Origin of the sequence: Paenibacillus albidus, assembly GCF_014644435.1 — a bacterium.
GTDB classification, from domain to species: Bacteria; Bacillota; Bacilli; order Paenibacillales; family Paenibacillaceae; genus Paenibacillus_AQ; species Paenibacillus_AQ albidus.
Window position 1 is genome coordinate 1 of sequence record NZ_BMKR01000046.1, and the last position, 56,235, is coordinate 56,235.

Annotated in this window: 48 protein-coding genes, 1 rRNA gene and 2 riboswitches; of the genes, 17 read left to right on the forward strand and 32 right to left on the reverse strand. The window is 44.6% G+C overall.

All coding sequences use genetic code 11. The features are described 5' to 3' along the window. Positions 1-208: 208 nt before the first annotated feature. The gene (gene trxA / locus IEY53_RS30605) at positions 209-526 is read right to left on the reverse strand and encodes a thioredoxin (RefSeq protein WP_189031598.1); all 318 of its coding nucleotides are present in this window, start codon (positions 524-526) and stop codon (positions 209-211) included. 838 nt (positions 527-1,364) lie between these two features. Between trxA and IEY53_RS30610 the strand changes: the two genes are divergently transcribed. Further along, positions 1,365-2,264, forward strand: coding sequence for a hypothetical protein (locus IEY53_RS30610; protein WP_189031599.1), 900 nt, complete (start codon positions 1,365-1,367; stop codon positions 2,262-2,264). Positions 2,265-2,530: 266 nt separating this feature from the next. On the opposite strand, the gene IEY53_RS30615 is transcribed toward IEY53_RS30610, so the two are convergent. The 6 genes from IEY53_RS30615 to IEY53_RS30640 form a co-directional block, all read right to left on the reverse strand. After that, positions 2,531-3,547: a hypothetical protein gene (locus tag IEY53_RS30615; RefSeq protein WP_189031600.1), complete on the reverse strand. Its 1,017-nt coding sequence runs from the start codon at positions 3,545-3,547 to the stop codon at positions 2,531-2,533. A 234-nt stretch (positions 3,548-3,781) separates the two neighbouring features. Beyond that, positions 3,782-5,608: a potassium transporter KimA gene (gene kimA / locus IEY53_RS30620; protein WP_189031675.1), complete on the reverse strand. Its 1,827-nt coding sequence runs from the start codon at positions 5,606-5,608 to the stop codon at positions 3,782-3,784. Between the two features lie 124 nt (positions 5,609-5,732). Further along, a riboswitch (cyclic di-AMP (ydaO/yuaA leader) is annotated at positions 5,733-5,919 on the reverse strand. A gap of 592 nt (positions 5,920-6,511) precedes the next feature. Next, on the reverse strand, positions 6,512-7,933 hold the full coding sequence (locus tag IEY53_RS30625) for a flotillin family protein (RefSeq protein WP_189031601.1): 1,422 nt from the start codon (positions 7,931-7,933) through the stop codon (positions 6,512-6,514). Between the two features lie 22 nt (positions 7,934-7,955). Then, the gene (locus IEY53_RS30630; RefSeq protein ID WP_189031602.1) at positions 7,956-8,510 is read right to left on the reverse strand and encodes an NfeD family membrane protein; all 555 of its coding nucleotides are present in this window, start codon (positions 8,508-8,510) and stop codon (positions 7,956-7,958) included. Between the two features lie 149 nt (positions 8,511-8,659). Then, positions 8,660-8,846, reverse strand: a riboswitch (cyclic di-AMP (ydaO/yuaA leader). Positions 8,847-9,312: 466 nt separating this feature from the next. Continuing rightward, complete coding sequence (locus tag IEY53_RS30635; protein WP_189031603.1) at positions 9,313-9,501, reverse strand: hypothetical protein; 189 nt, start codon at positions 9,499-9,501, stop codon at positions 9,313-9,315. Positions 9,502-9,709: 208 nt separating this feature from the next. Next, a complete protein-coding gene (locus IEY53_RS30640) occupies positions 9,710-10,612 on the reverse strand; it encodes an AraC family transcriptional regulator (RefSeq protein ID WP_189031604.1) in 903 nt (300 codons plus the stop codon). Positions 10,613-10,841: 229 nt separating this feature from the next. Between IEY53_RS30640 and IEY53_RS30645 the strand changes: the two genes are divergently transcribed. Both IEY53_RS30645 and IEY53_RS30650 read left to right on the forward strand, forming a co-directional pair. Further along, complete coding sequence (locus IEY53_RS30645; RefSeq protein WP_189031606.1) at positions 10,842-11,558, forward strand: hypothetical protein; 717 nt, start codon at positions 10,842-10,844, stop codon at positions 11,556-11,558. A gap of 805 nt (positions 11,559-12,363) precedes the next feature. Continuing rightward, positions 12,364-13,086 (forward strand): hypothetical protein, encoded by a 723-nt coding sequence (locus IEY53_RS30650; protein WP_189031608.1) that lies wholly within the window; start codon positions 12,364-12,366, stop codon positions 13,084-13,086. Positions 13,087-13,235: 149 nt separating this feature from the next. Here IEY53_RS30650 and IEY53_RS30655 read toward each other — a convergent pair whose 3' ends face one another. The 6 genes from IEY53_RS30655 to IEY53_RS30680 all read right to left on the reverse strand — a co-directional run bounded on the left by IEY53_RS30655 (position 13,236) and on the right by IEY53_RS30680 (position 22,659). Continuing rightward, entirely contained in the window at positions 13,236-14,945 is a 1,710-nt protein-coding gene (locus IEY53_RS30655) for an ABC transporter substrate-binding protein (RefSeq protein WP_189031610.1), read from the reverse strand. An 87-nt stretch (positions 14,946-15,032) separates the two neighbouring features. Next, the gene (locus tag IEY53_RS30660; RefSeq protein ID WP_189031612.1) at positions 15,033-15,971 is read right to left on the reverse strand and encodes a carbohydrate ABC transporter permease; all 939 of its coding nucleotides are present in this window, start codon (positions 15,969-15,971) and stop codon (positions 15,033-15,035) included. 14 nt (positions 15,972-15,985) lie between these two features. Further along, entirely contained in the window at positions 15,986-16,942 is a 957-nt protein-coding gene (locus IEY53_RS30665; RefSeq protein ID WP_189031614.1) for an ABC transporter permease, read from the reverse strand. A gap of 84 nt (positions 16,943-17,026) precedes the next feature. Next, a complete protein-coding gene (locus IEY53_RS30670) occupies positions 17,027-18,577 on the reverse strand; it encodes a response regulator transcription factor (protein ID WP_189031616.1) in 1,551 nt (516 codons plus the stop codon). Continuing rightward, positions 18,570-20,357 (reverse strand): cache domain-containing sensor histidine kinase, encoded by a 1,788-nt coding sequence (locus tag IEY53_RS30675; RefSeq protein ID WP_189031618.1) that lies wholly within the window; start codon positions 20,355-20,357, stop codon positions 18,570-18,572. The genes IEY53_RS30670 and IEY53_RS30675 overlap by 8 nt, the downstream gene beginning before the upstream one ends. Positions 20,358-20,475: 118 nt before the next feature. Next, on the reverse strand, positions 20,476-22,659 hold the full coding sequence (locus tag IEY53_RS30680; protein WP_189031620.1) for an alpha-galactosidase: 2,184 nt from the start codon (positions 22,657-22,659) through the stop codon (positions 20,476-20,478). Positions 22,660-22,837: 178 nt separating this feature from the next. Between IEY53_RS30680 and IEY53_RS30685 the strand changes: the two genes are divergently transcribed. After that, positions 22,838-23,743 carry an AraC family transcriptional regulator gene (locus IEY53_RS30685; RefSeq protein ID WP_189031621.1) on the forward strand — a complete coding sequence of 302 codons (906 nt, stop codon included), beginning with the start codon at positions 22,838-22,840 and terminating at the stop codon, positions 23,741-23,743. A 38-nt stretch (positions 23,744-23,781) separates the two neighbouring features. On the opposite strand, the gene IEY53_RS30690 is transcribed toward IEY53_RS30685, so the two are convergent. Further along, the gene (locus IEY53_RS30690) at positions 23,782-24,738 is read right to left on the reverse strand and encodes a LysR family transcriptional regulator (RefSeq protein WP_189031622.1); all 957 of its coding nucleotides are present in this window, start codon (positions 24,736-24,738) and stop codon (positions 23,782-23,784) included. Positions 24,739-24,867: 129 nt separating this feature from the next. Between IEY53_RS30690 and IEY53_RS30695 the strand changes: the two genes are divergently transcribed. Next, a complete protein-coding gene (locus IEY53_RS30695) occupies positions 24,868-25,881 on the forward strand; it encodes an alpha/beta fold hydrolase (RefSeq protein ID WP_189031623.1) in 1,014 nt (337 codons plus the stop codon). Positions 25,882-26,216: 335 nt separating this feature from the next. Here the strand turns inward: IEY53_RS30695 and IEY53_RS30700 are convergent, their stop codons facing one another. Then, on the reverse strand, positions 26,217-26,645 hold the full coding sequence (locus IEY53_RS30700) for a MarR family winged helix-turn-helix transcriptional regulator (RefSeq protein WP_189031624.1): 429 nt from the start codon (positions 26,643-26,645) through the stop codon (positions 26,217-26,219). Between the two features lie 154 nt (positions 26,646-26,799). Between IEY53_RS30700 and IEY53_RS30705 the strand changes: the two genes are divergently transcribed. The 3 genes from IEY53_RS30705 to IEY53_RS30715 all read left to right on the forward strand — a co-directional run bounded on the left by IEY53_RS30705 (position 26,800) and on the right by IEY53_RS30715 (position 29,799). Continuing rightward, positions 26,800-28,107 (forward strand): amidohydrolase family protein, encoded by a 1,308-nt coding sequence (locus tag IEY53_RS30705; protein ID WP_189031625.1) that lies wholly within the window; start codon positions 26,800-26,802, stop codon positions 28,105-28,107. Between the two features lie 374 nt (positions 28,108-28,481). Beyond that, positions 28,482-29,000, forward strand: coding sequence for a DUF2243 domain-containing protein (locus tag IEY53_RS30710; protein WP_373293962.1), 519 nt, complete (start codon positions 28,482-28,484; stop codon positions 28,998-29,000). Then, complete coding sequence (locus IEY53_RS30715; protein WP_189031626.1) at positions 28,990-29,799, forward strand: cytochrome c oxidase assembly protein; 810 nt, start codon at positions 28,990-28,992, stop codon at positions 29,797-29,799. Before IEY53_RS30710 ends, IEY53_RS30715 begins: the two co-directional genes overlap by 11 nt. 60 nt (positions 29,800-29,859) lie before the next feature. On the opposite strand, the gene IEY53_RS30720 is transcribed toward IEY53_RS30715, so the two are convergent. Next, positions 29,860-30,216 (reverse strand): MerR family transcriptional regulator, encoded by a 357-nt coding sequence (locus IEY53_RS30720; protein ID WP_189031677.1) that lies wholly within the window; start codon positions 30,214-30,216, stop codon positions 29,860-29,862. A gap of 114 nt (positions 30,217-30,330) precedes the next feature. On the opposite strand from IEY53_RS30720, the gene IEY53_RS30725 reads away from it, so the two are divergent. Further along, positions 30,331-31,092 (forward strand): SDR family NAD(P)-dependent oxidoreductase, encoded by a 762-nt coding sequence (locus tag IEY53_RS30725; RefSeq protein ID WP_189031628.1) that lies wholly within the window; start codon positions 30,331-30,333, stop codon positions 31,090-31,092. Between the two features lie 120 nt (positions 31,093-31,212). Here the strand turns inward: IEY53_RS30725 and IEY53_RS30730 are convergent, their stop codons facing one another. The 4 genes from IEY53_RS30730 to IEY53_RS30745 form a co-directional block, all read right to left on the reverse strand. Continuing rightward, a complete protein-coding gene (locus tag IEY53_RS30730) occupies positions 31,213-31,806 on the reverse strand; it encodes a GNAT family N-acetyltransferase (RefSeq protein ID WP_189031630.1) in 594 nt (197 codons plus the stop codon). Positions 31,807-31,813: 7 nt separating this feature from the next. Continuing rightward, positions 31,814-32,428 (reverse strand): TetR/AcrR family transcriptional regulator, encoded by a 615-nt coding sequence (locus IEY53_RS30735; RefSeq protein WP_189031632.1) that lies wholly within the window; start codon positions 32,426-32,428, stop codon positions 31,814-31,816. 242 nt (positions 32,429-32,670) lie between these two features. Further along, positions 32,671-33,858, reverse strand: a complete 1,188-nt coding sequence (locus IEY53_RS30740) for an MGDG synthase family glycosyltransferase (RefSeq protein ID WP_189031678.1) — start codon at positions 33,856-33,858, stop codon at positions 32,671-32,673. Positions 33,859-34,031: 173 nt separating this feature from the next. Next, positions 34,032-34,943 carry a helix-turn-helix transcriptional regulator gene (locus IEY53_RS30745; protein WP_189031634.1) on the reverse strand — a complete coding sequence of 304 codons (912 nt, stop codon included), beginning with the start codon at positions 34,941-34,943 and terminating at the stop codon, positions 34,032-34,034. A 137-nt stretch (positions 34,944-35,080) separates the two neighbouring features. Between IEY53_RS30745 and IEY53_RS30750 the strand changes: the two genes are divergently transcribed. Continuing rightward, a complete protein-coding gene (locus IEY53_RS30750) occupies positions 35,081-35,542 on the forward strand; it encodes a VOC family protein (protein ID WP_189031636.1) in 462 nt (153 codons plus the stop codon). Between the two features lie 40 nt (positions 35,543-35,582). Next, the gene (locus IEY53_RS30755; RefSeq protein WP_189031638.1) at positions 35,583-36,200 is read left to right on the forward strand and encodes a YdeI/OmpD-associated family protein; all 618 of its coding nucleotides are present in this window, start codon (positions 35,583-35,585) and stop codon (positions 36,198-36,200) included. A gap of 115 nt (positions 36,201-36,315) precedes the next feature. Here IEY53_RS30755 and IEY53_RS30760 read toward each other — a convergent pair whose 3' ends face one another. The 3 genes from IEY53_RS30760 to IEY53_RS30770 form a co-directional block, all read right to left on the reverse strand. Continuing rightward, positions 36,316-37,554 (reverse strand): MFS transporter, encoded by a 1,239-nt coding sequence (locus IEY53_RS30760; RefSeq protein ID WP_189031640.1) that lies wholly within the window; start codon positions 37,552-37,554, stop codon positions 36,316-36,318. A gap of 154 nt (positions 37,555-37,708) precedes the next feature. Beyond that, positions 37,709-38,182: a MarR family transcriptional regulator gene (locus tag IEY53_RS30765; protein WP_189031642.1), complete on the reverse strand. Its 474-nt coding sequence runs from the start codon at positions 38,180-38,182 to the stop codon at positions 37,709-37,711. 102 nt (positions 38,183-38,284) lie between these two features. Then, the gene (locus IEY53_RS30770; RefSeq protein WP_189031644.1) at positions 38,285-39,217 is read right to left on the reverse strand and encodes an ArsR/SmtB family transcription factor; all 933 of its coding nucleotides are present in this window, start codon (positions 39,215-39,217) and stop codon (positions 38,285-38,287) included. A gap of 174 nt (positions 39,218-39,391) precedes the next feature. Here IEY53_RS30770 and IEY53_RS30775 point away from each other — a divergent pair, with 174 nt between their 5' ends. Further along, a complete protein-coding gene (locus IEY53_RS30775) occupies positions 39,392-40,888 on the forward strand; it encodes a glycoside hydrolase family 43 protein (protein WP_189031647.1) in 1,497 nt (498 codons plus the stop codon). Between the two features lie 259 nt (positions 40,889-41,147). Here IEY53_RS30775 and IEY53_RS30780 read toward each other — a convergent pair whose 3' ends face one another. After that, positions 41,148-42,197 carry an NAD(P)-dependent alcohol dehydrogenase gene (locus tag IEY53_RS30780; protein ID WP_189031649.1) on the reverse strand — a complete coding sequence of 350 codons (1,050 nt, stop codon included), beginning with the start codon at positions 42,195-42,197 and terminating at the stop codon, positions 41,148-41,150. Between the two features lie 67 nt (positions 42,198-42,264). Beyond that, positions 42,265-43,434 (reverse strand): MFS transporter, encoded by a 1,170-nt coding sequence (locus tag IEY53_RS30785; RefSeq protein ID WP_189031651.1) that lies wholly within the window; start codon positions 43,432-43,434, stop codon positions 42,265-42,267. Between the two features lie 281 nt (positions 43,435-43,715). Between IEY53_RS30785 and IEY53_RS30790 the strand changes: the two genes are divergently transcribed. Then, positions 43,716-44,267: a TetR/AcrR family transcriptional regulator gene (locus tag IEY53_RS30790; protein WP_189031653.1), complete on the forward strand. Its 552-nt coding sequence runs from the start codon at positions 43,716-43,718 to the stop codon at positions 44,265-44,267. 171 nt (positions 44,268-44,438) lie between these two features. Here the strand turns inward: IEY53_RS30790 and IEY53_RS30795 are convergent, their stop codons facing one another. From IEY53_RS30795 to IEY53_RS30815, 5 genes are all read right to left on the reverse strand, one after another. Then, on the reverse strand, positions 44,439-46,988 hold the full coding sequence (locus IEY53_RS30795) for an ABC transporter permease (protein WP_189031655.1): 2,550 nt from the start codon (positions 46,986-46,988) through the stop codon (positions 44,439-44,441). A gap of 13 nt (positions 46,989-47,001) precedes the next feature. Next, a complete protein-coding gene (locus IEY53_RS30800) occupies positions 47,002-47,703 on the reverse strand; it encodes an ABC transporter ATP-binding protein (protein ID WP_189031657.1) in 702 nt (233 codons plus the stop codon). A 303-nt stretch (positions 47,704-48,006) separates the two neighbouring features. Beyond that, positions 48,007-49,110: a Gfo/Idh/MocA family protein gene (locus IEY53_RS30805; protein WP_189031659.1), complete on the reverse strand. Its 1,104-nt coding sequence runs from the start codon at positions 49,108-49,110 to the stop codon at positions 48,007-48,009. Positions 49,111-49,410: 300 nt separating this feature from the next. After that, complete coding sequence (locus tag IEY53_RS30810) at positions 49,411-49,644, reverse strand: DUF896 domain-containing protein (RefSeq protein ID WP_373293963.1); 234 nt, start codon at positions 49,642-49,644, stop codon at positions 49,411-49,413. A gap of 130 nt (positions 49,645-49,774) precedes the next feature. Further along, a complete protein-coding gene (locus IEY53_RS30815) occupies positions 49,775-50,200 on the reverse strand; it encodes a MarR family winged helix-turn-helix transcriptional regulator (protein ID WP_189031663.1) in 426 nt (141 codons plus the stop codon). A gap of 342 nt (positions 50,201-50,542) precedes the next feature. On the opposite strand from IEY53_RS30815, the gene IEY53_RS30820 reads away from it, so the two are divergent. Together IEY53_RS30820 and IEY53_RS30825 are read left to right on the forward strand one after the other, a co-directional pair. After that, positions 50,543-51,463, forward strand: coding sequence for an alpha/beta hydrolase family protein (locus IEY53_RS30820; RefSeq protein WP_189031665.1), 921 nt, complete (start codon positions 50,543-50,545; stop codon positions 51,461-51,463). A 99-nt stretch (positions 51,464-51,562) separates the two neighbouring features. Beyond that, complete coding sequence (locus IEY53_RS30825; RefSeq protein ID WP_189031667.1) at positions 51,563-52,504, forward strand: alpha/beta hydrolase family protein; 942 nt, start codon at positions 51,563-51,565, stop codon at positions 52,502-52,504. 290 nt (positions 52,505-52,794) lie between these two features. On the opposite strand, the gene IEY53_RS30830 is transcribed toward IEY53_RS30825, so the two are convergent. Beyond that, a complete protein-coding gene (locus IEY53_RS30830; RefSeq protein ID WP_229696440.1) occupies positions 52,795-53,394 on the reverse strand; it encodes a TetR/AcrR family transcriptional regulator in 600 nt (199 codons plus the stop codon). 277 nt (positions 53,395-53,671) lie between these two features. On the opposite strand from IEY53_RS30830, the gene IEY53_RS30835 reads away from it, so the two are divergent. Beyond that, positions 53,672-54,055 (forward strand): RidA family protein, encoded by a 384-nt coding sequence (locus IEY53_RS30835; protein WP_189031671.1) that lies wholly within the window; start codon positions 53,672-53,674, stop codon positions 54,053-54,055. Between the two features lie 703 nt (positions 54,056-54,758). Further along, on the forward strand, positions 54,759-55,109 hold the full coding sequence (locus tag IEY53_RS30840) for a VOC family protein (RefSeq protein WP_189031673.1): 351 nt from the start codon (positions 54,759-54,761) through the stop codon (positions 55,107-55,109). Positions 55,110-55,913: 804 nt separating this feature from the next. On the opposite strand, the gene rrf is transcribed toward IEY53_RS30840, so the two are convergent. Further along, positions 55,914-56,030 (reverse strand): 5S ribosomal RNA (rrf, locus tag IEY53_RS30845). Positions 56,031-56,235: the final 205 nt, after the last annotated feature.

Genomic DNA, 56,235 nt, shown 5'->3' on the forward strand with positions numbered 1-56,235 from the left:
CCCCATTTGACTCTATACGGAGAGCTTAAAGGTAAAATTATTCGCGGTCAAGGTACTAGTATGTCCAAGTATAAATTAGAATCCAACATTTAATTTCCAATCATTTTGGTTCTAGCTCAAGAATCCACTTAATAATTTGTTGAAAAAAACGACGATTCAGATAAATCCAAATCCGTCGTTCTCTTCACATGATTTGTTGAATACTCTGTTAATTGAGCAATCCAAGAATTTTTTCTCTAAGGGCTTGCTTTTGATTGACCCCCACCATTGTTTCAGCCAATTTACCGTCTTTAAATAAGAGTAGCGTAGGAATACTTCTAACTCCAAATTGTGAAGCCAATTCGAGTTCTTCATCAACGTTGACTTTGGCTATTGTCGCTTGTCCAGCCAAATCATCAGCCAGCTCGTTAACGATTGGAAGTTGCACTTGACAAGGTGGACACCAAGGTGCCCAAAAATCGACTAGTGTCACTCCGGATTTAATGTTCGATTCAAAATTCTGTTTTGTTAAAGATACTGCTCCCATAATAGAAACCCCCTAAATTAATTTATCAATTATTCAATCGATTAATTGAATTATACTTTTGAAATCTAATTTCGTCAACCTCTTCAATTAGGTTCATATCAATTTGCATATATCACCCATCGATTATCAACGTTTTAGTATCTAAACTTCTGCAGCATGCGTCAGTTTCACGTCCATCGTCTGAAGTATCTTTCTCGGCCGAACAAACGTAGTACCATTTTCCATATCGGTTTGCTAAGCGAATATTTTGGTCTTTTTCTTTTTTTCAGAAATTCCCCGCAACTTTGTGCGGGGGTTCAACGATGTTTACCTTGACAATGTAGTCCAAAGCAAAGTGATTTTAAGAGATTGTTATTTAGTAACGCCAAGTTACTCACCCAATCACAAAATATTTTTCCGAACTATAGCGTTGTTCTAAGCCTCAGTGTGAGAAGAATTTTAGCTGCCCCTGCATCATCATATTCTAAACTTCTTATCTCAACTATCTCGATGTTTGCCTCCAAATCTTATTTTAACTAGCGCTCAATGTTATATAGCGCCTTTTTTGCGAACTTCGTAAAAAAGTCTATCTTAAGGGTATTCGCGGAATCATTGAACAATCCCACCTGTTAGCCGAATTACTAGAATACTTACTCCCATAAAGTATATTAAAGTTTCCTTGACATTTCCCTTTTTGAATAACCTTGGTTCGGTCTTTTAATAAATCGGTGTACGGATCACATTCTTGTCTACCGACAATTGTTGCTGTTTTGGGATCTGAATACGTCATATTGTTTCTCTTGAAATTATTGTTAATATAGAAATCAAATAAACGTTATTTACAAATGGAGGTATTCTTTTGGAAAATATTATTCGAGATTATCTGGAAAATAACTTTGAGCCTATGTTGGCACAATTCACTGTGAATGATGAGACTATCATGAAAATTTCTAACGATGTTCATTCCAGATTGTCATCTTTATTGAATCGTTGGAATGACAGTTCTTTTCGCTCAACAATTTTATTGCATGGCGTTGAAGAAGCTACTCATTATGTACCGGAGGCAGACATTGAGATTAAAGCTCTGGTTACGGTTGCTATCAGAAATAGTCTATTAGAAGACATCGCAAGTACAAAAGAGGCTGCAAAGAAGTTTGGATTAAGAAGGCCTCTCATCTCCGACGAACAAATTAAAAATATTACTACCAATGCTATAGTTTTTTTTAACAAGCAAAACTTTAAGTCAGCCTCATACAAAACTGATAGTATAGAGAGCGATCCATTCGGACATTTATCCACTAAGTTTCCATTAGCTTGGTATGTAATGCATAAATTAAGCCAGTGTTCTAATTACATAACTTTTGAAGTCCCCAATGAGTTAAGAATCGCTCATTCTCCACTCCAAAAGCATAATACATCAACAACATCAGTTGAAGTTCAGAGTGGAATGGACCCGAATATAGATCCAACCTTAAGAGAGATACTTCTTAGAGTAAAAAATGGCGAACAGGCTTTTTTCTTTTCAGATTCTTTTAAAATGATAACGAGACACCCGGAGAAATTATATAGAGTTATTGAAGAAGTGCTAAATGCTAAAGCTCCAATTGTTACTTTTAATTATTACATTAGCAATGGGTATGTGGCTCGGAGAAGTCAATTGTTAAAAGTGGCTCATTCTGAAAAAGATTTAAAATACAAATTCACCAATTTAAAAGGACTGAGAAAAGCTCATTTAGAGATTATAAAAAAGATGGGTTAATCTAAACCAAGGTATTTTAAAAAAGCGGTAGTACATAAATCATGGTTAAGTTTGTACTACCGTTAATCTTAGAATTTATGAGGTCCCCCTTTTCTCATGGTTACGTATTCCGAGAAGTTCATCTTTTCTGGCTATTGTTGGATCATACCAATCAGCTTTTTTCTTTGCCCAATCAATCCATGATAAAGTTTCCTCGGTCATATTCCCGGATGACTCCAAGGATGTAACATAGGCCCGAATCCTACATGCTGTCTCGTAGTCCTTCGCTAGGTTGGTACAATGGTTCGTTCCACTTCCATCTCATAACATTTTCTGTGTTCTAAACGTAGTATTTCCGCTTCTTCCCGCTTACGTCTTTCCGCTTCCCGAGCTTTTCGTTCCTTTCGTAAAAGCTCTGAGACTTTATACATCTCGATGAAAAGCTCCCCAAGTTGGTTTTCAACATTGGCAGCTTTATGATCGCGAAAGCTCTTTTGTCCAACTTTAATACAAAGCCTACCGTTAAACATGTAATCATATTTCCGAATATTCGGCTTTGAAGCCCATGCATATCGTTTTCTTTCTTCTTCGTAACGGCGAAGTTCGGCTTCTTCTTGCTTGGTGGTGATATGCTCTGCTTTGTCTTGCAATTCATAAATTTCGAGTGGTATCTCTTCGTTCCGTATTATAAAGGTTAGTTTATTGGTTACGGTACATCCCAGCTTCTCCAGACCTTGAATAAGAGCTCCAAGAATTCGATAGACTCGTGGCAGAGACTGATCAGAAATTACCCCTGCCAAAAAAGGTTCACTTTTGTTCCATTCACTTACAATAATCTTATAAGTTGATATCAACGGATGGGCTTTGGAACGTTCACCTGGGATTTGAATCGAATTTGCTATTTTATAAAAACAATTCCTCTCTTGCTCACTCAAAAAAGGTAAGGGTTCTGATAGAGTGTTATTATGAGACTTTGCTTCAGTTAAATTTTCTATCATTATCACATTCTCATTATTTATAGTTGGAAATGTGGCTGTAACTACATCTTCAACAACGATACTTTGTGATGGCTTACTGAGCTGATTAGACTTTGGGGAAGGTAATGAGACCTCTTTCACGGTTGAATCCGGCAGAAGAAACTTAAAAGCGGGTTTGCCAAACTTTAATTTCATCCAATACCCAGACGGTGGTATCGGAATCTCCGCTTCCTTACAAAGCTTGTAGATCTGACCGTAAGCAAGTTGTGCTACCCTGACTTTAATGAAATCTGGCTTATTTGCTGTCATGGCCGTCTTCGGTGACAAAGCCTGGTGACTACCAAAATGGCTGGGCGGCATGCTGCCGGTCCTCGACGCAGCATGCCGTTCTCAGCATTCTTAAAAACAGAGCCCGCGGACATTATCCGCAGGCTCTGTTTCTTCGCTCAATTCTGTATTTAACTATTGCGCTAACGGATACTACTGTGAATATCATAATAAAGTTAGTCAAGAGTGTTCACCTCGTATATTACCCTCACTCTTAACTTAAAGTAAAGGTTGCTATTTCTTCAAATGATAAGGCACAGTAGTTACGATGACATCCCTACGGAATAGCAAATGAGCGCGGATTAGCAAGCTTGATTGATTATGAAGGATGTTATGCCAGCCTTTCTTCGGAATGAACTGTGGAATGATCACCGTTACCTTATGATTGGATTCGGCTGCCTTCCACTGAACGGTATCAATAAATTTGGTCAGTGGCTGGATGATGCTTCTGTAAGGAGTATACAGTGTCACCAATCTCACATCCGGCTGCCACTTTTTCCATTTTTCCTCAAATACCGCTTCATCTTCTCTTTCGAAAGGAACGTAAACCGCAATAATCTGTTGTGGAGAAAGCGATTTGGCATATTCTAATGAATTCATAACTACATGAGTGATCCCAGCGACCGGTAAAATGATCACATTACCTTCAATGTGTATCGTTTGCTCACAGGTTGTTATTCTAAGCTGGTCGGCAACCGCTTCGTAATGCTTATGAATTCGATGGAAAAGCAGAAGGAGAATCGGTAAAAATACAAACACAGGCCATACCTGAGTGAACTTGGTTAAAAAGAACATCATGGTAACAACAAAACTGATTAGAGCACCCACCGTGTTGATGATAAACTTTTGAACCCAGCCTGCAGGCTTTTCCCGCAGCCATTTAACCATCATCCCTGTCTGTGATAGCGTAAAGGGAATAAACACACCTACAGCATATAAGGGGATTAATTGTTCTGTCTTACCCTCAAATACATAAATCAGCACAATGGAGAGAACTCCCAATATGATAATCCCATTGGAGTAACCAAGTCTGTCCCCTCTCATGGTAAACATTCGCGGAATAAACTTATCCTTGGCAAGATTCACAGCCAGTAAAGGAAAAGCAGAATAACCGGTATTAGCGGCCAGAATTAGAATTAATGCGGTCGTTCCCTGAATAAAATAGTACATAGCATTTCGTCCGAATGTCTGTTCCGCAATTTGCGAAACGACAGTGACGTCAGCACTGGGGGTAATACCATAATAATAGGCTAAAACAACAATTCCTGTGAACATAACCGCTAATATAGTTCCCATGGCCACTAAGGTTTTTGCAGCGTTAGAAGCCTCAGGGCTTTTGAAATTCGGAATGGCATTGGATATAGCTTCCACACCGGTTAGCGCGGAGCTCCCGGAAGAAAATGCTCGCAGTAACAGGAATAGGCTAATGCCTGCTACCGGTGTGCCAAGTGGTGTGTGCAGTTCTGCTGGAACGTTACCCGTAAGGATGTTATATAGACCTGTACCAATCAGAATGACTAAGGCCAACACAAATAAATATACTGGATAAGCCAATACGGAAGCAGATTCCGTTACACCTCTTAAGTTCAATATCGTAATGAGGAGCACGAATACAACAGCAATAATCACTTTATGCTCATGCAAACTCGGAAAAGCCGATGTGATGGCATCCGTACCGGCCGATACACTTACAGCCACCGTTAAGATATAGTCAACCAATAACGAACCACCGGCAATTAACCCGGGGTACTTACCTAAATTTTCCTTTGAAACAACATAGGCTCCCCCACCGTGAGAGTAAGCAAAAATAATTTGCCTATAGGACAAAATGAGTGCGGTTAACAATACCAATACGCCGATAGCAATCGGAATCGAGTACCAGAAGGCAGTTGCACCAATCGTAACCAGAACAATTAGTATTTGTTCCGGACCGTACGCAACTGAAGATAATGCATCTGAAGAAAGTATCGCTAACGCTTTCTTTTTATTTAATTTTTGCTCCCCTAATTCAGTAGACTTCAAGGGCCTTCCGATTAAAAATCTTTTTAAAAATGAGATCACGGGTTTCACCACTCGTTTTTTATTTTTAAGCATTTCATACCCCGCAGGCATTTGTCGCTGCAGTCGAACACAACAAAAAAACCACAGAAGGATATTCTGTGATCACAGACATCACATGACACTCATCCTCTCTCCTATACGCTTACGAGGTTAGCTGCCGGATTCGGGCGTTGAGAGTCGCCCTACCTGAACAGATATCATGAACATATACCTGTAATCAGGATTCACCCCTAATCGTCACCCAATCTTTATAGAGGAGTGGATTGTTGGTTCCCCCGCTTTCCCTAAAGGAAATTAAGCGAAATATATTAGATTGCTTTATCTCTGAAAGCATATCTTGACTATCCGATATTGTAAAGGAACTCTATTATCGATGTGTTAACCTTTTCAGTCATAATCATCTGATATAACGCTTTCATTTGTCTTCCTCTTTTATTTTCCCTTCTAATGCTCCTTATATCTATGTTTTTCATCCACTTTTCCCCACCGTTTCTTTGCCAGGTTTCGTCCTAAACCTTGCGGCGTATCATATGTTTAGTTCCCGTTTCCCGTAAAAGAAATAGGTTAAAGCTGACAAACTGGCGGCCAGCAGGAGTGAAAGGAGCAGAATGCCAAAGCTGAGCCCATTGCCTTCCACAATATTGTATATCTGAAATATTCAAAGGGCGACAGTACATTCAGAACTGCCTTTTCTTTCACACGTTACGTGGAATTCCTATGCTGGTACATCTTGCGATCCCGCAAAAAAACCATATGTGATGCTCTTTACGCTGAGAGCATCACCATGGTTTGATTAAATACATTTACTTTTTCCTTCTATAATAGTTTGAACTGAAACCAAATGAGCAGTCGATCAATGACTTCAAGGGGAGACTGGTTGATCCGTTTGTCTTAGCTATAGAATTACTGCTCTTTATCCCGGCCGAGCAGCCCGTTGAGCGCCTCTGTCACGTTCATACCGGTAAGCGTCTGGGTCAATTCAGGAACCTGGGCCATGATTTTGGCGATATCGCCGGTAATTTTGTTTACGCCGGATGAAGCTCCGTCCTGGGATATCACTGTAATCTTATCGACCTTGGCCAGCGGGGAAGCGATTTTTTCAGCCAGTTCTGGCAGAACCTTCAAGAATTCTACTGTAAGCGCTGCTTGCGTGAACTGTTTGTACGCTTCGGCTTTTTTCTCCAGTGCCCCCGCTTCCGCCGCACCGGCCAGTTGAACAATTTCCGCGTTGGCTTTCCCCTTCGCCAGCTCTGCTTCCGCCGTTGCCAGCCCCCGTTTGGTCATTGTGGCCGCTTCTGCTTCCGCCTCAAGAATTTGCCGCTGCTTGGCTGCTTCCGCTCTCATGATCGTCGCCTGGTTCTCCGCCTCAGCAGGCTTGATCACCGTTGCCTCCAGCTCCTTCTGTCTCAACTCAACTTCAATTTCCCGGACGGTCCGGTTGGCCTCCGCTTCCATCTGCGTGATTTTGACCTGTTCGGTAACCAGCGACTGCTTAATTTTGTTCTGCTGCAATTCGTACGCAAGATCCGCCTGTGCTTTCTTCACTTCTGTCTCCAGCTTAAAGTCCGCCTGCTTAATGTTCAATTCCTTCTCGAACAAGGATTCCTTGGCGCGAGCGGCAGTTCCCGCTTCAATAGTGGCCTGATGCGCATTGGCTTTGGCAATGGAGGATTCTTTCTCCGCCTCGGCCTGCTTGATCTGAATGTCGCGTTCCGCTTCCGCCTTGGCGATGCTGGCATCGCGGCGGATGCGCTCAATTTCCGGAACCCCCATATTGTCGATATAGCCTTTGTCGTCAGTAATTTTCTTAATGGTGAAGCTGACCACCTCGAGCCCCATCTTGTCGAGATCTTCCGAGCAGGTCTCCCGCATCTTGCTGTTGATTTCGTCAGGTGTCTTTAGAATGGATTCCACCGTTAATTGTCCGATCAAGCCGCGCAAATGGCCTTCCACCGAATGCAGGATAATCGTCTCGCGGTCTTCTTCCGGCCGGTCGATAAACTGCTCACTGGCAGTCAGAATAGCGGTAGGATCGCTTTTAATCTTAATCTGGGCTACCGCCTCCAGGTTGAGCTTGATGCCCTGCCGGGAGAACATCGCCTGCGCCGGGATGACATCGAAGCTCATCAGCATCATGGAGATGGTCTTATTGTTCTGGAAGCCGGGGATGACGAACGTCCCGCCGCCCTGAACCACTCTTTTTCCGCCGAGGCCGTATACAATCATCGCCTGATTGGGCGGAACCTTTTTATAAGCGGTCACGATACTGAACAAAGCCAGCAGGATAACAACAACAATTCCCGTGATTAAATAAAGAATAACCATTCGGTTCGACACTCCCCGTTACTTATAATTTTTCGATTTCCCTCTCGAAGAGGGTTACTGCAGCCATTCCTTTATCCACCTTTAAAATAATCACCCGGTCGCCCTTGTCGAGCTGCTGGCCGGTTTCTGCCCGCACTCCAATGGAACGCATCGTTCCGTGCAGCACATATTTCATTTCCCCAACCGCTCCATCCACTGCAGATATGCTGATGTACCCGAGCTGCCCCGCCTGCTCATAATCCATTTCATTCATGCTGCTGTCATATCGGGTCATCACCCGGGCCAGCCCCGCATACATCAGACAGCCCAGTAGCAAGGCAACCACGGTACAGATCAGCACCACTGCAAGCATGTTCATTCCACTGAACCGGGTAAGCACATAACCAGTGCCGCCCCAGACCGTGACAAACACCATTAGCGGGAGTATGGGCACAAAGCCTGGACCTCCAGCATCGCCGCCTCCCATATGCAGATGACCCGCCAGGCCATGCCCATGAAATCCGCCGCTGAGGAGGAGCAACAGCCCTACCCAGAAGCACACGATAAATACAGTAACGATAACAATCCCCCCTTTCAAGCATTTTAGATAGCATTAAAACACTCTAATTATGGTTGTTATAAGACTTTTAGGTCCTTATACAGACCGTCTTTCCTTCCTGCACGCACAGCAGAAAGACCACAGAAGCGGCAGGGCTCTCCGTGGTCGGTTAATCGATCATGGCGCTCATCCTCTCTCTTCGAGGCTTACGGGGTTAGCTGACGGATTCGGGCAGCGAGATTGCCCTACCTTGCCAACGCGGCTTTTCAGCACACAGCAAGGATTCACCCCAAGTGAGCGGCAGCTATCTGAGCAAAAGCCGCATTCACCATTGGTTCCCCCGTTCCCACTATCGGAATTCAGCCATTTGAGAACAGTTATATTACATTCAGTTGTTGATTTGAATCTTACGCCTGTGGCCGTTTAATGTAAAACGTTGCGGATGACAAAAGAAGCCAAAAATACCACCCCTTCACGAATGAAGGCGCAGTCTTTGGTTTCGCTCTTAAGCGGCCGATGATTTGCTCTTTATTGCTCCGTTTCTCGCAAGACGACCCAGTGGAAAAGCAATTGTAGCTGTGGCAAGGGAGTTAATCTTGTTATAAAGGGAAATGGGGGAAAACGAAGGAGCTACAATTGCGTTTGACAGTCTCGTTCATATCAGCGATTGGAACAACGGTCCGTTCGCGGAGCGTCCACCCAAGTACTCAAGCTGATCTTCCAAAAAACAAGGGCTGTCCCAAGCAGCCATTTCATGGCTTTTGGGACACCCCCTCTACACGGAACACATTCTTGTCTACCGACACCAAAGGGACGGCTTATTTTTATTGCTTTTTTAAGATCAATTCTGTTTGTTTTCTACAGATTTCATACGGTTTTGATCGTCAGGCAGTCGGTCATTACTGAATTCCTGGCCTGCCTCTAACTCACTAGGGCCGCAAGCACCCCGGGAAAAATTTGTGAACTGCCTTTTTTGCTCATCCAGCTCGTGTTTTCGCTTAAGAAGTTCCTGCGGATCCTGATTCGTCATAATGTTAACCTCCCCAAAATGGAATCATGCTGTTTATTTGCACTACAAAAGTTTTCCATAATAGAGCGGTGCTTATGCAAGAAATTAAAAATCAAATCCAGCTTCTCTTTTGTCTCCAATGAAGAAAACATGCTATCCATATAGACTTAAGATTTCCTCCCACAGTAAATTAATATTTTCTCTTGTTTTCTCACTCGTTCTTAGATTTTCAGCCATTGACAGATTGATACCGCCCCCTCACCGGAACATAAATCTCCATCACCGTATCCACCCGCGAATGACAACGCTCGTCGTAATACTCGAAGTTCAGCTTGCCTTCATCGTATACATATCCGCTGCCTGGAAACCACTCTTCAAAAATATACTTCCAGGTGCTCTTGATCACATGCACGAACTCTCCCTGATCCTTCCCCTCGGAGGTGTCCACTGGCGGTGTGGTGAACACGGCATATTCTGCTTCAAGCACCTGCACGGTTAACATGTCATCGGTCACCCGGCTGAAGTCCTCCACAATGACACCAAGCAGATAAGTAGCATTTCCGCTGTCAAATGCCGGAACACATAACCCCACTTCTCCATGCTTGGGCGGATTTAGAATTTCATACATTTTGGATTCCAGGTTTTCTCCTTCATAGTGGCTCCAGAACGAAGCAATATCCTTCGTATAATTGCCTTCCGCCACATTTGTTTCTATGCCGTAACCCGCAACCTTGAAGGCCGGTTTCTGTACAATCACTGGATTCATTACATAACCTCCGATTTCAAAAATAGGCCCGTTCTGAAGATATCCTTCCATCCGCGCCGCATATTGCGAGGGACTGTAGCCAAACGCTTTACGGAACGCCTTCGTGAACCCGCTCTGCGTTTCAAAGCCATAATCCAGCGCGATATCAATGATCCGCTTGCCGCTGAACAGTTCGACCGCTGCCAGGGACAGCTTGCGGCTGCGCACATACTCCATCACGGACATCTCCTTGCACAGACTAAACACCCGGCTGAAGTGATAAAGTGAGTATCCCGCCTCCGCAGCGATATCCTCGGCAGTCAGATTACTTTTTATATTCTGCTCGATATATTCAATGCATCTCTCTATATCCTTACTGTAATTCACTGAGCCACCCAGCCTTTCCCCGATCGGTGATTTTATTATAGCAACTGCTGATCAGGAGGGCTGTTCCTGTTTTGCTAAGCTGTGAATTGCATGCAAATCGCTATAACCTGACAGGCCGTATAAAGGAGATATCCTTGCTTGAATTCATACGGTTTATTTAGGAAGGGTATCACTTCAACCCATCCATGAATAGGCTGTTGTAATAAATTGAATAATGGAGGTATCCCACATGACCTTTGGGAACGAATATCCAAACAGCCAGGCTAATCCACCCTTATCCCCTTACTCTACCCGCTACAATCCTTTCCCTTACTCTCATTACTACCATCTCGTCCGTTCAGAAAGCAGCCAGGCAGTTCTGCCCTCAGACAGCGAAAACACCAAAAAAGAACTTGTGAATGGTTATATGAACGCAAATGTAGGCAGCGGTAAGGGGATTAATCTAAATACCGGAGGAGAAGTAGGCGGTAAACACGGCATTGGCTTAAATGCTGGCGGGAATTTAGCCTTAGGTGGCGCGGGTATGTATGCGGGCGGCCATATGGGCACTCCTTCATACGGAATCCATGCGCAAGGCAATACTCATCTGGACAGCAGCCAGGGTCTAGGGCTCAATGCCGAAGCCCAGGCCTTCGGCAAGTACGGGCTTGCGGCTCAGGCAAAAACCCAGCTGGGTGTCGGTCAAGGGGCAGGTTTTCATATGGGGGCACAGGTCGGAGGAGAGTACGGTCTAAGCGCCGATGCCGAAGGCCACTTGGGGTTCAGTCAAGGCGCGGGGCTGCAAACCCATTTGCAGCTTGGAGGCGAAAATGGGTTCGGCGCCCAGGGCAAGGCACAACTCGGCGGCGGTCAAGGAGCAGGCTTAGGGGTTGCCGGACAGGTAGGTAAATATAATGGACAGTTAGGCTTTAATATCGGCGGCAAGGACAAAGAGTTCAAGGAGTAAAAGAGTCTGAGGATTAATCCGCGACGGACTCTTTAGAACAGGAGGGGTCGGCTAGCACCCGTCCTCTCACACCGCCGTACATACGAGTAAACCTGTTATGGGACAAGTATATACAGAAAAAAAGAACCGCCAGCAGGCAGTCCGCGCATTCTTCTAAATTTACTTTTAGCCTTATTTAGGAGATGTGGAAAGACTCTTGAGAAGTGGTTCATCATAAATAGTGAGGGTACAATGGTGACGTGATGCTTATATGTAACAACAGGCTTAAAATATAAATCATAAAGTTTATGTCTTTTCAACATAACCAAACCCCTAATCCTTAACCAACAACACATCGAGACCAGCAATGATGCTCGTATGCTGAAGATTTGCAGCCCCCCTGCCCTTTCGTGTGGTGGGAAGTCAGTAACATAAACCATCCCTTGCAGTTCCCTCATACAAATGGTTACTCGGCTGTCTTCGCATTCGGATCGGCTGCCCTTTGCTGAATGTTCAACAATATGTCAATCCTTACAGGGCTTAGGTCTAGGGAAAAGACTAGACTTGAGCTGATTCTGATCAGATGGAGCAATTGCTATACTTTAAAATGGAAATACATACTTTAGGAGCTACGATTTTGAAAACAAACTTTAGACCCCCGCACCGGGCCTGTCCTCCATCTTCACCCGTTTGCTGATGCGTGAAAGCATAGCGGGCACGTCCATTAAAGCTTCAGTTGCGGTTATATTCGTGGAACTTTTACTCATGCAAATGGTATCGGCACAACAGAATACAATGCCCAAATCAAATTTTGGAGGCAGTTGAAATGAATGACGAGCTACAACGTACGTTAAGTGAGATCATTGAATCAGGTTCACAATCTAACCCCGTCGTGAATGCACTCATTAGTGATTATGTTAAGTATCATGCTGTACTTGTTATTATTGGTGGATGTTTGGTACTCATACTCGCATTGCTTAGTATAATTTTTCGGACTAAATTTAAAAGATCACCTAAGATAAGCAAATTAAAATGGGGATTTGAAAGAAAAGCATACTTTTCTTTCGCGCTTTTAAGTAGTAGTGTCGCTTTATTAATGATTTTGATTGTTGTGGCAAATCTGATCAATGCCTTGAATCCATTGCATGGGTTCTCATTGATTAATGTTTCGTTTGAAATATCCAATGAAGCAACATATAAGGACGAATTACGCTATGCGTTCAATGAATGGGTACAATTAGGTAATGAAAATATCCCGTCTATTCTTCAGGAAAAGATTAATAGGCGCATTGAGTTTCATACTACAAAAGCTATTGTTTGTGGAAATTTGTTGATACTATTTGTGGGACTTAGTGTGTATATTTGGAACGCATTAGTAACAAGAGCTAAATCAAATGATTCAAAATGGAGATTTAAAGAAAAAACCTACTTTGGTATTGGAATTGCCACAGTTGTTCTTTCTTTGTTAATGATGGTGATAGTAGTAGCAAACATGCAAGCAGCATTTGCGCCTATAACATTATTTATGATGAATTTGTTTAATGGCTGAATGCACTGGTATGAGACCGACCTAATTCACATAAAATTTCTTCTCATTTAGTTAGTTGATTTGCATAACACTTAATTGTTGTTCCGTATTAAAAAGGCCCATTTCCTCTCAAAGTAGTGAGGAAATGAGCCCGATTTTTAATAAACGAATTAGTTAGTAGACCATAGCTTAATCCGGTCTTGGATATGCTTGGTATAGGCTTCTTCCATTTCTTTAACTCCAGCTTTATCCAGTTCGGCCATATAGGCGTCCCAAATCTTATCAAATTCCTCCGGCTTGGACATAACCGCTTCCGGAATGCGTTTCCATGTAATATCCTTCATTTTGACACCTAGTATAACAGCAGGATCGTCATTTGCTAGTGGCATTGTGTAAGCTGCGCCGTAAGCTCTTGGTTGGAATTCCTCTTCCTTAGGGAAAAGATCTTTCCAATGCTCCGCCTTGTAAGCTTTTAGAGCTTCCTTTTCAGACTCGCTGTAACTTGCGGTCAACATTTCCGGATAATTACGTGTGAAATAGTTGCCGGTTGAATCCTTAATTCCATCCCCGTAATGAACCATCATGTTCCAGTAAAGTCCTACACCTGATTCTTTTTGGAAACCCGCATTGTCTTTGTTCATCCGTTCCTGTACAGCCGGAATAACCACACGTTTGCCAGCTTCAACCGTGTAATGCTTCCCTTCAATCCCCCAGTTATTCAGAATTTGTCCCTCTTCTGATGCCAGAAAGTCAAGGAACTTAATTGCACGTACCGGGTCCTCACACTTGCTGGAAATCGAGATTCCGTAACCTCCGTCAAAGCCGGCAGACCAGAAACTGGTATCCTTGTACTCATTACTCATGGTAACCGGATAATGACCGTAAGTCTGGTCGAATTTCCCTGCAGCCTTTAGCGCATTCTGTGCGTCGCCATAATCCCATTCCGGATCAGCCAAGCCAAGAACACGGCCCGAAGCCACTTTAGCCTTAAACTGGTCGGTCTTTTGCACGAAGCTTTCCGGATCAAGCAGTCCGATGTCGTTCATGTGGTTCAACCAGCGAAAATATTCTTTCTCTTCCGGACGGCGGAAATGATAAATCGCTTGATGCGTTTCTTGATCAATGTAATATTCGCCGTCATCCGGTCCTCCGGTTGTCTGGAATCCCGAGTTGGTGACCTGGTACATATGCCAATCGTCCCCATTCAGCGAAAGCCCGATATTTTTGTTGCCATTTTCGTTCGTCGGATGTTTGGTGATATAATCCTGGATAACTTTTTCGAATTCCTTCACCGTACGTATTTCAGGATATCCAGCTTCCTTGACGACACGGTGTTGGAGTTCAAATCCCCCGTCGGCTTTAATTTTCTTCTCATCAACGGCGGACCAAGTTGGAATAGCGTAAATTGCTTGATCGTCCAAATTGTATTTTGTGCGGACAATTTTGTCTCCTAGCATTTTTTTGATGTTAGGCGCGTGCTCCTCGATCAAATCCGTCAGATCGAGAATAGCTCCAGCGTCGACAAGTTTGCCGACATCCGCCTTTGCAGCTATCAAATCAGGATAGTTGCCTGTCGCTGCAATCAGTGAAATCTTTTGTACCGGGTCACCGACAGCAAACTCAGCATCTAGGGTTACCCCGGTTTTTTCAGCAATAATCTTACCGACTTCATCCTTCATGTTATTCCAATTCGTACTGGAGTCCTCCGAAAAATAAGTAAGCGTAATCGGCTTCGAATTATTCCCGGACGTAGAACCTCCTTCTGCATTGCTTCCCTCTCCGGCAGTAGCACCGTTATTGCCACTACACCCTCCAAGTGTCGACGATAAAGTCAGCGCCAGTATGGAAGACATAACCATCCCTTTTTTTCCTAATTTCATGAAGCTCCCCCCAAAAAAATAATGAATTAGTTAATAATTTCTATGGAACAGGCTATTTGCCTGTGCTCACCATGGGCCAGTATCGTTTTAACTCTTTACTGCGCCGAGCGTCATACCTTTGACAAAGTATTTTTGCAAAAAAGGATAAACGATAAGAATCGGCACCGTAACAATAATAGTGATGGCCATTTTTACGGATTCCGGCGAAATTTGTGTCATGCGCTCAGCCATATTAGCGGCATCTTGAGAGTTGTTTGCACTTGTTGTAGTACTTTGCAAAATTTTCATTAACTCATATTGCAGAGTTGTCAAAGATTCGTTAGACCCATTAAAAAGATAAGTATCGAACCAGGAATTCCATTGCCCCACCGCCAAGAAGAGAGCCACAGTGGCCAATGCGGGTTTGCAAAGAGGAAGAATAACGCGCCAGTATATAGTGAAATCGTTGGCGCCATCCAGCTTAGCTGATTCTTGTAGCGCATAAGGCAAACCGTCTATAAAGGAACGGATAACGAAGACATTAAATGCACTTACAAGACCTGGAAAAATGTAGACAGCAAACGTATCAATTAAGTGCAGATCCCTCATCAGGATAAAACCCGGAATCAAGCCCCCGGTAACATACATAGTGACAGCAAGAAAAATTGAAATGAATTTTCTCGCCTGAAAATCACTTCGCGCAAGCGTGTAAGCCAGCATAGAACCGCTGATCAAGCCTGCTATGGTACCAATGACGGTCCGCAGAAAGGAAATTTTGAACCCGGTAATCAAGCTTTCATAGGTGAAAATCAGGCTATAGTTATCCAATGTAAATCGCCTTGGCCAGATGGTGATTCCTCCTCTAACGGTATCTACTGAATCGTTAAAGGATATGGCCAGTACGTTCAAGAATGGATAGATCGTCAGAATGGTTACGACAATCATTGAAAGATAAACGATTACTTCAAGGATTCGATCTTGTGGCGCTTTCGCCTGTAGGCTCTGTTTTACCCGGCCGACCGGCGCATCCCTATTAACAACCCCCATGTCACCCTTCCTCCTTACATAATGCTTTCATTTGTAAAGCGCTTGAAAATTCCGTTGGCCGCAAACAATAGGATCAGGCTTATCAATGAATTGAAGATATTGATAGCCGTTCCGAAGGAGTATCGTCCCATAGCCAGACCATAATTAAGCGCATACAAATCAAGCACTTCAGAGTAATCGATGACCAGGTGATTCCCTAGCAGGAATTGTTTCTCAAAGCCTGTACCTAGCAGATGACCAATGGACATAATCAAAAGGACGATCATTGTCGGCCGGATACCCGGCAACGTAATATGCCATATTTGTTTCAATCGGCTCGCGCCGTCCACCCGTGCAGCTTCATACAATTCAGGCCCAATCCCGGATATAGCAGCCAGGTAAATAATAGCGTTCCAGCCTGTTTCCTTCCAAATATCCGCACTGGTTACAATCCCCCAAAATAAGTGACCTTGTGCCATAAACTGAATCGGCTGATCGATGAGGTTCAGGCCAAGAAGGATATCATTCACTACTCCACCGTCCGTCGAGAGCATTTTGGTGACAATCCCTGCAGCAACCACCCAGGAAACAAAGTGTGGAAGATAAGATACGGTCTGGACGAACCGTTTTAAAGCCTGTACACGGACCTCATTTAGGAGCAGAGCAAAGACGACCGGCACGATGAAACCGGCGATCAGTCCCATAAAACTCATAGCCAGCGTGTTTCGCAGCACTTGGTAGAAGTGGTCATCCCTGAACAAGGTGCGAAAATGCTCCAAGCCCACCCATTTCTGTTCAAAAAAACTTAATCCAGGTTTATATTTCTGGAAGGACATGGTCCAGCCCCATAAAGGTAAATACTGGAACACAAAGACCCAAAGAACGAAAGGTATAGACATGTAGTAAAGATACTTCTGATTTTTAAACTCCTTCCAGGCTCTCTTTTTTCTCTTTTTGTATGCGTTTTCTGTACTTGCTGTTAACGTATTCATAGTTCCTCCCCTCTCTTGAATTCATAATAAATCAGAAGGGAGGCATGGCCCATACTAAGAATTTCGGGGAAAATCATCCACTAATTATGGATTTTTATAATCCGACGGAGAGCGGCCTTCGTATTTTTTGAATTTGCTGTGAAAGTAATTAGCGTTCGTGTAACCGACATGTTCGGCCACTTCGTATACCTTCATTCCTTGGCCCAGCAACTCTTTTGCTTTTTGAATTCGGACCCTGTCCAGATAAGTATTAAAGTAGTCCCCGGTCATGTTCCTGAACAGCTGCCCTAAATAAGGGGTGCTATAGTTTAGCAGTCCAGCAATTGATGACAGCCTTAGGTCTTCTGCATAATGTCTATTAATGAAGTCGAGCATTTTCTTAATTTCCTGCTCCTTGCCTTTAGGTTCGAAGTCCTCCGCAAACTCTGACAGGAAAGAGTGGATCTCTTCTAAGAGATCCTGCAGATGATCATGCTGATATATCCCGTTTAAAAATCGTGAGACCGTCTCCGTTTCCTTTAGTTCTATCCGGGAAACGGCGGCCAGTTTATGGATGATAGCGTTGGAAAGAAAAAAGAAGGATTGTTTAACAGACTTCTCATCTTGTCCCTGCTTGAGAAAAAAAGCTGCGGCCTCGTTTAACAACTGAGATACCATTGTCTTGTTTCCTGCATCCAGGCAATAATACAAGCGGAATATTAAATCTTCTATCCTCTCTTCATAGTTGTCATCGGGCAGCCGAGGCAATGGCGGTGAAGGCAAACAAGGAATATCCGGCTCCAGAAGACTATTCTTCCTGCTGAAAAAAGCTTGTTTTACCGCTTCCTGGGCTTTTACATAGGAGCTTCTAATATATTTCTGTTCGGTAACAGCCCCCCCGGTTGCAGCGGCGAATCGGGTATCACCTGCGATGCTCCGAATCTCGCCGTACAGATTATCCCGCCGTTGTCTTCCGCGCAGCGGTGCGTTGAGCAGAAGAATGACATAGGGGGAGATAACGGTCACGATTCCCATACTCCGTGCCTCTATCCCTTGTTTCAGTCCAACCGAAAGCCGGATTAATTCTTCAGAACGATCCGCATCGGAAACTCGCGGATAGATGACCACAACTTCGTAACTGCCCCATAACAAGTCCGCTTGTTTTGTCTTACTGCTTAACTTTGCCGGATCCTCCGTCTTCTCCTGAGGAACGAGTAGACTGTGTAGATACAAGTCCCGGTTCATACCCTCTCCCTGGTGCCCTTCCTTCGAAAGGGATTCCTTTTCGATCTGCTCGCGCACCAGTTTTAAACTAGCCGACATTTCGCTGATGTTTACTGGTTTAAGGAGATAACCAGCAACCCCATACTTGATCGCTTGTTTGGCGTACTCGAAATCGGCATATCCGCTGAGGATAATAACATGCAAATGTTGACCGGCCGATCTCAACTGCTGAATCAATTGTAAGCCGTCCATAACGGGCATACGGATATCTGCAATTACGACCTGAGGGGTTTTATCCATGATGACTTTTAATGCTTCTTTACCATTGCCTGCTGTGGCTATAACTGTAAAACCGAGATCTCCCCACGGTATTAGCGTTTGAAGTCCTTGCCGAAGCTTCGGTTCATCGTCTACGATAACTACCTTAATCATTGGATGCTGCACCTCCAGGAATGAAAAACGTGATGTAAGTACACTTCCCGAGCTCACTTTCGATACTCAAGGCACTGGATGCCCCGTACAGAATGACGAGCCGATCGTTTACATTTCTAATACCGATCCGCTTGCTCTCCTGTTCATGTACGGATACGGCAAGTTCCGCTCGAATACTAGCGAGTCGTTCTGCCGAGAAGCCTGCCCCGTTGTCACATACCTTGACTCGAACCCCCTTCGGGATTCTCTTCACTTCAACTTTGATGACAGCTCCCTCTTCGCGGTTATCAAGACCATGAACGATGGAATTCTCTACTAAAGGCTGAATAATCAACGGAGGGACGGGCATCTCCTGCAAATCGGGATCAACTACTAAGCTATATTTCAGTCGGTCTTCATAGCGGAACTTTTGCATACCAAGATAACAACGCACACGCTCAAGCTCTTCCCGAAGTGGAATGTTGCCGTTGCCAGCCTCCAGACTGCTGCGCAATAGCGTGCTCAGAAGCCACACTGCCTCCGCGATATCGTCCTGCCTGCGAATATGAGCCTCCATTCGTATGGATTCCAAAGAGTTGAAGAGAAAATGCGGATTAATCTGGCTTGCCAGCATTTTGAACTTAATCTCGTTTTGTCTTTGCTCTACAAGACTTTTCTGATGATTCGTTTCTTGGACTTCTTGGACCAAGTCATGCACGCTTCTAACGAGCGCATTAAATTGCTTGGACAACAAACCGACTTCATCTTTACCGTCAATATGCAGATACGTTTCCCAAGATCCCATTCCCACTTTGGACATATGTTTGCTTAGGCGAAATAACCTTCTGGATAATAGTGAAGCTGAAGCATAGATTAGTAAAATTGCAAATATCAGGCTGACCGTTATTACAACTACGCCGAGCCGGATCACTTGATTGGCATCACGGGTAATCTCGGAAACGGAAAAAACGGAAATGATCCGAAGCCCGTTCCAGCTATTCTCTGGATTCAGATTTGCGATAACCACTTTGGAAGCTTTGCCGCCCACGACTGTGTTATAACTTCCTTCCTGACGGGAAAGTATCTTTTCTTCTCCATCAATGTCTGACAGGTTCTTCCCGAAAAACTCCGCTTCATTGGATCCGACGACTCGATTCCGGTTATCCACGATAAGCGTAGTGAACGACTCCTGGTCCAGAATCGAACTTAATTGCTGTTTATCTACATTAATGACCAGAACACCTTTTTGCCCTGTTGAATCCACGGGGAATGAACGTATGAGACTAAGATGTTCGGTATCGTTACGTTCATCCTTGATTAAATTCCAACCGGCAAGTCCTTTCTGATGTATAGCCTCCTTATACCATGCTTCGGATGTAATGGTATTGTCCGGCTGGATAAATTCCCAGTTGTTGAGTGCTTCTGGATTAACGACATACACACGAATGCTCGATATCTCCTTGTACAATTGGATGTAGTCGCGAATATCCGTATACTCCCGGTATGCCTGAATAACTTCGGTGTAACTTTCATATTTTTTGGTGGCCACCATCTTCATCCGGTTATCAATGGTTAACCGGTAGGAAATGTCCAGCGGCACCTTAATCAGTTCTTCCGTACGCTTTCTGACGCGCTCCACATTGTCAGATACCTGCGAAGAGGCGTTATTAATGACAATCTCTCGAAGCTTCCCAGTCAAAAACAAGCCGGATAACACCAAAGGAAGAACAGCTGCTGAAAAGAATGTAAGCGCCAGTTTCTTCTTCATTTTCATGTCATTCATAATTCGGATAAAATTCATGGAATAATCCTCCCGAGCCCACTTCGGCCACTGCGCGCAAAATGCCCCTTTTCACACAAAAAGGGGCATTGATTTATTGATTTATTTTACTCTTTCGGATAGTGAAAGCTCCCTTACATCAAGCCTTGTCAGGACTTATGGCTCGGACCCGGAACCATCCGCTTTCATGATCCTTTTGTTCATAGGGAAGGGTCAGCCCCAACTGCATCAGTCTATCTCCCCCATAGATAGACTGTTCTCCGCTGTATCCCGACTGAATCTCGTAGGCAAGTTCCGGATGAAGTCCGGCTAAACGCAAAAATCTCTGGGGCGCATTTGGCACGGCCATCACTTGAAAATAGTAGACAAGCGCCTCCTCTTTATTTTCGGAAACAAACATCCAAGCGGACTCATTTCCTTCGAATGGGCTCTTCAAACGGTACAAATCACCCCTCTGTACTAATCCGCGAATCTCCTTGTAGGTTACGATTTGGCGTTTGACGGTCTCTTTGTCCTCTTCAGAGAATTTCGTAAGATCAAGCTCATAACCAAAGTTTCCAGACATAGCGACATCGCCTCGAAAATCAAGGGGGGTTATCCTTCCAACTTGATGGTTCGGTACAGCCGACACATGCGCTCCGATTGCGCTTACGGGGTATACCAGGCTGGTGCCGTATTGAATCTTCAGCCGTTCCACTGCGTCGGTATTATCACTGGTCCAGGTTTGCGGCATGTAATAAAGCATGCCCGGATCAAACCGGCCTCCTCCGCTAGAGCAACTCTCGAAAAGAATATGCGGAAATGCAGTGGTAATGCGCTCTAACAGCTCGTACAATCCAAGAACATAACGATGAGCGGTCTCGGATTGACGTTCCGGAGGCAGGTCAGCCGAGCCTATTTCCGTCAAGCACCGGTTCATGTCCCATTTCACATAAGAGACCGGCACACTGGAAAAAATAGTAGAAAGCGAGTCATAGATATAATCGCGCACTTCTTTGCGAGTATAATCCAGCACTAGCTGCCATCTTGCTTCACTGCGTCTCCGCCCCGGAACATGAAGGCACCAGTCTGGGTGCTCCCGGTACAACATACTGTCCGGCGAGATCATCTCGGGCTCAACCCAGAGCCCGAATTCAAGGCCTAGCTGATTGATGCGTTCCGCAACATCCTGAAGACCACCTGGAAGCTTCCGGCGATCCTCGTACCAATCGCCAAGAGACGAATTGTCAGAATCCCGTTTCCCGAACCAGCCGTCATCCAAAACAAACAACTCGATCCCCAGCTTGGCTCCCTCTTCTGCTATCGATACCAACTTATCTGCATTGAAGTCAAAGTAGGTAGCTTCCCAGTTATTGACCAAAACAGGACGTTCTTTGTCCCGATATTCCCCCCGGCAAAGCCGGGTCCGATACAGACGGTGATACGTTCGTGACATGTCTCCCAGTCCTTGTCCGGAGTAAACCATAACTGTTTCCGGTGTCTGGAAACTCTCCCCTGGACTGAGCAACCAGGCGAAATCAAAGGAATTTATCCCGATACTAAACCGCGTAGAGCCAAATGAATCCACTTCTGCATCTGCTTCAAAGCCACCGCTATAGACAAGGCTAAAACCGAAAGCCTCACCGTGGTGTTCCGTCGTTTCCGGAGTGACCAACGCGGCAAAAGGGTTGAATTGATGGCTGCTCATGCCCCTTTTACTATCGATTCGGGTCTCACCTTGATGAAGCGCTTTGCGGGTAATATTACCTTCCCGGGCCCAGGCACCTGAAAGATACGTTATCTCAAAATCGCGTTTGCCCGGAAAATCGACGCTGGCACTCAAGGCACGTCGAAGCCGCAACTTTGTGCCACCTTCATTCCTAAGCCGTGCCGAGCGAATGATGACGTCACGATCCGCGAAGATGCTATAACTAAGCACAACTTTAAGCCCTGAATAGGCATCAGTTAAATCCAGTTCCAGCGTATCTGCTTCCGTTTCATCCTCGGTATAAACGGCCGGCAGCCCGGCTAGGGCAGGCTTCCCCTTAGTCATCCGGTAACCTTCATATTTCAACTCAGTGATACGTGTTCCATCCTCAAGTTCAACCTGGTAAGCCGGATTCCGGAAGTCCCCACTCCCATATTGCGGGTATTCTTGCGGCAGCCGATCTATTCCAGCCTTTTTCGGGGTAGAAATTAGCAGATCGGACATCGGTTCCCGGTGTTTCAGTCTGCTCCCCCAATATACATGTACAGGGTGGCCATCTACAATCTGTAAAATGTAGCTCATGCCGGACGACTGCAGATGAAATAGCCCAGCTTGCTCTTGTACGATTATGCCCATATCAAAATATCCCTTCCTTCTAGTAAATACTGTCCATATGGTTTAATACTTGATAAGTTCATGCAACAGGACAGGCAGCTCTATAGAAATAATATATTAAACCCGGATATGGAGTACATGGCATGGTACTCACTAAATATGTTATGATACTAGATATTTTATAATAAGGAGATTTACTGTGATTGAGTATTTACCACGTAGTAAACAGCATACAGAATTACAGCTCACTCAATTCGGCATTGAGGATTGTATACCGGGTCATTTTTTTGGGCCAGCTGTGAGGAATCACTATTTACTCCATTATGTTTTGAGCGGGGAGGGATTCTTTGAAGCCGGTGGAATCAAATATCGGTTGCGGAAGGGGCAGGGGTTTTTAATTTCCCCCGATGTATTCACATATTATCAAGCTGATACAGCAAATCCTTGGTCCTATTGCTGGGTTGGTTTTAACGGGACATCGGCGGAATTCCTCCTCAAGCAAGCAGGTCTAACAAAGGATTCGCCCATCTTCCACTACGACAGAGATGATATGATTTACCAATATTTGCAGTTGATGTACGAGTCGCGAGGATTCCATAAAGCCCGAGAGACCAGACTGACGGGGCTGCTATATTTATTGTTATCGCTGCTGGTGGAATCCAGTCCGGTTACATCCCCTGAATTAAAAGAAACCCGTGCCGAGATTTATGTTGAAAAGGTAAAGGATTTTATCGAGATGAACTATGCTGAAAAAATAACCATTACGGACATTGCTCAATTTATAGGACTCAATCGAAGCTATTTGTGCTCATTATTCAAACATCGAATGCATCTAAGCATCCAGGATTATTTGGTTCGCTACAGAATCAATAGAGCATGTGAGATAATGGGAAACGCGGAACTTTCGATAGCTGACATTTCCCGATCCGTAGGGTATAGCGATGCTTTGCTATTCTCAAAAATGTTCAAAAAGCTAATGGGTTCCTCTCCTAAATATTACCGGGCTGAAGTTCTTGCCCTAACCCAGGACGATTCCCAAAATCAAAATCTGCAAATTGAAGAGGAACATTTTTTTTACAGCGGATTTTTCCAAGAACATAGATAACCGAGGGTTCACAAAAAAAGCCGCTAAACTTGCGCACTTCAACTTCCAGTAAAGTTTTTTGTGCTTTCAATAACATTGGAAGTGTTCCTCTTATGAGCAGATATTTCTTCTGTTTTTAACTCACTCTTTGCTATATGAATGAAGGCCGCCATCGCCGGGGAAATCCATTTCTCACGATGCCAGAGTATTTGGGCCGAAAAAGATACATCTGATAAATCCCATGGTAAAACAACCAACTTCCCTTCTCTCAACTCTTCCTTCAAAGCCATTTCGGGCAACAGAGCGATTCCAAGGCCGGCCACTGCGCATTGTTTAATTGCTTCTACGCTATGAAACTCCAGTTCCGTCAAAGCATCGGCGCCTTTTTTCAATAAGGACTGGTGAAAATGAGTGCGATAAGAACAGTTCTTATCGGTCAACAAAAAATGTTCTCTGTGAAAGTCATCAATAATCAATGAGGAACGAGATGCCAGTAGATGATCTGGAGATACCACCATTCGAAATAGCTCATCTTTCAAAAACTCTGAATGAAGGTCTTTGGCTCCAACGAATTCATCCAATACAAAAACGACATCTGCAAGCCCTTCTCTTAGACTATGTCTAAGCTCTTGGCCGGACAAGGGACGGAACAAAAGACGAACGCCTGGAAAGTCTTCACGAAAACGTCTAAACAAGGAGGGGAGAAGGTATGCGCAAAGAACTTCGTCTGCCCCTATAATAACAGTTCCCGTCGTTTCTCCGTGCTGACTAGATACGCACTTCGCTTCTTCTACATCGTTTAAAATTTTAGTGGCATACGGCAAAAATTGTTGGCCGGCATCTGTTAACATGACATTCTTACCTAATCGATCCAGCAATTTCACGCCCAGCTCTTCCTCCAAGGATTTGATTTGCATGGTTACGGTAGATGGTACATAGCTCAATAGTTCAGCAGTTCGACTAAAGCTGCCTGTAGAAGCAAGAGTCCAAAACGTTTTTAGTTGGCGTATTTCCATTTAGCGAGCCCCTTCTTCGTTCAAAATAATTGAATGTAATATTCAAAAACGTTTCGTTGATTTGATGATATGCGTATTGTAGAGTGAAAACAAGTGATTACTAATTTTATTTTGAAGGAGCATCCATCAATGAACGATTATGAAACATATCCCCTTGGAGATATATTGCTTCAATCGGGTCAGCAACTCCCTCAAGCATTTATTGCTTATAAGACCTACGGAACCTTAAATGCCGCAAAGAATAATGTTATTCTATATCCGACTTGGTTTGCTGGTCTTCACACAGATAATGAATGGTTAATTGGAGAGAACAAGGCACTAGATCCTAATCGATATTTTATCATTGTGCCCAATATGTTGGGTAACGGATTATCGTCCTCTCCCAGCAATACTCCCGCTCCGTTTGATAAGGCCAATTTCCCTCTCATCTCTATGTATGACAATGTACGTTTTCAACATCAACTAATCACGCAAAAATTCGGTATCACCAAAATCAAACTAGTTGTGGGTTGGTCTCTGGGAGCCATGCAAGTTTTTCAATGGGGAACGAGTTATCCTGAAATGGTCGAACGTATTGCACCATTTGGCGGAACGGCAAAGACCAGACCGCATGCGCAGCTGGTATTCGAAGGTATGATCGCAGCGTTACAGGCGGATACGAATTTTAAAAAAGGAAGGTACGAGCGTCCACCGGTTATCGGTCTCGCAGCGATGGGAAGAGCCTATGCACCATGGGGTTTTTCGCAGGCGTACTATTTGGAGAATTTGTATCAATCTGAAGGATATAATTCCTTGAAATCTTATGTAGAAGATTACTGGGATCAGGTATTTTTGTCCTTTGATGCTAATGACTTGATTGCCATGTTGCGTACAGGAATACATGGGGACATTAGCGATAATCCCGTGGATGGCTGCAACTTCGAACAGGCGTTAAGTAAAATCACCTCTCCTGCACTCGTTATGCCGGGGTCAAGTGATTTGTTTTTCACTCCAGAGGACAGTGCGTATGACGTTCAACGTATGCCGAATGCTGTTTTTCGACCCATAGAATCCAAGTGGGGACACTGTTTTGGAATCGGAGCTAACGAACCGGATTCACTCGTTATAGACAGTCATCTAAGACAATTTTTGCAGTTAGGATAGTTAAACAAGTCGCATTAGGCCTAAACCGCTCCTAACCATTGTTTAATCGCTTCGATGCTCTGAAACTCCAGACTTTCTTTAACTTTTATCTTCTTATAATGGAGATAATCATTAAAAACAGCCTTATAACTGCAACTACGTTAGATAGTCCACTCGTATATAATAATCACCAATCCGAAATCATCGGCCGAAAACAACCCTGTGCAGAAATGCTCAGGGTTGTTTCGTTATTGCCGTCTATGTTGTACTCAAGATATTTAAATTCACCGGAATGGAAATAACCAGATCTGACAGTCTCATATAAATACTTAAGTTCCTATCAAAATTGCTTCCGTTTATATGTGCTCATTAATTTTGATCAATAATTTCTTTAAGATTTGCTTTTCCTCTTCTGTAAGGACCTGAATGATCTCATCCTCCACCTTGTGGAATGAATCATTAAAGTCATCAATCAGTTCAATCGCTTTTGGCAATACATATATATTTTTTTGGCGTTCGTTAGTGGCTGGAATTTTGCGCTCGACGTACCCTTTTTGCTCCAAAACTTGTAATATGCTTGTAATGCTGGCCCCGCGCAGATGAAACCGATCTGCAAGGTTCTTTTGAATAATATGTTTGTCTTGGTTTTTGTAAATATACTCGATTATTTTTCCTTGTTGAGCGTTCAAACCTAGCTCTTTTATACTCTCGTCCGCTCTTTTCTTTAATTTAAGGCCAATAATCTGAAACAAATCCAGATAAGGCGTATCTTTTCGAGATTGCATCATTATCCCCCCCTATGATTGTTAGAACACTAACTATAAACAATTAAACTATACAGTGACGCCATAGGCCTGTCAAATAAAAGTTAATTTATTGACTGTTAGATATCTAACAGTTATAATTTTAATTGTTGAAAATCATATGGGAGGAATTCAAATGGAAAATCCAACTCAAATTGCTGCGTTAGAACAAGTCACAGTGATTAAGAATGTACGAATTTTTGATGGAGAAAAAATTATTGCATCCAGACATGTTGTCATCAAAGGAGGGTCCATTATTTCAGTGGGAGGAGACCATCCAGGTGATGCAACCATTGTCGATGGGGAAAATGCAACATTAATACCTGGCCTGATCGATGCCCATGTTCATACTTCCATTGCCGGATTGCGGGATGCCCTAAAATTCGGCGTAACGACAGAGCTTGAAATGAACGGTGATTTTACGGCAAGAGGACGCGAGATTCAACTGAAAAACGTGGATGATGTCGCGGAGGTTCTTTCTGCCGGCACTGCGATTACCGCTCCGGGAGGCCATCCAGATGAGTTGCTGCCGGATGGGGACGAAATTCCTGAATTCGTAATAAAGGAATTGGAGAAATTATCGGAGGAAGACCGGGAAGCAATGCTGGCTGCATATGCGCATGATCACGAGGAAATCCCCCAAGTAACAACAGTGGAAGAAGCCATCAAACATGTCCATACCCAAGTGGAGAATGGTGCCGACTATATCAAGATCATGATCGAAGAAGGTACAGTTATGGGGGCTCCAGGTCTTCCAGTTTTGAGCGACGACATTCTGCGCGCAGCCGTGCAAGAGGCGCATAAATTTGATAAAATTGTGCTTGCTCATGTTTTGACGGCTCGATCTTCGCAAACGGCTCTCGATCTGGGAGTCGACGGATTGGCTCATTTGTTTATCGATAGACCCGACTTCACGTCGGCATTGGTAAGTTCCATTGCAGAATCAGGTGCGTTCGTTACGCCTTGCTTGGTATTGAATTCATCTATTCTAGGGCAGCCGGCAAGGGAGTTGGCAAACGATACGCGGGTGTATTCCAAACTAAGTCCGGATTGGATCGATATTCTGAACTCCAGCTTTAATACGTATCCTCAAGGTCATATGGAGAACAGCTTTAAAAACGTCATGGATCTTCACAGAGCCGGTGTGGATATTCTGGTAGGGACGGATGTATCCCCCGTGCCTGTTCCGAACCTTGGCGGTCTTGCCCATGGAGCCAGCGTTCATCATGAGCTGCAACTGCTGGTCAAAGCAGGCTTCACTCCAATCGAAGCGCTTCAATCGGCTACCTCGAAACCAGCACGCCGATTCGGTCTTCACGATCGTGGCCGCATTATCGAAGGTGCGCGCGCTGATCTTATTCTCTTAAACGGTGATCCAACAACCAATGTCTCGGATTCCTTGTCAATCAAATCCGTGTGGTTCAAGGGTGTGCTTCAGAAATGATGAGTGAACCGACGACATTATAAAACCGAATGCTCCATTCTAGAACAACTAACAACGACCAGATCAACATTCGTACACAAAAAGCCGTAACAATTGATCATAACCCTGTCAAGTAGACAGGATAAAAAAGACATGTCTAAGCTGCGACCGTTTCCCGGTATTGTACTGGGGAACGGTCGTTTAGTTTCTTCTGAGGTAGCGTTATCATGTTCTGCTTAACCACTTGCTTCTGGCACACCAAACCTCTGTTCTACGGTTGATTTCGACCATTTTAGGGACTAATAACACTGCTTTCTGTTGTTTCTGAGTACAATCTATTTATATGGGTATATTGGATAATAAAGTAATGTTATTGTAGTGGAGGTAAAGTGAAAATGGCTGCTATTAGAAATGAAGATGAAAATTCAAACTCAAGTGTAATGAATCGCTTCGTTTATTCTAATCGAAATCTATGGTCTGGGATTCTATTCGGAATTGGTTTAGTCGCCTTTATAGATGAGACCGTTTTCCATCAACTGCTGCGTTGGCATCATTTTTATGACAAGTCCACAACTGATGTTGGCCTGATTTCAGATGGTCTTTTTCACGCTTTTAGTTGGTTTGCAACAATCGGAGGATTGTTTATGTTTGCTGATCTTCGAAGACGAAACGCAATTTGGCCCACTAGATGGTGGGGAGGCCTTTTTCTTGGAGCGGGCAGTTTCCAGTTGTATGACGGGCTTATCCAACACAAACTAATGAGGATTCATCAGATTCGTTATGTGGAAAATGTTATTTTCTACGACTTAATTTGGAACATCTTAGCTGCTTTAATGATCCTGATCGGGCTCAGTCTTATTTATCGCACAAGAAGCAGACAACAATTAGGAAAGGCTCTCTCACATGAACATTAATACTCACATTCATCATAACCATGGGACTGAACTGCATCATATAGCGTCGATAATACCTCAATTGATTTTAGCACTACCATTTGTATTCGCGTTTAATATGTATATCCTTGCTGCAGTCCGTTCCAGCCGAAACAATCGTTGGCCATTATACCGGACTGTTCTCTGGTCTATTGGCGTTCTCTTTGCAGTGATTGCCGTGGCTGGACCCCTTGCCAATCTAGCTCATACTGATTTTATTGCGCATATGCTCAGTCATTTACTTTTAGGTATGCTAGCACCATTGCTTATGGTGCTGGCCGCACCGATGACTCTTTTGCTGAAAACCCTCAGCATATCATTAGCCAGACGTCTTACACGTATGCTGAGAAGTTGGCCGTCCCGGATATTGACTCACCCTATTATCGCATCGCTCCTTAATATAGGCGGACTTTGGTTACTATACACTACGAACTTGTACTCGCTCATGCACGAGAATACCCTGCTGTATGTCATCGTTCATTTCCATATATTCGTAGCAGGCTATCTGTTCACTGTGTCCATAATTTACATAGACCCTATGCCCCACCGATTCTCCTTTTTGTACCGCTCAATCGTACTCATTATTTCCTTAGCAGGTCATGGCGTTTTATCAAAGATTATTTTTGCCCACCCGCCTACCGGCGTACCTTGGGAACAGGCAAAGCTCGGAGGCATGCTCATGTACTATGGTGGAGATGCCGTTGATATGATGATTATCTTCATATTATGTTTGCATTGGTTTAGAGAAACTCGTCCTCGAACTGGCCTGATTATGAGGTAAAGGATATTTCCCCCGATGGGCAAAATAGTTAAAGACTCATCTCTTGTGCAGAGCTTTGCATCATTTCCCGATGAACGTTCGATACGTCGCGATCTTATGCGCTAGCATCTCATCTACACCGTTCAGGATTTGGATCTGTTTTTGGATGGAGCATCTATGTTCTTCCAACAGGTTTAAGCGATCTAAGGTTGTATGTTCACCTTCGAGAAATAATGAAGCATATTTTTTAATCGTAGCAATCGGCATTTGAGTCTCTTTTAATTTGATCACAAATTGTAGCCATTTGATGTGTGACTCGGTGTATCGCCTGTCTCCACTGGTATCACGGAGAGGCATTATAATGTGTTCCTTCTCATAATAGCGTAAGGTATGAGCACTGATTCCCAATAATTCAGCCACTTCACCAATCGTGTGCATCATCAATCCTCCCCCTTCTATTTCTTGCTTGACTTAGAGTAAGCTCTAATCAGTATAATCAACTCGTAGTCCAATCACAATAAATGAAATAAATCAGATACAGGAGGAGTTTCCATGAAATACACAGTGATTACCGGTGCCAGTTCGGGCATTGGATACGAAGCGGCTCTAGCCTTTGCAGCTCGCGGCAAACATTTGATACTGGCAGCACGCAGAACAGAGGAATTGGAAAAGTTGAAATCAAAATTGGCTGATATTGATAAAAGTTTGGACGTTGTCATTCGCACGGTTGATTTGTCCGTGTCGGCTAATGTCCATGAATTCTATGAAAGTCTTCAGGGTTATTCTATTGAGACATGGATTAACAACGCTGGATTCGGAAACTTCGCTTCTGTTGGGGAACAAAATTTGCATAAGATTGAGCAGATGCTCCACCTCAATATTGAAGCATTAACGATTCTTTCTTCCCTTTATGTACGTGACTATGCAGAGGTTGCTGGCACACAGATCATCAATATTTCATCAGGTGGAGGATATACGATTGTGGCCGATGCGGTAACCTACTGCGCAACCAAGTTCTACGTAAGTGCCTTTACTGAAGGCCTTGCCCAAGAACTAAAAGGCAAGAAAGCAGCGATGCAAGCCAAAGTACTCGCGCCGGCTGCAACCGAGACCGAATTCGCGAAACGTTCTTTTGATGTAGACCAGTTTGAATATGAGGGCACGGTTCCCAAGTTCCATACTGCGGAACAAATGGCGGGATTTTTGCTTGAGTTGTATGACAGTGAGAACGTAGTCGGCATTGTGAATGGAGTTACGTATGACTTTGAATTAAGAGACCCAATCTATCCGTACGCCACAAGAACAAGAAATTAATTATTAAATGTTGAAAGGGAACCTGGCAAGTAGGCTCCCTTCTTTTATCATGCACGATACGGCATTTCCAGCACATCCGGCAAAGTCTTCTTCATCCCAAATTCCTGAAGACTTAATTAGCTATTTCGTATATTTCAACGATACATTGTAATTGATCCCGATTTTTTTTGCTCGTTTGATTGGTATTTGCCTGCGTTTGTATTCTTCAAAACCTAATTTTAGATAGAGTTTCATGGCTGGAAGATTGGTATCGGCAACTTCTTCAATCAAGTAAACCTCATAAGGGGTATGCTTAAGGATGTGAAGTATTAAATGTGAAGCAACGCCTTGCCCCCTGAATTCGGCGGCCGTCCCTACAAATTCGATAGAGCCTACATCATTTAAAGGCTGAACAAAGGCTGTTTCAAATTCCTTCTTTAGAAAAATACCAGCCATCGTGCCTTTGTAAACACCTAAATGTTTACGAAGTTCCTTTTTATCCAGTTTAACCGAAAATGAAGTTCCATCCGTGCAGGCAACCATTCCAACCACTTGTCCCTTGTATAGAGCTACATAAAATTGATCCAGTACGAACATATGGGCAAACGTAGCGGCAATCTTTATCGGATCCTTGGAGAAAAAGCCAAGCCATTGTGTGAATCCCTCAGCGAATATTTTAGCAATTCCTTGTCTTACATCAAAATCGGCTTGATCTGCTTTAACCACTCTAAGCATGACATGATCACTCCCTTTCCTTAAATAGAAATGAAGTGATGACAGAAGGTGAAGGCACGGTGAAGTTATTCTTAAACAATACTTTCATTTCAGCCAAACCCTGAATCGAAGCGTAAAAAAAGACAGCCATCTCTTGGGCATCACCTGATCGAAATTCCCCACACTGCTGACCTTTACGAATGAGCTGTGCCGTAGAATCCAGAAGCCTGGCATTCACTTGAAAGATCTCTTTATATTGTTTAGAGGTTGTGTCAGCTCCAGCTAAAAGCGATTGATTGATAAGGATCAGCAGATTAGCCAGTTCTTCTCCATGACTCAAATCGCTGTAGACTTCGTTGACAAACTGTGTGATTAACTTTTTAGGTGGGTGATCGGACTCGTTGAAGAAAGTAATATTCCGTTTTAATCCTTCAACTGCGTAGGCAACCAATTCGTTAAATAACTCTTCCTTTGTTTTGTAGTGACGATACAGTAACCCGATACTGATACCGGCTGTGTCGGCAATATCTTGAACATTAGTTGAGCCGTACCCTTGATGGACAAATAATCGCATTGCAGACGAATGGATTTTTTCCCTAGTTGCTTTGCGCATTTCTTCAAACTGTTCCTTACTACGTGGCAAACGACCTCTCCTCCCTTTTTTGAGTGAGTATTAACTCATTATAAAATAAGTAAATCAGAATCTCAACCCCTGATTACCCAAGAGCAATCGAAAGAAACTATAGGTCTTTTAAAGGATATAATTCGGACAGCGAGCTCACGGATCTCGGAGCGACCGCTAATGATGTGCACTGTTGAATGCAAAAAGGCCGAATGGAAGGAAAGGTTCATTTCCCCTGTTCAGCCATCTTACACTTCTATTTCTTAATTCGCCATTTGTCCGGCCAGTCGAGTCTCCTTCATCTGATCACGATCCGGGACAGAGCTGGATGCCGGTTGCAGCAATTGCATTACCGCCTGTACGCATCGTTCCGGCTTGTAGACAGGCTGCGGATTCAGCCTTTTCACTTTCCCGTAGCCGCTGATACCCGCACTTTCGTCCGCAACCCGGCGGAACCATATGTCCAAAGCATCCCCGGAGGCCAGCACTTCACCATATCCGCTTTTGACGAAATATTCGCAGTTTTTTGCTTCCTGCCCAGGCAGGGACTCAAAAAACAGCATCGGCAGCCCCTTGGCCAGCCCCTCGGTACAGGTCATACCGCCCGGCTTGGTAATCAGCAGGTCGGATGCATCCATCCATTTGCTGATCTCGCGGGTATACCCGAGCACGATGATGTTGGGATGGTCAAAACGGGGATCATTTCGCAGCTTGGCGGCCAGTTTATCGTTGCTTCCCACACAGCATACGATCTGTACACGCTCCCTCCAGGCGGCAAGCCTGGTGATGAAATCCTCTTTGAACAACAGCCCCCAGCCGCCCCCCATCACAAACACAGTAGGCATATTCTTGATGGCCAGTTCTTTTCTTACGGCCTGTTTGTCCCGGACGCTCCAGAAATCGGGGTGCACCGGAATACCCGTCACCTGAACGGCCTCCGGCTTAATGCCGCGCTGGATCAGCAAAGCGCGCACTTCCGGCGCGGATACGAGGTAACGATCCACACCGGGCGTAATCCATGAACTGTGCGCATCATAATCGGTAATGACCGTGTAGAGCGGAATGTCCATGCCGGACCTCTTCAGCCTAGAAATGATCGCGCTAGGAATGGGGTGCGTACAGATGATGAGGTCGGGCTGCAACTGTTCCATGACCTGGGCTGTGTGATGATAGAACATTGTGTGCAGCGCCAGCCAGGAGAAGCGTCCTACCGGCTTTTCATATTTCATGCGGTACATCATGCCGACCAGGGTCGGACTTGTATTCACGGTCGCGCGATATGCGGACAAAATCAAAGAAGCCGCCTTAGGATTTAAAAAGGAACCAAGCTCCATCACCTTCGTTCGAATGTTCCGGTCCATCTTTTTTAATCCCGCTGCCAGAGCGTAACCAGCCTGAGTATGACCGCTTCCGAATCCCTCCGATAGAATCAACACTGTTGTTTTGCGCATCGTTATCACCTGCTCCTTCATATCCGCCGCCAATCGGGCAGCCTTGTTTTCCGTCAACCTGCTCTTTTACAAGTTTATTCCTTCTGCAGGGCAAACAAAATGGTCTGCGGACCAGTCCTACGGCTGGACTTAAGTCGGGGAGGAGATTATCACTTTTGGCAAAAGGGGATTCTTTAGGCATATTTCTTTATCATGACATTTAGAAACTCTCGGAAATCTTCAACATATGTTTTTGGCTCTATGATTTCCAATTCGGCTCCAAAACTAGCCAAAAACCGGAATCCGATAGGGTTTTGCGGCACATCTATTGTGGCTATTAAAAATTTAGAATTATAGGCTTCAATCCTTTTCTGACCGTATCTTTCAATAAAGTGATCTTTTATGCTAGGTGAGATCAATGCTTTAATTGTAATTAATTTCGGTTGATAATGTTGTTCAGCTTTTTGCTCTGTCAGAAAATCTCTAGGAACAAATGTTTTGATATCGATATTAAGATTATCCGTTCTGGACAATTTAAAAGTTCGATATTCCATGCGATTTAAACAAAACCCCTTCAAATACCAACTCATTTCACTAAAATGAAGCTGGTATGGCTCGATCTTTCTATTCGTCTTCACTCCACTTTGATCTATATAATCGAAAGTAAGTAACCTTCTTTGCGCTATTGCTTCTTGACAAGACTTTAAGATTTGAACAACTTCAGAACGTCCCTCCCAATCATAAAATGACAGGTGAATGGAACTCTTCCAGGATGCTGAGCCTATCATAGCTTCAATTTTTTTTAGAGTTAGTTCTACTTCATCACTAAATAGAATTTGTCCCAATCCGCCCAATGCGGTTAATATATTTTCTAAGTCTTTACTGTTTAAAAGTCGTTTGTCTAATTTGTATTCATCCATAATCCCGTATCCGCCGTTAACTCCATGTATAGAATAAATAGGTATATTAGACAAACTGAGAGTTTCCATGTCACGTAGAATTGTTCTTTTGGACACGTTAAATAAATGTGCAAATTCGGTTGCTGAAACCACATTCTTTTGCAGCAAGATCATTACTATAGAAATTAATCTTTCAATTTTATTCATATTATCCCTCCCAGCTTGAACCGAACTTTCCCTCTTTAGGTATAAATAATAATTTTTCGCAAAGCTATAATAGGTGACAAACTAGCTGTCACCTATTATAGCTTATGCTTCATGTATTACAAGAAGGAGGTTTTTTCATGTCAGTTATTACTTATTTAAACTTTGAGGGGAACACAGAGCAGGTGCTTGAGTTTTATTCAGAAGCTCTGAATTCAAGCAAGGTAAAAAAAGTGAAATTTAAGGATTTTCCACAAGATCCAAACTACCCTATGCCAGAAAATGAGTTGAATATGATTATGGAGTCATCGTTAGAATTCGCTTGTGGAAAAATAATGATGTCGGATATTCTGCCTTCGATGAAGAAAGTAACAGGTGAGTTGGTTAAAGGCAACAATATACTGATTAGTATCGTTATTGATGATAAACAGGCACTGGTAAATTACTTTTCTAATTTGTCTGTAGGTGGCTATGTTATCATGCCGTTATCAGAAATGCCTTGGTCTTCCTGCTTCGGAATGTTGGTTGATAAATTTGGTGTTGTTTGGAAGTTTAATAGTGACGCTGATAAGTTCCTGGATCGTTTAGTTTCAAATCAATAGCAAGAATTAACTCCAAGGAGTAGGAGAATGAAACACATTTATGGAAATCAACGAACTGCTTCCAGCAAAGTCGAAAACTGAATTGAGGTATTGGTTTCAGGAACATGGTTTGACGGAAAAATCTTGTTGGGTTGTCGTGAGTATGAAGTTGACACAAGGTACTTTGCTGTATCTGGACGCTGTCGAAGAAGCCTTGTGTTTTGGATGGATTGATGGAATAAAAAAGAAAATTTCCGAGACTGAACTAGCCCAAAGGCTATCTCCTAGAAGCCAAAAAAGTTCATGGACTGAATTGAATAAAGAACGGGCCCGTCGCCTTGAAGCATTGGGATTAATGACAGAAGTAGGTAGAAAGGTGCTGCCTGATCTGAGTTACGAGTCATTTAAAATTGATCCTATTATTGAGCTGAGGCTGAAAGAGGAAACAGATATATATCAGAATTTCGTTCGATTTCCAGATCTTTATAAAAGAGTTCGAATCGACACAATACAAAGCAATAAAAATCAACCTGAGTTATTTAAGAAAAGATTAGACAAGTTTATAACAAACACCAAACAAAATAAATTGTATGGTAATTGGGATGACAACGGACGTCTTTTGAATTACGAAACGGAATACCTAAAACCGATTGGGAATGTGGACTTTTGTGGAGAGTAATCTCCATTTTCGCCACACAAAGGCCTTACAGGTCATTTGTGTGGTTTTTTTTGCATTCAAAAAGGAGGAACATTAGAACATTTTGCACTATGCATTGATTGTTTTTCTAGGAGGTTCATTGAATTGCCCTATTCCTACCCTTATACAAAACTGGTATTGCCGCTGCTATAAGGATCATACCCATAACAGCGGGCGCAGCAGACCCAAGTGATACATAGATTTGACCTCCAATGATAGGCCCAATCATTTTTGCTAAAGCCTGAATAGATTGGCTACCTCCTTGAATCCTTCCTTGTTCACTAGAATCTACAGACTTGGAGAGCATTCCATTGAATGAAGGCCCAAAGATCGAATCACCAAAACCAAATATAAACATTCCAGCGATAAAAAGAGGATAGAATGAGAACAAAGCAGATAGCGCAATAAGACTGTAGCCTATTATCTCCGAAACCATTCCAAGAATTATTATCTGTTTATCACTGAGTTTAGTCAAAAGCTTTGGCATTATGAAACCTTGGGAAATGATGTCTTGGAAGCCCATAATTGAGAACATAAGTCCGATTATTGCAGGCTTCCAACTGAAAGTATCCATTGTAAATTGTGAAAAAATGGCCTGTAACGATCCGCCCGGTATCCAAAGTAAAAACGCAGAGATAAGCAGCCTGTTTATGTTTTTCATGGAAAGCAGGTTTGCAAGCTGTATAAATGGATTCAGTCTTACAAAAGTAATCTCTTTCAGTCTATTCTTCCTGGCAAGGCTCTCAGGCATAAAAAAGAATCCATAAACAACATTCAGTAAAGTGATTATTGCTCCAAAATACATGGGTACCGCATAACCAAACTTGGCAAGTAATCCGCCTAGAGTTGGGCCAATGACGGTGCCGACACCTACAACCGCACTCACCCATCCAAAGTATTTCGTTCGCTGTTCCGGAGGAATGATGTCTGCAAAATAGGCGAAGATAGTGCTAATGCTCCCGCCCGTTATACCTTCAATTATGCGTCCGGCAAATAGTACCCATAGTGCTCCTCCTAGGCCAAAAACGAAGTACCCGATTGCGGAACCCAAAAGGCAAATTAAAAGCAAGGGACGACGGCCATATTTGTCGCTCAAAGCTCCAAGTATGGGGGCCGCAAAAAACACGCAGACTGCATAAACAGAGATCAGCAGCGTAACAACTATAGCCTGTTCTCCCGGATTGCTTATATAAGGCTGCACTAAGAATGGGACGACAGGTGTTATGATACTGAAGCCTATTCCGCAAAGAAACACAGAGATAAGACCGAATATTAAAGCGTGTTTATCTACGGTTTGTTCAGTGTTCTGTTCATTATGTGATCTAAATATGGACATATGAATTTCTCCTCAAAATTATGTTTTTGCTTCCGGGGAAACAAAAATATCGTATCATTATTTAGCTTCCTTGGCAACAAAATAATAGCAATAAAAATGCAGCCTGTTCTCAATAGAGTCCGGCTGCATGTGGTTTGATTTTCATTATTCAAATTTATTCCGACTTAATATCTATACCCTGTTTCTTTATTTCTGCATCCAAATGCCTGCTATACTTTTCCATGAAGCTAAGCATACTGTCAAATTGTTCATCGGTTACCTGCTCAAATACGGCTTTATCCCGCTCTTGAAACTCTTTGTGCAGTTCCTCATGGATTTTATAAATTACTTTCCCTTGCTCAGTAAGCCTAAAATAGATTTCTTTCTTGTTCTCCGGCTTCTGGTAGCTTTCGATAATGTCTTTTTTTATGAGCTTCTTAGTTATTTTACTTATAGCACCGCTAGTCATATAAAGGGACTCTGCAAGTTTTGTCACGTTGGAATCAACATTTTTCTCAATGTATTCGATGCAATGTACTTCAGAAGACTTATAACCCTTAAGACTGTCTTCCATCTTAGATTTATTAAGCCAAACCATCTTGTTGAATAAGTCCCTGAAACCTAGTATGGCCTGTTCTTCTTTGTTCATGGCCTGTCCTCCCGCCCGTTGGTGCATTAACAATACGGATGTCCACATATGATGTGTAACACTATATGAAAATACAGTAGTTCTTTAGCTTCGTCAACAAACTTAGAAATTAATATGACTTTGGTTTGATTGACTAAGGTACACACGAATGATAATATCCTGGTCATGATTGCCGAACCCAGCCCCATAGAGTGTCAATCCACCAACGTTAACGGAATTCTCGTCAACCGCATAACGAAGCGTCCAGAATTGTTCCCGTAGCTTGATATCCGCGACAGTCACGTCCGACATCCACTCTTCACCTATAAATGTTCCTGAGGTGTCAATGCGGATCGTCTTCAATAAGCCGTATTGATTTACATTTCGATGCCACCATTCCGGTGTGTATCTGCCCCGCGCAGCCCTTCCGAAGTCAGCCGGGCTTGTCCAGGACCCAAGCGAAACACCGTTAAAAGTGAATCGTATATCCGATGGCCAATGGTCGCTCAAGCCGGGCGCTTCTGAGGCGATTTCCATCGAAATTTCGATGGACTCGGGAGTTTGATCAGGAAGCAGATAGTTAGGCGTTTTGTACTCGACGTACCCCCTCCCAAACCACAAAATGGCGGCGTTCACCCGCTCAGGATCCAGAAAATAGCGCGGGTCATCCCAAACTCCGATTTCCATTTCGCGCGTGCCAAGCCCGCAGGTAGGATGAACTTCAAAAGAGGTATAATGTCCGACCGAAATTGTCTGCTCTCTGATCCTCGCGGTCGGGCTGGCAACTGGCAGCTCGATTTCAACGCTTTTTTGTTTCAAATAACACATTTTATGCGTACCTCCGTTTTGGCGTACCCTGCGGCTTCCGACTAAGCCGGCTTCTTCCAGTTTTCGGATGTGCAGGGTGACGATGGAGGGGCTAAGCTCTAATTTAGCCGCAATCTCCTTCACATTCATTTCGGTATCGGCAATGAGGCCCATAATCCTCCATCTGACTTCACTTGCCAGCGCTTCATATAACGCCATGAATTTAGGTTCCCCATTCGCTTTGATCATTATTATAATCTCCTGACCTATGCTTATTGAAATCATATATATATTAATTTAATAAATTTAACACGAATCTTCAACCCTATTCCGTTGCATGATTTTGATCAATAGTGTTTAATTTTCTTAGCAATTAAAAATATTGAATTCTTGTATATATAAATTCATTAAAGAGGTGGAGAAATGAGATACAATAATCCGGTCATCAAAGGATTTTATCCTGACCCCAGCGTATGCAAAGTTGAAGACACCTATTATCTGGTTTGTAGTTCCTTTCAGTATTTCCCCGGCGTTCCGATTTTTGAAAGTAAAGACCTGATTAATTGGACACAAATCGGCCATTGCCTAACCCGGAAAAGCCAGATTCAGCTAGACACCGTGAACAGCTCTGGAGGTGTATTTGCTCCCACCCTGCGTTACAGCAATGGCCGGTTCTACATGACGACCACAAATGACACGACACACCAGAACTTCTATGTCTGGACTGACGATATCTACGGCGAATGGTCTGAACCGATTAATGTCGATCAAGGAGGGATCGATCCGGACTTATATTTTGAAGACGGAAAGACCCTCTTCATGAGCAACGGGACTGACGATTACGGTGTAGGCGGTATCGTCCAGTGCGAAATTGAAATTGAAACCGGACGTAAGCTGACGCCAAGCCGTTCGATCTGGCAAGGAACGGGCGGACGCTATCTGGAAAGCCCTCACTTGTATAAAATTAATGGCCGGTATTACCTGATGGCTGCAGAAGGCGGAACCGAATATGGCCATATGGTCATTTATGCACGGGGAGATTCACCTTCCGGCCCGTTCGAAGCCTATTCGGACAATCCCGTACTGACCAATCGTAACCTGGGCGGTTATGATTTGCAGGGTGTCGGCCATGGCGACCTGATTCAAGACCACGAAGGGAACTGGTGGATCTTTCATCTGGGATTCCGTCAAACCGGTCAATATCTTACGTATCACCACTTAGGGCGCGAGGTTTTTCTGACTCCGGTTACTTTTGGCGAGGACGGCTGGTTTACGGCAGGTCATAAAGGCACCACTCTTATGAGTTTTGAGACCGATCGTATCGCGGGCACAATCATTCAACAGGAGAAAAGGGTTTTTACGTTCGAAAACACGGATTGGAATCTGGACTGGTGTTATCTGCGTCATCCGGTTACAGAACATTATCTGTTAGAATCCGATAAAGCAAAGCTTAACGGAAGTGAAGTGACGCTGGATGTCCCGGCATCCCCGACATTTATAGGTATTCGTCAAAAAGACTTCAACGCGGTTATTTCATGCGAAATCAGCCTTACCCGCGGCGAAGCCGGTATTACTCTCTATATGGACGAAAACCACCACTATGATTTGGCACTGCGCGAACAACAACATGGATACGAGGTCATCGAACGACTTAGTATCGGAGATGTTAAATCAGTTGAAAAAACAATAGATGTCGGCGATTGCAACCATGCTACATTGGTTATCAAGTCAACCCCAACTCATTACCACTTCTATGTTCAGATAGATGGTGCCGAGACTTTACTTGGAGCTGCACAGTCGAGATATCTTTCCTCAGAAGTAGCAGGAGGGTTTACAGGTGTACTTATCGGTTTGTATGTCACTGGAGAAAATCCCGACTCCAATGCGGAGTTTACACGTTTTAGCTGTGTGTATTCTTAATGCTTCTGATCGTTTACTCTAGATAAAATGTATTATAATAAAATCCCCCCCCTCATGTTAACAGTGAGAAAAGAAGTTCATCCTAAAATAGATTGGACACTGTTGACGGGAGGGGGTTTTTTGTGATGGGTTTGTATGTCTTAACGAAACTCATGGCTATCCAATGAATAAACTCCGCGGCTTGTCCCACATGATTTCTCTCAAGTAAAGAAGCACACCAATGTAGGTGTGCCTCTTAATAGTTAGGCTATGATTAGCTTTATTCATTCTCCATCGTGCTGATGTCGATCACAAAGCGATACCGGACATCTGAAGCTAATACCCGCTCCCAAGCTTCATCAATCCGATTCGCATGAATGACCTCAATTTCAGGGGAAATACGGTGTTCAGCACAGAAATCAAGCATCTCCTGCGTTTCACGAATTCCGCCAATCATCGATCCAGCAAACGACCGGCGGTGACCAATAAGTGACATTGCGTTTACCGGCAACGGTTCAGCTGGAGCACCGACATTGACTAGTGTACCGTCCAGTGTCAATAATGACAGGTAGGCATTAATATCAACCTTTGCGCTCACGGTATTCACAATAAGGTCGAACGAGCCCGCCGATTGCTTAAATGTCTCCGGATTACTTGTGGCATAATAATGGTCCGCGCCAAGCTGCAAACCATCTTCTTTCTTCTTCATTGATTGTGATAAAACCGTAACCTCTGCTCCCATGGCATGAGCGATCTTTACAGCCATGTGTCCAAGCCCGCCAAGTCCAACAACAGCTATCTTCTTCCCTGGACCGGCTCCCCAATGGCGCAGCGGTGAGTACGTCGTGATGCCGGCACAGAGTAGCGGGGCTGCAGCATCCAGTTCAATGCCATCTGGAATTCGAACCACAAACTCTTCGGTTACGACGATGTGGGTGGAATAACCGCCTTGCGTATATTGGCCATATCTGTCTATAGCTCCGTAAGTACCCGTCATTCCATTGAGACAATACTGCTCCTCTCCCTTATGGCAATTAGCACACTCTCCGCAGGAGTCGACCATGCAGCCTACCCCTACACGGTCACCAACGACAAACTTTGTAACCTCCGAACCAACCTGAGTGACAATGCCGGCGATCTCGTGCCCTGGAACAAGAGGATAGTTAAGCGGCCCCCATTCGCCGCGGGCAGTATGAATGTCAGAGTGGCAAATCCCGGCGTATTTAATCTCAATAAGGACATCATGCGGTAGAAGCTCCCTCCGCTCTATGGTGGTCAGTTTGAATGGCCCTTCTGGACTAAAAGTGGCCCGTGCATTAACAGTAATCATTGTAGTACCTCCTGCAATTATAATTTATATAAATATTACCTAATGGATTAAAGCTGGTTGCTGGTCCTTATCTGGAAAGTTGTTTAGAGATAGCAACCACATAATTTCTCAGTGAAATAGCTAACACACTAAGTAGCAATGACAGGATTCCCACCCATACGACGTATCGTGTTCCCCATTCTAATATAAATACTCCACCTACGGCAGCACCAAAGGTTGTTCCTAAATTTGCAGATGTTAAAAATAAGCCATTCGCAAAATCTGGAGCCTCAGGAGTTGCAGACATCATCAAGTATTGATTGAAGTTACCTCCTATTCCTGCTAACACCCCCCAAATCACAGTAATAATAGTCATAGGTATGCTAAACTGACCAAATAGGAAAAATACGATGTAAAGAGTCCCTAATGTGAAAGGGAAAGTTATGATTGATTTCTTCGCATTTTTGGTTAGCAATTTCCCTGCTATTACGTTCCCAACCATATTGGACCCACCGAATAGAATTAATATTAAACTAATGGAATTTGCAGACATTTTCGTAACCGCACTCAGATATTCAGCTAAGTAACTATATATACCAAATACTGCTGAGTTCAGTAAAATGACCGCTGCAATGGATAGCCAGGTGACTGATTTCTTCAATACACTTATTTGAGATCCATAGGATAGCCTTTCTGTAACAGGCATCTTGGGTATGAATAATAATGTAGCCATAAGCACCACACCATTAACAAGGGCAAAGAAGGCCATCGCCATTTCAACAGAAACGGCAGAAGCTATAAAGCTCACGATGGGTACCCCGACGACCATCGCTGCAGATACTCCAATAAAAACCTTTGAAACAGCTCTTGGAGCGTCCTTCTTGCTAACCGAGGCTGCAGCCACCGAAAAAGCCATTGAACAGTAAATCGGATGAAATAAGGCCGGGATTACACGAGCGATTAATGCAATTGTAAAGTTAGTTGTAAATATGGACACGATGTTCCCGATAAGAAAAACGCCAAGCACAAGAAGCATGACCTTTTTCCGGTTCATTCCTGAAAACAACAAGGGCATTGTCGGGCCGGATACTGCAACAGCCAATGCAAAGCCACTTACAAGCAGGCCTGCTTGAGATACACTGACTTTATAGTGGTCCGCAAGGGCGGGTAAGATCCCGATTACTCCCATCTCGGTATTTATGATTCCGAAAACTCCTGTGGTTAATATGACAAGCAATAATGGATTATGCTTGGCCAAGAAAACAACTCCCAACTTATGCCTTTTCCTTCTTAAGCTTCTCAGTAATCGAGCGAAGCCTCCTTATTTGCCATGGTCACTTTTCTTTTTGTCATTCAAGTTATCTCCCCCATCTCTATATGAATCCAACTGAATAAACAACATGATTTGTTTAATCAACATTCATCTATTATTATAGAGGTGAGAAGTGCACATTCAATGGTTAAAAATTATCGATCTGTTGATATATCAACAGATCATTTGAAATTGTTGATTATGTTAGATGTTTAGGGGGGATAGAAATGGCAAAGATGGACCGGAGAATTCAGAAAACACAGGAAGCTTTGAAGAATGCAGTTATTGAGCTGATGGGCGAAAAAGATTTCGATAATATCACCATCCAGGACATCGCAGACCGGGCTAATCTAAACCGTGGTACCATTTATCTGCATTATCAGGACAAATATGATTTATTAGACAAACTTATTGAGTCACAAATCAATGAACTGGAAGAGATGGATAAATGGGCATGTGATGAAGACTGGATGGACGCTTTTATTCCTTATTTTGAATATTTCAAGCAAAACCATTTATTTTTTTCCACCATGTTGACCAGTAAAGGGGCTGGTCCATCCTACTTTAGAACCCGGCTACTTGCTCATTGTATAACAGGATTTAAAAGTGAGATTGATAAGGAGAGCGGCAAAAATAGTAATTTAAAGGATGATGTAATTCTACAGTATGCTGGGACCGCTTATGTAGGCGTAATCGAGTGGTGGATTCTGAATGGTATGCCCTATCCGCCGCAGGAAATGGCCAAACAAGTGGGGGCCTTGCTAGAGAGAAGTCTATAACCCCATTAACACTAAGACGCAGTTACTACATCTCGAAGCGTTTTTTCTTTATCCGCTTAAGGGGTTCCGGTGCAGTCATTATGACGGCTCAATAGATAAATCCGTTACCTTTGGATACACTCATCAGAAAGACCCTTCCGGATTCCCGGAAGGGTCTTGATCTTACAGCTTCTATTCCACGGACTTCAACGCCTCAATCATATGAATCCGTTTGAGCTTCATGTGCATGAAAGCCATGACGATGCCCGAGAATACCATGGTTAAGAGAGCGGCATAAATATAGCTCGGCCACTTGATGATCGGAGCGAACATCGTCGCATCCAGCTCGGCCGTCTGGAGGACGAAGCTGTGCAGCACGATGCCGAGACCCGAACCGGCCGCAATGCCGAGCAGAGTCAGCAGGATATTTTCCCGGTAAATATACATCGTCACTTCGTTGTCATAGAAGCCCAGCACTTTGATGGTTGACAGCTCGCGGATGCGCTCGGACACATTGATATTGGTCAGATTATAGAGTACGACAAAAGCCAGTGCCGCCGCAGACACAATGAGCACCAATGTAACAACATCCATACTCTTCATAGTCTCGTCGAAGGCCGTGCCTACACTGCTGGAGAAGCTGGTTGCGGCAACACGCTCATTTCCCGTCAGCTTTTCGCCGAACCGGTCTTCCCATGCGCTATCCTGTGCGTTATAGTTCAGCAGAGATGTGTTGAACACAGCTTCTTTGCCGAATACGGAAGAATAATACACCGGTGTCATATATGCGTAGTGCATTACATAGTTTTCCGTGATTCCCGTGACATTAATGTCAAATGACTCGTTCTTGTTATCTACCAGGGTCAGGGTATCTCCCGGTTCAAGCCCGTACAGCTTGGCCAGCTTCTCGGAGATTACAGCCCCCTCGTCCGTAAGCTTCTGTGCTTCACCGCTGACCCGGTCACGTAGCTCCACAAAGTCAGATAAGGTATCAATGGATTCCGGGATGAACAGATTCACATCCTGGTCATTTACACCTTGGGCACGAGCGGTCATCGTTTCCTGTGCCGCATCCAGCGTTCCGGTTATGGCGGACTCGCCGCTGATCAGCTGCTTGTAGGATTCCTGCGCAGCGGCAGACGCATCGGTATGCAGCGCTACAAGCGCATCGTATTTCATAATGACGCCGAACTGCTGCGGGGCGATGCTGGCGATTGAATCCTTGAGGCCGAATCCGGTCAGAATCAGCGCCGTACAGCCAGCTACGCCGAACACCGTCATGAACATCCGCTGCTTGTAGCGGAACAGATTGCGCGCGGTAACCTTCTGGACGAAGCTCAGCCGTTTCCACGCAAACGTTATCCTCTCCAGAATAATCCGCTGTCCGCTCTTCGGCGCCTTCGGACGCATCAATACAGAGGCGTTGCCGCGCAGCTCTACCCGGGCAGCAAACCATGCCGTCAGCGTGGTGCAGACCAGCGCCACAATAACGGAGATGATCGAATACGAAGGATAGAAGCTCTTGATGAGATCCGGCAGATTATAGAGTGAGCTATACGCATTAAAAATAATGGCAGGCAGTAGGCTGAAGCCTACGGCGAGGCCGACCGCCGATCCCGCCAGGCTGGCAAGCGTGCCATAGACCAGGAACTTGGCCATAATGTCGCTGTTGCCGTACCCGAGCGCTTTCAGTGTGCCGATCTGCAGCCGGTGCTCCTCCACCATCCGCGTCATTGTCGTCAGGCTGACCAGTGCTGCAATCAGGAAAAAGAATACCGGAAACACGCTCGCAATCGCCGACAAACGGTCCGCGTTGTCTTTATATTCGGCATAACCCGGATTTGTGTTACGGTCTGTGACATAGATTTTGGGCAGCTCCAGCGCTGCCAGCTGCCGCGCCGCTTTCGCGATCTGCTGCTCGGTGGCAGCCAGTTCCGCACGCCCTGTAGCTAGTTCCGCCTCCCCTTCTGACCGCAGCTCGGCAAGCCGTGCTTCCGGTACGCCCGACATCGCTTGCTCCACCGCTTTGGTATGCTGCGCCATAAGGGACTCATACTCCGCACTGTAGGCTTTCACCCCGGCAGTATCCTTGAAAGACAGGTATGCTTCCGTATATACCGGCAGCTTAAAGTCCGATGCCGGAATAGCGGCGAACGCATCGGCCGTTCCTTTGCCGATCGTGCTGGTGCCGCGGTTGCTTTTCTCAATAAACTGGGGACTCCGCACAAAGCCCACTACCGTATACTCCAGCTTCCCGAAGCTCTCCGCCAGATCGGCATCCGTTCCGTTCCCGGTAAATACAACTTTGTCGCCCAGCGCATACTCGCCGGCCAGCACGTCATCCAGCACAATTTCCCCGGAGCTTTCCGGCAGATGCCCGTCCATCAGGCGGTACTGGTTAAGCGGCTTATCGTTATTGTAGGAATAGACCTTAAGAATCACACCGTTATCGCCGGCGAACACGTCCGCGTTGTAGCCCGGCTGCACCTCATCGACCTCCGGCACATCCTTCAGAAGCGCAATATCATCTTCTGTCAAGCCATAGGTGCTCTGCACCTTCAGGTCCATCAGCCTCGTTTCCCGGTAAAAGCTCCCGGCGGTATCCAGCATATCCGGCCCGGCCGCCTTGATTCCGGAAAAAAAGCAGACGCCCAGCATAATGATCGCAAAAATCGAAATAAAGCGGGCTTTGGTATGCCCGATCTCCCGGAAAATATCCTTCCATAAAGCCCGTTTGTTCATAACTGTCTTCTCCTTACCATTCGATATCGTCAACAGATACCGGTGAAGGATTGATGACCATCTTCCGAACCTTAGCGTTGTTAATCTCAATCACCCGGTCTGCCATCGGCGCAATGGCCAGATTATGTGTGATGACGATAACCGTTGTCCCGGTGTTACGGCAGGTATCCTGCAGCAGCTTCAGCACCTGCTTGCCGGTATTGTAGTCAAGCGCTCCCGTCGGCTCGTCGCAGAGCAGCAGCTTCGGCTGCTTGGCCAGCGCCCGGGCAATGGCGACGCGCTGCTGCTCCCCGCCGGACAGCTGGGCCGGGAAATTATTCAGCCGCTCCCCCAGCCCCACATCCTCCAGCACCTTGCGCGCATCCAGCGCACGCGGGGAAATCTGCGAAGCCAGCTCGACATTCTCCAGTGTAGTTAGATTTGGTACCAGATTGTAGAACTGAAACACGAAGCCCACGTCATTGCGCCGGTATCCGGTCAGCTCCTTGGCACTGAATTTGGCAATATCGGTACCATCTACAATAACCTGGCCTTCGTCGGCCGAATCCATCCCGCCCAGAATATTAAGCACGGTCGATTTACCTGCACCGCTGGGTCCGACAATAACCGCAAACTCACCTTTATGAATCTCAAAATCAATCCCGTCATTGGCGACAATCACACTCTCACCCATTTTATAGCGCTTATACTCACCTTTTACAGCAACAAAACTCATTCCTCATCCCCCTGTTTCTATCTAAGCCAAGCCCACATGCTGCTTCCAATCCATACGGCGCACTATTCAGCTGCACTCTTACATTCCAGTTTATCATAAATATAAGGTCCAAGCCCGCCGGGGCTTGAGCAGAGTGAAGATTCAGCGCTGTTCCTCTGGTTCCATCACGCACAAAAAGAAGGGTATCCTAAGCAGCCATTCCCGGCTTATGGGATACCCTTCTCTTGTACATACAAAAGCCGCGCACAGCTCCACAGCTCTACCCATTTAGTAGGGTGTTTTGTACATCTTAGTTGGTCCTGTTCATATATACTGCCGTTCTCCAGTTTGTGCTGCTTTCTCCACAACATCAAGTAACTGATGAAGTTTGACTGCATCCGCGAAACTTGGTGCTAAGGATGTTCCTTCCTGGATGTCTCGGGCAAACTTATGGTAAGCCTGAGCGATATTCAGAACGAATCCTGAGTCATTTTTAAGGGAATCCGGTACCCAGTAATAGGAAGCGGGAATTGATAATTCATGTAACTCTTGGTCCGCAGGTCCTGCTCCCCGCAATTGATGTGATCCGAATTGAATCGAAGCAGGCGCACTCAGCACGATCGTACCCTTGTCTCCAAAGATCTCAAGCGTAAGTCCTGTCTGATGTTTGACTCCACCTTGAATATGAACGCTGGCTGCTGAACCGTTAGTCAATTTTCCTGTAATCAGTATTTGATCATCCGTCGTCTTCTTAATGACTTTGTGGATATCCACCAATTCGACTTCAGGAAACTGTTGTACTGTGACGGCAGAAAGTTCTGTAAAGCCCCCAAGCATGTAGGTAAATGCATCCAGATTATGCCCTCCTACAATGGTGAGCAAGTTCCCTCCAATCTTACGATCAAATAAGTACGCAGTAGACTTTTCACCCACGCCACCCATCCCGTCAATAAATATCTTTAGATTAGCAGACAATACTTTTCCAACATAACCTTCAGCCAATAAATCTTTCACATACTGAATTGCCGGGGCCTGTCTGGCCTGCAACCCAATTGCATTTGGCAACTGGCCGGAAGCTGCCCATTCCTGCATTTCGAGCGCTTCAGCAGTATTTGATCCCAGTGGCCATTCGCAATATATTGGTTTTCCAGCAGGAGCAATGGCTTTAACGGCATTATAATGTTCCTTGACGTTAATACTGACGACTACCATGTCCACATCGGGATGTTGGGCCAAATCCTCCATTTGATCAAAGCCGTGAGTTGCCCCGAAAGCCTCGGCGCTCTTCTTTGCGCTATCCATATTGCTCGTGCCGACTGCTGTAAGCTCATATTCATTCAGATGTTCAATAGCTGGAATGTGTGTGCCTTTTGCCCATCCGTTATTAATCGAACCGCCAATAATACCTGTACGTATTTTTTTACTCATAAAAAACAGCTCCTTATTTTGAATTTTGGTCAAATCCTACGCATATCTATTCATAAGCTTTAACTCTTGATGTCTGTTCAGGATAAAAATCAGCTATCATCATTTCGTCAACCCCTGACTCTTTAGCTTTGGCTCTTAATGTTACATCTACATTCTCAATGCTTCCGATAACAAATCGACCACGATTGTATTCCCTAACTCGTTCTTTCTCGGGTGTGTACTCATGGATGCAGCTTCCTCCAGACTGGGAAAAGAAAGATCGGGGTTCATACTACTCATGTATTTTATTTAGCTTGCTAACTATATCTTTATACTTGAATGAACTTTCTTTTCATCAACTAACTTGGATGGGGTGACATCATTACCCTCACGATCAACCACAGAGACCGCGAGCATAGTTGTTAGAAGTTGTCCCCGGATCATTTTCAAATAATTTTGCCGAAGTTCCATCTGTTCTAATTTCTCCTGGTCGGACAGACCACTATTATTTTGTTTTCTGCTTAATTCATTAATTCTGTCCAGAAATGGGATCATCATGTTCGTACACTCCTCTGTTTTAAATTGTGGAAACAAGCTTGATTGTACTTGGCAAATCTGAGCTGAGAATAACTAATATCTCTCGGATATATTTAGCAAGCTAAATATATTTCGGAGAAATAGAGAGCTATAATATATTACTCTCCATTTGTTGCATTAATTGTTTTAATATCAGCCGATCTTTCTTAGAAATGGATTTAAGTAATTTTTCCTGCTGCTGTCTCCATTTGATCTCAACCGGTGTCTCTAATTCTTTGCCTTTGTCCGTTAGAAAAATGCGCATTATCCTTGCATCTTTTTCATCACGTTTACGATATATAAAGCCGTTCTGCTCCAGTGATTTAACCATATTCGTTACCGTAGGCGGTTCGCATTTTAAGTGTTCACATAGTTGCATTTGTGTTACCCCATCACCCAACCACAGACGATACAGCAAATTATCTTGCCCTACATAAAGGTTAAGTTCCCTGAGAGATTCACTATAGTTTCGACGCATTTGGGAGGATATCCTATCTAACGACTGTCGAATATCACAATCCACTGCATCTGTCATGAATTATCCCCCTCCCTTATCATCCAATTATATTTAGCAGACTAAATATATCACGGTGAAATACAGATGTCAATTTAGCTAAAGGTCATCAAAGGATATATCCGGTACAACGAGGATCCATTTCATAAGCTATTTTCGACGTTCCAAAGCTTCTCCTTCCGTTAAGGTCAAAATATTTATTGCAAGTGGAACAATGTTCCGTATATAATCGGAACATAGTTCCACTTGTCTTTAGCTGTAACCATTTAGCCGAAGCTGGACACTATTGGAACCAAACTGAGCTCATTGTGCCGGACAAACTCGTCTTTCTGTCACTAAACCAACAAAGAAGGGATTTTTATCATGAAAACAAAGATTAGTATCACCAGTCCTATCATCTCAGTAAAGCCCATCGTGTTATCTGCTCCAGAACGTGGCGAAGATCTACAGATACGGGTATCTGCTCCCGCAACCGGAAGCGAATTGCCTGTTATCATTTTCTCGCACGGCTTTGGCTGGTCTCTGGACGGGTACGGCCCACTAGCCGACTTCTGGTCTGCTCACGGCTTTGTCGTCATTCAACCTACCCATCTCGACTCAAGAACGCTGAACATTCCTCCTGATGATCCGCGTACACCAATGATATGGCGGCATCGAGTTAATGACCTGAAGCATATTCTTGACCAGCTTGATCTTATCGAAGCTTCTGTTCCTGGTCTCAGCGAGCGACTTGACCGGAGCCGTATTGCCGCAGCCGGACATTCCTGGGGCGGCCAGACAGCGAGCATGCTGCTGGGCGCACGAGTTCTTGATGCCAATGGCGAACCGGGAGAAGATATGTCCGATTCAAGGATCAAAGCAGGCTTACTGCTTTCCACAACCGGCACGGGTGGTTCAGATCTGACTCCATTCGCAGCCGAGCACTTTCCTTTCATGAATCCAAGCTTCGCAGACATGATTACACCAGCTCTCGTGATCGCGGGTGATCATGATCACTCCTTATTATCCACCCGGGGACCGGACTGGTTCACAGATCCATACTTCCTGAGTCCAGGTAGCAAGAGCCTGCTAACTTTCTTCGGGGCAGAACATTCACTCGGCGGCATTCCCGGTTACAGCGTCACCGAGACAACGGATGAGAGCCCCGAACGGGTCGCCCTGATTCAGCAACTCACGCTGGCTTATCTTCGGAGTGCACTTGGTTTTGACGATACCAGTTGGCCGGAAGCCTGTGCCGCTTTCGAAGAAAGCGACAATCCGCTGGGCCGCATTGAATCCAAGTAAGTTCCCGCAGGTGCATGATATGCACGGTCCATTATTATTTATTCGGTAATCGGCACCGGATTAGACCTAATTGTTGTAATAAAGGAGCTCTCGTTAATTATGGAAAATAAGATTGGTACACCTGCTCCATTCCTTTCGTTCAGTCCGGTGGTGCTTTCAGTTCCCGGCCGCGCCGTAGATCTGCAGATGCGAGTTACCGCGCCTGCAACAGGAAGCGAACTTCCGATAATCCTCTTTTCGCATGGGCATGGCTCTTCAAATCACCTCTCCTCACTGAACGGATATGCCCCGCTCGCCAATTTCTGGGCGGCGCACGGATTTGTAGTCATTCAGCCTACCCATCTGGACTCTAAGACACTAAGCCTTAATTCTAATGATCCCGAAGCGCCGCTGTACTGGCGATCGCGGGCTTGGGACATGACACAGATCCTTGACCAACTCGACGTGATTGAGAACACTGTTCCTCAGCTGCTCGGACGCCTTGATCGAACCAGGGTCGTCGTGGCGGGACACTCGATGGGTGGGTATACCGCAAGTTTGCTGCTGGGCGCTAGACTCACTGATCCTCATGACGGAACAGAGGTGAATCTGACTGAGCCCCGGATCAAGGCGGGTCTGCTGCTCGCTGCACCAGGCAGAGGCGGCGATGCTCTCAGCGAATTCACGGCTAAGAACTATCCCTTCTTCATGACCACAGATTTCTCCGAGATGAAGACACCTGCACTTGTTGTTGCCGGTGATATGGACCGTTCTCGCCACCTGACGGTTATGGGTGCAGACTGGCATACCGATCCATTCGTCCTCTCCCCCGGCCCCAAATCACTGCTCACCATTTTCGGAGCAGAGCACGGACTCGGAGGGATTTCCGGATATGACGTCGCCGAGACAACGGATGAGAGCCCCGAACGGGTCGTACTGGTCCAGAAGCTTACGCTGGCTTATTTTCGTCATGTGCTGGGCCTCGAGGATACCGGTTGGCCGGAAGTCTGCGCCGCTCTAGAAGAAAGCGACACTCCACCAGGCCGTATCGAATCCAAGTAAGAATTGCACTACCTGGTGAAACTGCCAGTCAATTATTGAAGAAAGTGCATGGGAGTCTCAACGAAACAAAAATAGAGGAACCAATTTTTCCGGTTCCTCTTTATCATTCAACTGTATATGATCATGGCAGTGGCAACAGGAACTTGACGCGTTCCTGCTTCCATTTTTTGTACTATATATTATTCTGTACAGAGCCGCTGAATTAGTACAGCAGCTTTGACCTGCCAGCTCGATTTGCAAGAGTTAACTTTTACTGTAGGCTAAATTGAATTGAATTGAAATGAAAAACGTTAGGGGTGGGTATGCCCTGACAGGCTCGCACGGTAACGAAGCCCATCTATAAGCAGAGAAACCATTTGCCGTGCCTGCGAGGAATCTCCGTTTTGTACGGTCGAACAGAGGCTGGCGACCGCCCGCAGCAAAACATCTGGATCGACATCGGCACGCATCTCGCCGGCAGCAGCTGCGGTTTCCAGCAGGTTTCTCAGCACGGGATTTAGCCGCTTATCGAAATAAGCAGGCAAGGTCTCGTAGGCCGGGTTGCCTGAGTGCAGCGCCGCCGCGAGCCCGCGCTTAGCAGCTATAAAGTCCACGTACCGCTGCATCCACCGCGCAAGTGCCTCACCGGGCTCATATTGGGAAGCCAGATCCTCCGCAGCATCTGCGCAGGCATCGACCTCCTGACGGAAGACGGCCTCAATCAGATTCGAACGCTGCGGAAAATGACGGTATACTGTACCGACGCCAACACCAGCCTTCTCCGCAATCTCCCGTACAGGAGCATCCACTCCCGAGGTCGCGAATACCGACATTGCAGCCTGAAGCAGTGAATTGATGTTGCGCTGCGCGTCGGCACGCACGTGTCGATTATTATGTTCACGAGGCTTCAAGCCATCACTCGAACCTTCCGTTTTGTTGTTCATCAAGTAACTCCTTCCGTAAAGCTAATTCTCCATGTATATTTCCAGAATACATCTGCTGCTGTATATCCAAATAATTATACTATACTATTAGTGCCCATACGACTCAATCATCGATTGCTGCAGATTCAGTCATACTTATGTTCACACTATCTTTTCTGATAGTACCTATCAATAAAGTGCGTACTATATTTTTATTTGCACTCCTTTTATACTAACCTTACCTTAAAGAAAAGGAGAGAAAAAAATGACTAATGTCAAAACTTACAATCACGATCTTTGGGATCATGGCATCACCCAGGGCTACAGCGTCAACGGCACCATCTACATTTCGGGACAATTTTCCCACGATACGGAGGGTGCGTTCGTTGGCGAAGGCGATATCGAGGCACAGACCCGACAGACGCTGGAGAATCTCGATCGCGTGCTAGCAGGCTTTGGTGTCACGAAGTCGAACCTCGCTTATGTGGAGGTCTATCTGACCCACGCGCAAGAGCATTTCGAGCCATGTATCCGGCTGTTCATGGAATACATGGGACAACACCGGCCGGCCGGCAGCTGCATCGGCGTGAACTACCTGGCGTCGCCTGAGCAACTGATCGAAATTAGCGCCGTCGCACACACGGACTAACTCGGTCCCCGCGATCGGTCGGGCTTCTAAAAGGCGCGACCCTATTGGCCCAAAGCGGAAGGGCATCGCAAAAATTCTGACTGTTTCGACGTCTATCGTCGCACACTGATAGAATTAAAGAACTATCTGAAGAAACAGATATAGTTGGATCAGACAATGATCTGCTTAATCATAAAAATACACTCACGCCCTTTATGTTTGCGAGAGTGTATTTTTATGTGGCAGCAAGTGCAAAAAAACTTAAATTTAATAGACAATTATGTAATCGGTAATTCGGAACATGTTCTTGTCTCTCGACAACTGTAGATAATTTATACATTTGTCGTCATTGACCATTTCTTTTTTCCAATGGTAAGTTTCGACCCATAGCCCCTCTTCTAACTGAATTAAAGCTCTTTTTACTTTGGCCAGTGTTAATTATCATCTGTTAAACTAACCTTTACATCGTTATAATAAAGTTTCGAGCTACACTATAGTCAAGGGGGGGATGAATCAATTTCAAACGGGTGTCAGCAAATATACTCTGTTTCACAATGATCGCTTGCGTATTCTTTCTACAGAGGTAAAAGCATCGATGCGGCAGTAAGCTAACGGTCAGAGTCTGCGAATCCATTTGCAAATATTTCAAATAATCATTAGCAAAGATTCTGCATGAACCATTAAAAATGGTATCCTCAAAAAAGTGAAGGGGCAGCATAGCCTTATGAAACTAGGACATATAATGATTTTCGTCAATGACATGACAAAGGCGAGATGGTTTTATTCTGAAATGTTGGGTCTGCAAACACTGTTAGAGCAAGAAAATAAGCTTGTGTTTGCCCTTGACGGCTGCCAGCTTATAGCCTTTAAGTGTGAAAAGACCAAAGAAATTGGAGATTATTCAAACGAGGCTAGAACAGTTTTGGTGTTTGAGGTCGTATCTGTTGATCAAACTTATAAGGAAATGAAGGAAAAGGGTATTCAATTTTTGCATGATGAACCCACTCAAGGGCGATATGCTGCTTTCGTTGATCCGTTTGGTAACGTGCATGAAATCGCGGAATCGTTCAATTGAGAGTCGCTAACTTTGTTACAAACAACGTGGTGAAACATTTTACAAAGGTATTGCACTCCTTCAATATAATTTAGTTTTTTAACGGGTAACGATAGCATTCAATAAAGTAGCGGCAGTCTAAGACTTATTTTCTCGTCCAGGACTGCCGCTTTGATCAACAATATAACCTCCGGAATAGTCATCATCTTCTGTAATCGAGAATCTGAATGAACAAAAAGACCCTGGTGTATGAATAACAACTCGGAGCTTACGAGGCCTGGATTGTTGTACAATAGGCAAGATTATCGTCATTTGGCTTGCCTAGAGCTCACATTGTTGTACAACGTGCACAACTCTCGCCCATATAGCGTGGTTAGGACATGCATTGTTGATCGTGCGATTCGGTATGGGGCTCTCTGCGGACATGATGAGGTCCCTTCACGATCTATCCACGGCTGATGTGGACAGGAAATCTATTGGGGAGGATTCGTCTATTTAGCAGGACAAACGGACAGAGATTCCGCTATTGGGGAGGATTCGGCTATTCAGCAGGATAATCGGACAGAGATTCCTCTAATTGTCCTATCTCCCTTCATTCTAGGCTCAATCGAACGATATAACGGCTCCTGAGTCCGAATCCCCCAGGAAAGCAGACTTTTTCGCAAAATAGGGTCTTCTCTGTCCGCTTCACTCCGCGGGTGGAGCCCAATCCCCCAGCACCGCTATATCATCTGAAGCTTCCAAGATATCCACACTTTTGGGCATTGCATCATTTCCTAAACAAAAACAAAAACCACTGTTATATAATCAACAGTGGTTTCATGTGCTTGGCGACGTCCTACTCTCCCAGGACCCTTCGGTCCAAGTACCATCGGCGCTGGAGGGCTTAACGGTCGTGTTCGGGATGGGTACGTGTGGAACCCCTCCGCTATCGCCACCAAACGGGCATTTGCGGTGCAAATGCATAATTCAGGTCTCAGCATCGCCAAATGCTGAAAACAATATCTTCTCCCTGCAATCACTTGGATTGCAAAGTTTAGATCTTGATTCCTGAAAACTGAATCCGAATCGAATTTGCGTTCTATATTTTTGGATAAGCCCTCGACCGATTAGTATTGGTCAGCTCCATGCATTGCTGCACTTCCAC

What these genes read in the sequence shown, in the direction of transcription:
- IEY53_RS30745 (WP_189031634.1), bottom strand. Translation starts at nt 34,943, where the DNA reads ATGAATAAAATTGAAAGATTAATTTCTATAGTAATGATCTTGCTGCAA.
- IEY53_RS30715 (WP_189031626.1), top strand. Translation starts at nt 28,990, where the DNA reads ATGAACATTAATACTCACATTCATCATAACCATGGGACTGAACTGCAT.
- IEY53_RS30635 (WP_189031603.1), bottom strand. Translation starts at nt 9,501, where the DNA reads ATGACGAATCAGGATCCGCAGGAACTTCTTAAGCGAAAACACGAGCTG.
- IEY53_RS30660 (WP_189031612.1), bottom strand. Translation starts at nt 15,971, where the DNA reads ATGGGGGTTGTTAATAGGGATGCGCCGGTCGGCCGGGTAAAACAGAGC.
- IEY53_RS30670 (WP_189031616.1), bottom strand. Translation starts at nt 18,577, where the DNA reads ATGATTAAGGTAGTTATCGTAGACGATGAACCGAAGCTTCGGCAAGGA.
- IEY53_RS30795 (WP_189031655.1), bottom strand. Translation starts at nt 46,988, where the DNA reads ATGAACAAACGGGCTTTATGGAAGGATATTTTCCGGGAGATCGGGCAT.
- IEY53_RS30815 (WP_189031663.1), bottom strand. Translation starts at nt 50,200, where the DNA reads ATGACAGATGCAGTGGATTGTGATATTCGACAGTCGTTAGATAGGATA.
- IEY53_RS30835 (WP_189031671.1), top strand. Translation starts at nt 53,672, where the DNA reads ATGACTAATGTCAAAACTTACAATCACGATCTTTGGGATCATGGCATC.
- IEY53_RS30770 (WP_189031644.1), bottom strand. Translation starts at nt 39,217, where the DNA reads ATGATCAAAGCGAATGGGGAACCTAAATTCATGGCGTTATATGAAGCG.
- IEY53_RS30840 (WP_189031673.1), top strand. Translation starts at nt 54,759, where the DNA reads ATGAAACTAGGACATATAATGATTTTCGTCAATGACATGACAAAGGCG.
- IEY53_RS30700 (WP_189031624.1), bottom strand. Translation starts at nt 26,645, where the DNA reads ATGCAATCTCGAAAAGATACGCCTTATCTGGATTTGTTTCAGATTATT.
- IEY53_RS30825 (WP_189031667.1), top strand. Translation starts at nt 51,563, where the DNA reads ATGGAAAATAAGATTGGTACACCTGCTCCATTCCTTTCGTTCAGTCCG.
- IEY53_RS30760 (WP_189031640.1), bottom strand. Translation starts at nt 37,554, where the DNA reads ATGTCCATATTTAGATCACATAATGAACAGAACACTGAACAAACCGTA.
- IEY53_RS30710 (WP_373293962.1), top strand. Translation starts at nt 28,482, where the DNA reads ATGGCTGCTATTAGAAATGAAGATGAAAATTCAAACTCAAGTGTAATG.
- IEY53_RS30625 (WP_189031601.1), bottom strand. Translation starts at nt 7,933, where the DNA reads ATGGTTATTCTTTATTTAATCACGGGAATTGTTGTTGTTATCCTGCTG.
- IEY53_RS30730 (WP_189031630.1), bottom strand. Translation starts at nt 31,806, where the DNA reads ATGCTTAGAGTGGTTAAAGCAGATCAAGCCGATTTTGATGTAAGACAA.
- IEY53_RS30820 (WP_189031665.1), top strand. Translation starts at nt 50,543, where the DNA reads ATGAAAACAAAGATTAGTATCACCAGTCCTATCATCTCAGTAAAGCCC.
- trxA (WP_189031598.1), bottom strand. Translation starts at nt 526, where the DNA reads ATGGGAGCAGTATCTTTAACAAAACAGAATTTTGAATCGAACATTAAA.
- IEY53_RS30690 (WP_189031622.1), bottom strand. Translation starts at nt 24,738, where the DNA reads ATGGAAATACGCCAACTAAAAACGTTTTGGACTCTTGCTTCTACAGGC.
- IEY53_RS30720 (WP_189031677.1), bottom strand. Translation starts at nt 30,216, where the DNA reads ATGCACACGATTGGTGAAGTGGCTGAATTATTGGGAATCAGTGCTCAT.
- IEY53_RS30790 (WP_189031653.1), top strand. Translation starts at nt 43,716, where the DNA reads ATGGCAAAGATGGACCGGAGAATTCAGAAAACACAGGAAGCTTTGAAG.
- IEY53_RS30805 (WP_189031659.1), bottom strand. Translation starts at nt 49,110, where the DNA reads ATGAGTAAAAAAATACGTACAGGTATTATTGGCGGTTCGATTAATAAC.
- IEY53_RS30750 (WP_189031636.1), top strand. Translation starts at nt 35,081, where the DNA reads ATGTCAGTTATTACTTATTTAAACTTTGAGGGGAACACAGAGCAGGTG.
- IEY53_RS30695 (WP_189031623.1), top strand. Translation starts at nt 24,868, where the DNA reads ATGAACGATTATGAAACATATCCCCTTGGAGATATATTGCTTCAATCG.
- IEY53_RS30755 (WP_189031638.1), top strand. Translation starts at nt 35,583, where the DNA reads ATGGAAATCAACGAACTGCTTCCAGCAAAGTCGAAAACTGAATTGAGG.
- IEY53_RS30705 (WP_189031625.1), top strand. Translation starts at nt 26,800, where the DNA reads ATGGAAAATCCAACTCAAATTGCTGCGTTAGAACAAGTCACAGTGATT.
- IEY53_RS30675 (WP_189031618.1), bottom strand. Translation starts at nt 20,357, where the DNA reads ATGAATTTTATCCGAATTATGAATGACATGAAAATGAAGAAGAAACTG.
- IEY53_RS30655 (WP_189031610.1), bottom strand. Translation starts at nt 14,945, where the DNA reads ATGAAATTAGGAAAAAAAGGGATGGTTATGTCTTCCATACTGGCGCTG.
- IEY53_RS30680 (WP_189031620.1), bottom strand. Translation starts at nt 22,659, where the DNA reads ATGGGCATAATCGTACAAGAGCAAGCTGGGCTATTTCATCTGCAGTCG.
- IEY53_RS30780 (WP_189031649.1), bottom strand. Translation starts at nt 42,197, where the DNA reads ATGATTACTGTTAATGCACGGGCCACTTTTAGTCCAGAAGGGCCATTC.
- IEY53_RS30740 (WP_189031678.1), bottom strand. Translation starts at nt 33,858, where the DNA reads ATGCGCAAAACAACAGTGTTGATTCTATCGGAGGGATTCGGAAGCGGT.
- IEY53_RS30810 (WP_373293963.1), bottom strand. Translation starts at nt 49,644, where the DNA reads ATGATCCCATTTCTGGACAGAATTAATGAATTAAGCAGAAAACAAAAT.
- IEY53_RS30725 (WP_189031628.1), top strand. Translation starts at nt 30,331, where the DNA reads ATGAAATACACAGTGATTACCGGTGCCAGTTCGGGCATTGGATACGAA.
- IEY53_RS30665 (WP_189031614.1), bottom strand. Translation starts at nt 16,942, where the DNA reads ATGAATACGTTAACAGCAAGTACAGAAAACGCATACAAAAAGAGAAAA.
- IEY53_RS30765 (WP_189031642.1), bottom strand. Translation starts at nt 38,182, where the DNA reads ATGAACAAAGAAGAACAGGCCATACTAGGTTTCAGGGACTTATTCAAC.
- IEY53_RS30645 (WP_189031606.1), top strand. Translation starts at nt 10,842, where the DNA reads ATGACCTTTGGGAACGAATATCCAAACAGCCAGGCTAATCCACCCTTA.
- IEY53_RS30800 (WP_189031657.1), bottom strand. Translation starts at nt 47,703, where the DNA reads ATGAGTTTTGTTGCTGTAAAAGGTGAGTATAAGCGCTATAAAATGGGT.
- IEY53_RS30775 (WP_189031647.1), top strand. Translation starts at nt 39,392, where the DNA reads ATGAGATACAATAATCCGGTCATCAAAGGATTTTATCCTGACCCCAGC.
- IEY53_RS30650 (WP_189031608.1), top strand. Translation starts at nt 12,364, where the DNA reads ATGAATGACGAGCTACAACGTACGTTAAGTGAGATCATTGAATCAGGT.